The 57671-nt window shown below is 45.3% G+C and carries 42 protein-coding genes (1 of these 42 cut by a window edge); 31 read left to right on the top strand and 11 right to left on the bottom strand.

The annotated features are described in order from the left end of the window. Positions 1–48: 48 nt before the first annotated feature. Positions 49–1692 carry an adenine deaminase gene (gene ade / locus GVN20_RS20125; protein WP_166560067.1) on the bottom strand — a complete coding sequence of 548 codons (1644 nt, stop codon included), beginning with the start codon at positions 1690–1692 and terminating at the stop codon, positions 49–51. A gap of 178 nt (positions 1693–1870) precedes the next feature. Here ade and GVN20_RS20120 point away from each other — a divergent pair, with 178 nt between their 5' ends. Then, entirely contained in the window at positions 1871–2206 is a 336-nt protein-coding gene (locus GVN20_RS20120; RefSeq protein WP_166560066.1) for a hypothetical protein, read from the top strand. 90 nt (positions 2207–2296) lie between these two features. Then, positions 2297–4531, top strand: a complete 2235-nt coding sequence (locus GVN20_RS20115) for a DUF5916 domain-containing protein (RefSeq protein ID WP_166560065.1) — start codon at positions 2297–2299, stop codon at positions 4529–4531. On the opposite strand, the gene GVN20_RS20110 is transcribed toward GVN20_RS20115, so the two are convergent. Next, positions 4430–4735, bottom strand: a complete 306-nt coding sequence (locus tag GVN20_RS20110; protein ID WP_310586837.1) for a DUF1059 domain-containing protein — start codon at positions 4733–4735, stop codon at positions 4430–4432. The two genes, GVN20_RS20115 and GVN20_RS20110, sit on opposite strands and share 102 nt — an antisense overlap. Before the next feature lie 259 nt (positions 4736–4994). On the opposite strand from GVN20_RS20110, the gene GVN20_RS20105 reads away from it, so the two are divergent. From GVN20_RS20105 to GVN20_RS20075, 7 genes are all read left to right on the top strand, one after another. Beyond that, complete coding sequence (locus GVN20_RS20105) at positions 4995–5384, top strand: hypothetical protein (RefSeq protein ID WP_166560064.1); 390 nt, start codon at positions 4995–4997, stop codon at positions 5382–5384. 475 nt (positions 5385–5859) lie between these two features. Then, on the top strand, positions 5860–7647 hold the full coding sequence (gene lepA / locus GVN20_RS20100; RefSeq protein ID WP_166560063.1) for a translation elongation factor 4: 1788 nt from the start codon (positions 5860–5862) through the stop codon (positions 7645–7647). 9 nt (positions 7648–7656) lie between these two features. Next, on the top strand, positions 7657–8172 hold the full coding sequence (locus tag GVN20_RS20095; protein WP_229599132.1) for a Uma2 family endonuclease: 516 nt from the start codon (positions 7657–7659) through the stop codon (positions 8170–8172). A 164-nt stretch (positions 8173–8336) separates the two neighbouring features. Then, positions 8337–9959, top strand: coding sequence for a pyruvate dehydrogenase complex dihydrolipoamide acetyltransferase (locus GVN20_RS20090; RefSeq protein WP_166560062.1), 1623 nt, complete (start codon positions 8337–8339; stop codon positions 9957–9959). 109 nt (positions 9960–10068) lie between these two features. After that, positions 10069–10611 (top strand): ATP-dependent protease subunit HslV, encoded by a 543-nt coding sequence (gene hslV, locus GVN20_RS20085; protein ID WP_166560061.1) that lies wholly within the window; start codon positions 10069–10071, stop codon positions 10609–10611. Positions 10612–10654: 43 nt separating this feature from the next. Beyond that, entirely contained in the window at positions 10655–11215 is a 561-nt protein-coding gene (gene pth, locus GVN20_RS20080; protein WP_166560060.1) for an aminoacyl-tRNA hydrolase, read from the top strand. A gap of 240 nt (positions 11216–11455) precedes the next feature. Then, positions 11456–11920 carry a hypothetical protein gene (locus GVN20_RS20075; protein ID WP_166560059.1) on the top strand — a complete coding sequence of 155 codons (465 nt, stop codon included), beginning with the start codon at positions 11456–11458 and terminating at the stop codon, positions 11918–11920. A 129-nt stretch (positions 11921–12049) separates the two neighbouring features. Here GVN20_RS20075 and GVN20_RS20070 read toward each other — a convergent pair whose 3' ends face one another. Further along, the gene (locus GVN20_RS20070) at positions 12050–13453 is read right to left on the bottom strand and encodes a Gfo/Idh/MocA family protein (RefSeq protein WP_166560103.1); all 1404 of its coding nucleotides are present in this window, start codon (positions 13451–13453) and stop codon (positions 12050–12052) included. Between the two features lie 326 nt (positions 13454–13779). On the opposite strand from GVN20_RS20070, the gene GVN20_RS20065 reads away from it, so the two are divergent. Both GVN20_RS20065 and GVN20_RS20060 read left to right on the top strand, forming a co-directional pair. After that, positions 13780–15012, top strand: a complete 1233-nt coding sequence (locus GVN20_RS20065; protein ID WP_166560058.1) for a lycopene cyclase family protein — start codon at positions 13780–13782, stop codon at positions 15010–15012. Next, on the top strand, positions 15009–15869 hold the full coding sequence (locus tag GVN20_RS20060; RefSeq protein ID WP_166560057.1) for a Brp/Blh family beta-carotene 15,15'-dioxygenase: 861 nt from the start codon (positions 15009–15011) through the stop codon (positions 15867–15869). The genes GVN20_RS20065 and GVN20_RS20060 overlap by 4 nt, the downstream gene beginning before the upstream one ends. Before the next feature lie 74 nt (positions 15870–15943). On the opposite strand, the gene metG is transcribed toward GVN20_RS20060, so the two are convergent. Further along, on the bottom strand, positions 15944–18007 hold the full coding sequence (gene metG, locus GVN20_RS20055) for a methionine--tRNA ligase (RefSeq protein WP_166560056.1): 2064 nt from the start codon (positions 18005–18007) through the stop codon (positions 15944–15946). Positions 18008–18290: 283 nt separating this feature from the next. Here metG and GVN20_RS20050 point away from each other — a divergent pair, with 283 nt between their 5' ends. Then, positions 18291–18482, top strand: a complete 192-nt coding sequence (locus GVN20_RS20050) for a hypothetical protein (protein WP_166560055.1) — start codon at positions 18291–18293, stop codon at positions 18480–18482. Between the two features lie 383 nt (positions 18483–18865). After that, the gene (locus GVN20_RS20045) at positions 18866–19630 is read left to right on the top strand and encodes a bacteriorhodopsin-like (protein WP_166560054.1); all 765 of its coding nucleotides are present in this window, start codon (positions 18866–18868) and stop codon (positions 19628–19630) included. 274 nt (positions 19631–19904) lie between these two features. Here GVN20_RS20045 and smpB read toward each other — a convergent pair whose 3' ends face one another. Beyond that, entirely contained in the window at positions 19905–20342 is a 438-nt protein-coding gene (gene smpB, locus GVN20_RS20040; RefSeq protein ID WP_166560102.1) for an SsrA-binding protein SmpB, read from the bottom strand. 227 nt (positions 20343–20569) lie between these two features. Here smpB and GVN20_RS20035 point away from each other — a divergent pair, with 227 nt between their 5' ends. Continuing rightward, positions 20570–23551, top strand: coding sequence for a prolyl oligopeptidase family serine peptidase (locus GVN20_RS20035; RefSeq protein ID WP_166560053.1), 2982 nt, complete (start codon positions 20570–20572; stop codon positions 23549–23551). A 55-nt stretch (positions 23552–23606) separates the two neighbouring features. Here GVN20_RS20035 and GVN20_RS20030 read toward each other — a convergent pair whose 3' ends face one another. Further along, on the bottom strand, positions 23607–24155 hold the full coding sequence (locus GVN20_RS20030; RefSeq protein ID WP_310586835.1) for a GNAT family N-acetyltransferase: 549 nt from the start codon (positions 24153–24155) through the stop codon (positions 23607–23609). A gap of 153 nt (positions 24156–24308) precedes the next feature. Here GVN20_RS20030 and GVN20_RS20025 point away from each other — a divergent pair, with 153 nt between their 5' ends. The 3 genes from GVN20_RS20025 (at position 24309) to GVN20_RS20015 (ending at position 29299) form a co-directional block, all read left to right on the top strand. After that, entirely contained in the window at positions 24309–25190 is an 882-nt protein-coding gene (locus GVN20_RS20025) for an ABC transporter ATP-binding protein (RefSeq protein ID WP_166560052.1), read from the top strand. Between the two features lie 76 nt (positions 25191–25266). Further along, complete coding sequence (locus GVN20_RS20020) at positions 25267–25626, top strand: four helix bundle protein (RefSeq protein ID WP_166560051.1); 360 nt, start codon at positions 25267–25269, stop codon at positions 25624–25626. A gap of 43 nt (positions 25627–25669) precedes the next feature. Beyond that, complete coding sequence (locus tag GVN20_RS20015; protein WP_166560050.1) at positions 25670–29299, top strand: M1 family aminopeptidase; 3630 nt, start codon at positions 25670–25672, stop codon at positions 29297–29299. A 114-nt stretch (positions 29300–29413) separates the two neighbouring features. Here GVN20_RS20015 and GVN20_RS20010 read toward each other — a convergent pair whose 3' ends face one another. Further along, the gene (locus GVN20_RS20010; protein WP_166560049.1) at positions 29414–30634 is read right to left on the bottom strand and encodes a DUF418 domain-containing protein; all 1221 of its coding nucleotides are present in this window, start codon (positions 30632–30634) and stop codon (positions 29414–29416) included. Positions 30635–30796: 162 nt separating this feature from the next. On the opposite strand from GVN20_RS20010, the gene GVN20_RS20005 reads away from it, so the two are divergent. After that, complete coding sequence (locus tag GVN20_RS20005; RefSeq protein ID WP_166560048.1) at positions 30797–31723, top strand: sugar phosphate isomerase/epimerase; 927 nt, start codon at positions 30797–30799, stop codon at positions 31721–31723. 78 nt (positions 31724–31801) lie between these two features. Continuing rightward, on the top strand, positions 31802–32824 hold the full coding sequence (locus GVN20_RS20000; protein ID WP_166560047.1) for a radical SAM/SPASM domain-containing protein: 1023 nt from the start codon (positions 31802–31804) through the stop codon (positions 32822–32824). Between the two features lie 89 nt (positions 32825–32913). On the opposite strand, the gene GVN20_RS19995 is transcribed toward GVN20_RS20000, so the two are convergent. Beyond that, positions 32914–33753 (bottom strand): hypothetical protein, encoded by an 840-nt coding sequence (locus GVN20_RS19995; RefSeq protein ID WP_166560046.1) that lies wholly within the window; start codon positions 33751–33753, stop codon positions 32914–32916. A 578-nt stretch (positions 33754–34331) separates the two neighbouring features. On the opposite strand from GVN20_RS19995, the gene GVN20_RS19990 reads away from it, so the two are divergent. Both GVN20_RS19990 and fucP read left to right on the top strand, forming a co-directional pair. Continuing rightward, positions 34332–35123, top strand: a complete 792-nt coding sequence (locus GVN20_RS19990) for an SDR family oxidoreductase (RefSeq protein WP_166560045.1) — start codon at positions 34332–34334, stop codon at positions 35121–35123. 75 nt (positions 35124–35198) lie between these two features. Beyond that, on the top strand, positions 35199–36416 hold the full coding sequence (gene fucP / locus GVN20_RS19985) for an L-fucose:H+ symporter permease (RefSeq protein ID WP_166560044.1): 1218 nt from the start codon (positions 35199–35201) through the stop codon (positions 36414–36416). A 26-nt stretch (positions 36417–36442) separates the two neighbouring features. Here fucP and GVN20_RS19980 read toward each other — a convergent pair whose 3' ends face one another. Beyond that, a complete protein-coding gene (locus GVN20_RS19980; protein WP_206023327.1) occupies positions 36443–37534 on the bottom strand; it encodes a DUF6544 family protein in 1092 nt (363 codons plus the stop codon). Positions 37535–37676: 142 nt separating this feature from the next. Then, positions 37677–38831 (bottom strand): iron-containing alcohol dehydrogenase, encoded by a 1155-nt coding sequence (locus tag GVN20_RS19975; protein WP_166560043.1) that lies wholly within the window; start codon positions 38829–38831, stop codon positions 37677–37679. Between the two features lie 118 nt (positions 38832–38949). Here GVN20_RS19975 and GVN20_RS19970 point away from each other — a divergent pair, with 118 nt between their 5' ends. From GVN20_RS19970 to GVN20_RS19945, 6 genes are all read left to right on the top strand, one after another. Further along, a complete protein-coding gene (locus GVN20_RS19970; protein ID WP_166560042.1) occupies positions 38950–39324 on the top strand; it encodes a response regulator in 375 nt (124 codons plus the stop codon). Continuing rightward, positions 39321–40370, top strand: a complete 1050-nt coding sequence (locus GVN20_RS19965) for an adenylate/guanylate cyclase domain-containing protein (RefSeq protein ID WP_166560041.1) — start codon at positions 39321–39323, stop codon at positions 40368–40370. Before GVN20_RS19970 ends, GVN20_RS19965 begins: the two co-directional genes overlap by 4 nt. A 144-nt stretch (positions 40371–40514) precedes the next feature. Further along, positions 40515–41147 (top strand): TMEM175 family protein, encoded by a 633-nt coding sequence (locus GVN20_RS19960; protein ID WP_166560040.1) that lies wholly within the window; start codon positions 40515–40517, stop codon positions 41145–41147. Further along, a complete protein-coding gene (locus tag GVN20_RS19955; protein ID WP_166560039.1) occupies positions 41147–42151 on the top strand; it encodes a bestrophin family protein in 1005 nt (334 codons plus the stop codon). The genes GVN20_RS19960 and GVN20_RS19955 overlap by 1 nt, the downstream gene beginning before the upstream one ends. A 45-nt stretch (positions 42152–42196) precedes the next feature. Further along, on the top strand, positions 42197–45559 hold the full coding sequence (locus tag GVN20_RS19950; protein WP_166560038.1) for an SNF2-related protein: 3363 nt from the start codon (positions 42197–42199) through the stop codon (positions 45557–45559). Between the two features lie 173 nt (positions 45560–45732). Beyond that, on the top strand, positions 45733–46668 hold the full coding sequence (locus GVN20_RS19945; RefSeq protein WP_166560037.1) for a bestrophin family protein: 936 nt from the start codon (positions 45733–45735) through the stop codon (positions 46666–46668). A 61-nt stretch (positions 46669–46729) separates the two neighbouring features. Here the strand turns inward: GVN20_RS19945 and GVN20_RS19940 are convergent, their stop codons facing one another. Beyond that, positions 46730–49846: a cyclic nucleotide-binding domain-containing protein gene (locus GVN20_RS19940; protein ID WP_166560036.1), complete on the bottom strand. Its 3117-nt coding sequence runs from the start codon at positions 49844–49846 to the stop codon at positions 46730–46732. 100 nt (positions 49847–49946) lie between these two features. On the opposite strand from GVN20_RS19940, the gene GVN20_RS19935 reads away from it, so the two are divergent. The 4 genes from GVN20_RS19935 to GVN20_RS29745 all read left to right on the top strand — a co-directional run. Continuing rightward, positions 49947–51326, top strand: a complete 1380-nt coding sequence (locus tag GVN20_RS19935) for an ATP-binding protein (protein ID WP_166560035.1) — start codon at positions 49947–49949, stop codon at positions 51324–51326. 14 nt (positions 51327–51340) lie between these two features. Then, entirely contained in the window at positions 51341–53410 is a 2070-nt protein-coding gene (locus tag GVN20_RS19930) for an ATP-binding protein (protein ID WP_166560034.1), read from the top strand. Between the two features lie 161 nt (positions 53411–53571). Further along, positions 53572–55779, top strand: a complete 2208-nt coding sequence (locus GVN20_RS29750) for an ATP-binding protein (protein WP_229599131.1) — start codon at positions 53572–53574, stop codon at positions 55777–55779. A 20-nt stretch (positions 55780–55799) separates the two neighbouring features. Next, positions 55800–57671: the 5' portion of an ATP-binding protein gene (locus tag GVN20_RS29745; protein WP_166560033.1), read on the top strand. Its footprint extends 354 nt past the window's final position; 1872 of the gene's 2226 nt are visible here — the first part of the coding sequence; the start codon lies at positions 55800–55802; its stop codon lies beyond the right edge, outside the window.

Genomic DNA, 57671 nt, shown 5'->3' with positions numbered 1-57671 from the left:
CTTTATAATAAGTTGCAAAATAAAAAGTGTTTTTTTAACAATTAATTTTTAAAAATATAATTTGGTAAAACTGAAGCTTTGCCCATCAAATAAACCTAAATCACTCATTTTCAACGAAGGAATTACTAAAAGCCCCATGAAAGATAGCGTCATAAATGGCGAATTTAGCTTAGAACCAAGTTGAGATTTAACAAAAAAATCAATTTGCGTATACTGTTCCGCCACTTTGTATCCATCAACGTCCGACATCAAACCCGCAATTGGGAGCGGTAGAAGATGCGCGGCACCCGCTTTTGGGCTGACCGCACTCACGCCACCTTGGGCTTCAATCACCAAATTGATGGCCTGTACCAAACTCTCATCGTCACAGCCCACGGCAATGATATTGTGTGAATCGTGCGCCACCGACGATGCAATCGCCCCATCCTGCAATCCAATGTTTTTAATAAATCCTACCGCAATAGGCGCTGGATGATAGCGATTTACAACAACGATTTTCAAAATATCCCGCGCCGTATCCGACACAATAAGGCCATCTTGTATCAGCGCTGGCACTTCCAGTAGATTGGTGATGAGTTGTCCATCCAACGCCTCAATGACGTTCAATGTCAAAGACGAAGAAGTCGCTTCAATTCTCAAATCAGTCGCCTGTAATAATTTACAGTCAAATTGATTGACCAGCGGGCTTCGCAGGTCAGGGATATTTGAACTCCCGTTTTGGGATACCTTCTCTCCTTCAATGTAGGTCTCCAAAATGTCAAAATCCTGAAGATTGTTGACCAAAATAAAATCGGCGGGGTCTCCCTCCCGCAACAAACCGACGTTGAGACGATAATGCAATACGGGATTCAGGCAGGCCGCCCGCAACACGCTGAAAAGCGGGTAGCCTTTGGCCAGCGCCCGCTTCACTAACTGATTGATATGGCCTTCCACCAAATTATCGGGATGCTTGTCGTCCGAACAAAACATCAATCGGTTGGGGAAGTCGGCGATGAGCGGGATAAGCGCCTCAAAATTTTTGGCGGCGCTTCCTTCCCTTATCAAAATATAATCTAACCCAAGTTGAAGTTTGTCAAGTGCTTCGTCGTACGTGAAGCACTCGTGGTCGGTCGTGATGCCCGCTTCAATGTATTTTTGGGCATCAGCACCGCGCAGCCCCGGCGCATGTCCGTCTACGGGCTTATTGAATGCCTGCGCCAAACGGATTTTCATCATCACATCGGGGTCTTCGTGCAAAACACCCGGAAAATTCATCATCTCGGCCAAATAGCCAATTTCTTTCATGGCCAACAACCGACGAACATCTTTGACCGAAATCACGGCCCCGGCGGTTTCAAAGGTAGTAGCGGGTACGCACGAAGGCGCACCAAAGCAAAACTTAAACGGTACGCGTTTGCTATCTTCAATCATATATTCTACACCCGCCACACCCAATACATTCCCGATTTCGTGCGGGTCGGAGACCGTGGCGACGGTTCCGTGGACAACCGCTAGCCGGGCAAATTGCGCTGGGGTCAACATCGAACTTTCAATGTGGACGTGGGCATCCACAAAACCGGGCATGATGTACGGCAGTTCTGGCTCCTCGGCTCCAATTATTTTGATACTTATGATTCTTTTTTCGGCTACTTCAATTTCGGCCTTTCCAATGGTGTGGTCAAAAAGATTAAGTAAATTGGCTGTAAATAACATAAGTCCCGAAAGGGTTAGGGGTTTAAAATGAAAGAGTTAAACGCAAATAAATACTTATAATCAATAAGAAAAGAAGCAATAATCCCCTTGCTACTTTTAGATTTAGCCCTCAACCCGTTGAGAAAGTTGCCTAAAATTAGTTCTTTCGTAAAAAGTTGTCAAACCTTTTACGAAAACCATGCCAAAACAATTTCGTCTGCCCATGATTTTAGTACACACTCCTTTTTTGTGGGTGGAAGGGCTGACGTTTTTTCCGTGGGTGTTTTGCCGTGACGCCAACCCGCCGAAATGGCTGCTGAATCACGAGCGCATTCATCTTCGTCAACAACTTGAGCTGGGAATATTTCTTTTTTACGCTTGGTATTTGGTAGAGTTCCTCGTGCGGCTGATTCAGTACCGTCGTCGCTATTTAGCATATAGAAATATTAGTTTTGAGCGCGAAGCCTACACAAATGACAAGGATTTAATATACCTAAAGACCCGAAAAACTTGGGCTTTTTGGAAATATTTGTGAGTTATTGAGCTATGAGATGGTTGTTGGTACACAAAACCCTTAAATTTGTTCTTTCCTAATCTATCTCTCGTAAACAACCCACCGCATTTGATGAGAATTCTACTTTTACTCCTATTTTCAATCCCAGTCTTATCCCAAAACACAACCCCTTATAAAGTCAATTTTACGACGGAGAAAATCAAAATTGACGGTATTTTGGACGAACCCATCTGGGAAAAAAGTACCACATTAGGGGATTTTTGGCAATACTTCCCCACGGACACCCTAAAAGCCGTGTACAAAACGGATGTAAAAATCGCGTATGACGATAAGTTCGTTTACATCAGCGCCAAATGCTATACCAAAAGCAACAAGTTTGTCATTCTTTCCTACCGGCGGGATTATCGGGCGGGCGGCAACGACAACGTCACGTTTGTCATTGATACGTTCAACGATAAGACCAACGCGTTTTTGTTTGGGATGAACCCCTTGGGCGTAATGCGGGAGGCATTACTCTACAACGGTGCGACCGACAACTCGTTTTTTAGCGAATTTTGGGACAATAAATGGACGGGCGAATCAAAGATTTATGATAACTATTGGACCACCGAAATCGCGATTCCCTTTACGACCTTGCGTTTTAAAGAAAACACGCCTCAATGGTTGTTTAAAAGTTATCGTTTTGATACGCAAATAAACGAGCAAAGCACGCTTGTGCAAATTCCCCAAAATCAAATTATTATGAATTTGGGCTATGCCGTTCCGATTGAATTCGAAAAACCTTTAAAAAAGTCAGGTGCCAACATCTCACTGATTCCGTACATTGCGGCGGGCAACGCGCAGGACTTCGTAAATCCTAAAAACCCCAATAATGGAAGCCGGCTCAACTTCGGCGGAGATGCCAAAATCGCCGTTACGTCGGGGCTTAATTTGGATTTGACCATCAATCCTGATTTTTCTAATGTAGAAGCCGACCGACAAATCATCAACCTCTCCCGATTTGACATCAACTTTCCCGAACAGCGGCAATTTTTCTTAGAAAATTCCGATTTGTTTTCGGGTTTCGGTAGTTACGTCATCAACCCTTTTTTGCCCCCGCAAAGCAACCTCGGGGGGGCAGGCAATCAAATCATCAGTCCTTTTTTCTCGCGTCAAATCGGGATCGCCAAAGATTCTACGACGGGCTTAGGCGTTCCTAATCGTATTCTGTACGGCGCCCGTTTGAGCGGTAAGTTGGACGATAACTGGCGTCTTGGCCTACTCAACGCTCAAACGGCCGATGATGAATTTAAGGGAATCTCGGGGGCAAATTATGGAGTACTGGCCGTGCAACGGAAGATATTTAACCGGTCAAACATCGCGGCTATTTTTGTCAACAAACAGACCTTACACCCCGACATGAGCCCCAAACTGACGAATTTCAACCGAGTGGGTGGTCTTGAATACAATTTCACCTCAAAAGATAGCCGCTGGACGGGCAAAGCCTATTACCATCAATCTTTCAGTGAAACCAAGCAAAAAGATGCTTTTGCCAATGGATTCTCCATCATGTACAGTGTATTGAAATATACTTTCCGCTGGGCGCACGATTGGGTCGGCAAGGGCTACGACGCCGAAGTGGGTTTTGTACCGCGCAAAGATTACCTGCGCATCAACCCTACGCTCGGGTTTTCGTTTTATCCGCGCAACAAGCTCGTCAACCGGTACAGTGTTGGGGTGGCCTTGGAGCAATACACCATGCCCAACATCGGTACCACCGACCGCATAGCGGGGCCGTTTTTGTCAATGTTTTTCAATAGCTCGGCACGGATGCTGTTTTCAATCAATCAAAACTATACCTATCTTTTTTCTGACTTTGACGCGTTGCGAAGCAACAACAAACTGGCTCCTTTAAAAAGAGGTTCGGAGTATACTTACTACAACGCTTCGCTCAATTATTTCTCAGACCAACGCAAAAAATGGTGGCTTTTTGCCCAGCCCCTCATCGGGCAGTATTACGACGGAAACATCGTGAGTCTGGCGGGCTCGATCAACTATCGTTATCAGCCCTACATTGCGTTGGCGATGAACTTCACCTACAACCACATTGATTTGCCCATCGGCAAAAACAACGTTTTTTTGATTGGCCCGCGCTTAGACTGGACGTTCTCTAAAAAGGTTTTTTTGACAACCTATATGCAATACAACAGTCAATTTGAGAACATGAATATCAATACGCGTTTTCAGTGGCGTTTTGCGCCCGTGTCAGATTTCTTTTTGGTCTACATCGACAACTACAACACCGCCAACGGCCAATCTCGCAACCGCTCTATCCAAGCCAAGCTGACGTATTGGTTTAATTTGTAGTATTCTATTCACCGCAGATGACCTTTTGAATGTTATCTGCGGTGAATACTGAGTGTTCTTCGGTGCGCGGACACCCCTTAAATTCTCCTCTTTAATGAAAACTTTTACCTGTTCTGCCATTTCGGGCGTAATAGCCAATCCGTGCACGTTTAGGGCATGAGCCGCGGCTATGTTTAGTACTTCTTCTTCGGTAGGTAGTTTTATTGAAATTCATCAAACAGGTAGATTCTAAGTTGTATATTGGGTACCAAGGATGGGAGAGTTGATGTGTGAAAGATGTAATTCTTCAAGGTAAAAGTGTAATGATTTTCGGCCTAAAAAAACGGATTTTTGCGGTGCAAAAAATGTTCAAAAACCAAAAACAGAAGCAATGTTTTTGTAGATCAATAAAAGAAGGAGGAGACTAATATCACTTCTTTACACAAATTGATATTAATTACACAATCCAAAACTAACACACACCATGACAACATCAAAGAAAATCGGCATTTGGATGGATTCCGAAAGCGCTCACTTTATGGAATTTACGGATGAACCCAAACAAGATGCCGAAATTGAGTCAACATTTACGCACGAAGCGAAGGAAATCAGTTTAGGAAAGAATGAAAATATAATGCACAATAAAGAGCAACATCAACAGGCCGATTATTACAAACGGTTGGGTGAGGTTATCAAAAACTATGATGAAGTACTCCTTTTTGGTCCTACCAACGCCAAGGCCGAACTTGTTAATCTATTAAAAACCGACCACCATTTTGATAATATAAAGATTGAAGTTATGTCGACTGAAAAAATGACCGAGAACCAACTTCATGGCTTCGTTAAAGACCATTTTTCTAAAACCAGCCACTAGGTCAGAATTTAAAATTCCAATTAATATCCGACATTGTCCTGAAGAATAGATGAAGTAGGACGTGAAAGCATCACTCCAATAAATAATCTCTAATGTAATGTAACCATAATGGATACCTTACTGAAACATAAGGTAGTATAACGTGAGGAAAAGCGATACTGGCTCCTGAAAAACAGGAGCCAGTATCGTAAATAAATGGTACGCAACCTTAGGTCACCTTTAAGTAACATATTGGTTACCCACAATCTGAAACTTAGCGGTTAAACTATGTTTCATAATTGCACTTACCCCTACGGTGGCATATAACCTTAAAATGCAACTTCAACCGATTGTTGGGCAAACAATCCTACCAAAGCCGCTGTTATTCGGCTAATCTGACGTAATTTTGCAAACCACATTGAGTATTAAGTATTGAGTACAGTTTTTGTACCAAGCTCTTACTACTCAATACGCTGCACTCAATACTAAATTTTTAATGAAACACATTCGTAATTTCTGCATTATTGCCCACATTGACCACGGCAAAAGCACGCTGGCCGACCGCTTATTGGAGTTTACCAAGACGGTTACTAACCGTCAAATGCAAGCCCAGCTACTTGATGACATGGATTTGGAGCGTGAGCGCGGTATCACTATTAAGAGCCACGCCATCCAAATGGACTATTTATATAAAGGCGAAAAGTACACCCTTAATTTGATTGATACGCCCGGCCACGTGGATTTTAGCTACGAGGTATCACGCTCGATTGCTGCCTGCGAAGGCGCGCTGTTGCTCGTAGATGCTTCGCAGGGCGTAGAGGCACAAACGATTTCCAACCTGTATTTGGCGATGAATCAGGGGTTGGTCATCATCCCCGTTTTGAACAAAATTGACCTTCCAGGTGCCATGCCCGAAGAAGTCAAAGACGAAATGGAAGACCTCCTCGGCTGCGACCGCGACGATATTATTCCTGCCTCAGGCAAAGCAGGTATTGGAATTGAAGAAATTTTATCGGCAATTATTGAGCGTGTTCCTGCCCCAAAAGGCAATCCTGATATTGAACTCCAAGCCCTGATTTTTGACTCCGTTTTTAATTCTTATCGCGGTATTGAAGTAATTTTCCGCGTTCAGAACGGTAGCATTCGCAAAGGCGACAAGGTAAAATTTGTGGCCACGGGCAAAGAATACAACGCCGATGAAATCGGGACACTACGTCTGGAAAAAGAGCCCAAAGATGTGATTGAATGCGGCGATGTAGGGTACTTGATTTCGGGTATCAAAGTAGCTCGTGAAGTAAAAGTTGGGGATACAATCACGCACGTAGATAAACCTTCCAAGGAGCCTATCAAAGGTTTTGAAGAAGTAAAACCAATGGTTTTTGCAGGACTTTACCCCGTCGAAACCAGCGAGTTTGAAGAAATGCGAGAAGCCATGGAAAAGCTTCAACTCAACGATGCTGCCCTCGTGTGGGAACCCGAAACGTCGGCGGCGTTGGGCTTCGGTTTTCGTTGCGGCTTCTTAGGAATGTTGCACATGGAAATCGTGCAGGAACGCCTAGAGCGGGAGTTTGACATGACCGTGATTACGACCGTTCCTTCGGTAAAATTCAACGTGGTGACCACCAAAGGAAACATGCTCGAAGTAAGTGCACCTTCTGAAATGCCCGAACCCAACTATATTGAGTGGATTGAGGAGCCTTTTATCAAAGCACAAATCATCACGAAGTCTGAATACATCGGGCCCATTTTGAAGCTTTGTATGGACAAGCGCGGCCTGCTCAAAAACCAAAATTACCTCACCGCCGAGCGTGTGGAGTTGGTGTTTGAAATGCCGTTGGCCGAAGTAGTATTTGACTTTTTCGATAAGTTAAAAACCATCTCACGCGGATATGCTTCGCTCGACTATGAGCTGTTGGATTACCGCGAATCAGACATGATTAAACTCGACGTGATGCTCAACGGCGACGGCATAGATGCCCTTTCGGCCATCGTACACCGTACCAAAGCCTACGAATGGGGAAAAAAACTCTGCGAAAAATTACGCGAACTCATTCCTCGTCAGATGTTTGAGATTGCCATTCAGGCCGCTATCGGGCAAAAAATCATTGCCCGCGAAACCGTCAAAGCTATGCGTAAAGACGTGTTGGCCAAGTGTTACGGAGGGGATATTTCCCGTAAACGTAAGCTATTGGAAAAACAGAAAAAAGGAAAGAAACGGATGCGTCAGGTCGGTAGCGTAGAAATCCCGCAAGAGGCATTTATGGCGGTATTGAAGATTAATTAATGCATAAATATGGGTTTGCCAGCACACAATCATCAATTTTACACCATTGCTGAATACCTCGAACTCGAACGCCAAACTGGCATTAAATACGAGTATGAAGGCGGTGAAGTATTTGCGATGGCTGGAGAAACGGTTAAACACAGTCTTATTGGAAACAATATAGGTGGAGAACTCCGTCGTGTTCTCAAAAATCGTCCGTGCAATGCCTACAACAGCGACCTAAAAATCGCCATCAACGAGGAAAAATATCGCTACGCTGATGCATCGGTGATTTGTGGCCCAGTCGAATACTTTGCTGAGAATCCCGAAGCCGCCAAAAATCCCGTGCTGATTGTAGAAGTGCTTTCCGAAAGTTCAGAATCGTACGACCGAGGTGAGAAATTTAAAAAATACCGTCAAATTCCAACTTTCAGGGAATATGTATTAATTGAGCAACGCTTTCCGTTGGTAGAAGTATTTTTTAAAATAGACGAAAAGACTTGGCAATACTGGTGTATGAGCAATTGGACCAAATGGTGCAGTTAGATTCTATCGAAGCTGAAATTCCGCTTGCCGAATTATACAGCGGAGTGATTTTTAATGAACAAACATCGAACTAATTTCTGAAAGAAATAAACGACTTTTGAGTGTTTCTACTAATTTTGACACTCGAAACTTAAAGGAACTATTCCCTATTCATTCTCACTCATATGGCAGAAGTAATCCGAATGCCCAAGATGTCCGATACCATGACCGAAGGCGTCATAGCAGCTTGGAACAAGAAAGTAGGAGATGTAATTAAATCAGGCGATATCATTGCCGAAGTAGAAACCGATAAAGCGACCATGGACTTGGAGTCGTACCAAGAAGGTACACTTTTGTACATTGGCGTAGAAAAAGGCGCAGCCGTACCCGTAGATGGCATCATGGCAATCGTGGGTGCGCCCGGCGAAGATTACAAGGCGCTTCTTGATGGCGGCGCTGCTCCAGCTCAACCAGCACCTGCCGCAGCTCCCGCTGAGCAACCAGCGGCGGCACCTGCTCCCGCAGTATCAGCCCCTGCGCCCGCCGCAAATGTCAACGCGACGATTGTAAGAATGCCAAAAATGAGCGATACCATGACCGAAGGGGTACTGGTAGCGTGGCTAAAAAAAGTAGGAGACAAAGTAAAATCAGGCGATATTCTGGCCGAAGTCGAAACCGACAAAGCCACCATGGAACTTGAAAACTACGAAGACGGCACCTTGCTCTACGTTGGAGCCAAAGAAGGAGAAGCCGTCGCCGTAGATGGTGTCATTGCTATCATTGGCGAAGACGGCGCTGATTACCAAGCTTTATTGAACAGCGATGGTCAACCAGCCCCCGCAGCAGTCGCTGCACCTGCTCCCGCCGCAACGCCTGCTGCAGCTCAGGCCCCGCAAGTCTCCGACAACGGTGCCGACGCTCGCATTAAGGCGTCGCCATTGGCAAAAGCGTTGGCAAAAGACAAAAACGTTGATTTAACCAAAATCACGGGTTCGGGCGAAGGCGGACGCATTGTTAAGAAAGACATTGATGCCGCGCAATCAGCACCTGCAAAGCCCGTAGCCACTCCAGCTCCAGTACCACAAGCCGCTGCTCCTGCACCCGCCGCCGCTCCAGCGCCCGTGGGCGAATACGAGGACGTGCCGGTATCGCAAATGCGCAAAACCATTGCCCGTCGTTTGAGCGAAAGTTTGTTTACAGCTCCGCATTTTTACCTGACCATGGAAATTACTATGGACAAAGCCATGGAATTGCGCGGCAAAATCAACGAAGTTAGCCCAGTCAAAATATCATTTAACGACATGGTCATCAAAGCCGCAGCTTTGGCATTGAAACAACATCCTGCCGTTAACTCTGCGTGGTTAGGTGATAAGATTCGCAAATACCACTATGTAAATATTGGGGTAGCGGTAGCCGTTGACGAAGGTCTGTTGGTTCCCGTAGTGCGTGACGCCGACAAGAAAGTACTTTCCATTATTGCCGGAGAAGTGAAAGAAATGGCCGCCAAAGCCAAGGACAAAAAACTTCAACCTAAAGATTGGGAAGGCAATACATTCTCAATTTCAAACCTTGGAATGTTTGGAATCGACGAATTTACGGCCATTATCAATCCGCCAGATTCGTGTATCATGGCCGTGGGTGGCATCAAGAAAGTAGCCGCGTTCAAAGAAGACGGCACGATTTATCCCACAAATATCATGAAAGTAACGCTCTCTTGCGACCACCGCGTGGTAGATGGCGCTACTGGCTCGGCCTTCCTCCAAACGTTTAAAAAACTGTTGGAGAACCCGCTCGGAATGTTGGTATAATCAACCTCACGGCAGCGGCCGACCTCAGTCCCTCTCCTACTTTCATTTTTTAGGAGAGGGATTTTTTATTGTTTTTCAATTGTTTTCAATCATCAGACTCATTTATATCATGCAACCAATTCATGCCACAACCGTAGTAGGTATCATTCATAACGGAGAAGTAGTAGTAGGCGCCGACGGGCAGGCCACCATGGGAAATACCGTGGCCAAAAGCAACGTTCGTAAAGTAAGAAGCTTAGCTGGCGGAAAAGTAATTGCGGGATTTGCGGGCTCCACCGCCGACGCGTTTACGCTCATCGAGCGTTTTGAAGAAAAACTCAATGCCTACGGCGGCAACCTCAAACGCGCCGCCATCGAACTCGCCAAAGACTGGCGCACCGACCGATACCTTCGAAAATTGGAAGCCATGATGATTGTGGCGGGAAAAGAAGAGCTGCTCGTTATCTCAGGCACCGGCGATGTACTCGAACCCGACAATCAGGTAGCCGCTATCGGCTCAGGAGCGATGTTTGCCCAAAGTGCAGCCTTGGCGCTCAAAAAACACGCACAGCACCTTTCTGCCGAAGATATGGTCCGCGAAAGTCTCCACATTGCCGCTGATATTTGTATCTATACCAACCACAATCTGGTAGTGGAGAAAGTCAAAGAATAAAGACTGGATTCACTTTTTTGTTTTATAATCAATTACACTTTCTATGAAATACCTCGTCGTAGGTCTCGGCAACATTGGACCTGAATACGCATTTACACGCCACAATGTAGGCTTTATGGTACTTGACCGACTGGCCGCCCAACATGACTTTAAGTTTTCGATGCAAAAACTAGCCTATACCGCCGAGTTTAAATACAAAGGGCGGCAAATTTACTTTATCAAACCGACTACCTATATGAACCTCAGCGGCAAAGCCGTGCGCTACTACATGGACGCGTGGAAAATCCCCGTTGAGAATGTGTTGGTCGTTACGGATGAGATTCAACTTCCACAGGGCAAGATTCGAATCAAACCCAAAGGCTCCAGCGGTGGTCATAACGGCTTACGAAATATTGAAGAATTGCTGGGCACTCAGGAATACACCCGGTTACGGTTTGGGGTTGGCGATGATTTTCCCCGTGGACAACAAGTAAAATATGTTTTAAGTAATTTTCCCGAAAATAGTTTCGAAGAATTACTCATTGATTTGGACCGTGCAGGAGAAGCAATACTTAGTTTTTGTACTTTAGGACTCCAGAATGCTATGAATAATTTCAATCAATGATTGTACTTTTTAAAGAATTTTGCTTTTTTGTAAATAAAAATTTTATTAAAGTTGTACTATTTTAATCAGAATAATATTCCGAAATATTCAAACAAACATTTTGTTTTTTATTAAAAATCAGCGTTTTATGAAAGAATAAACAGAATATTATTCCGAATAACGAAAAACAAAAATTTGGACTTATAAAATCTTGCCGTACCTTTGTATCGTTCAATCAGTAGAAGAGAATTGAACTATATTATGAAATACCCAGTTAAGTTAATTATATTTGTAATAGGATTCTGTTTGGGTTTAATTTCAATCGAATCAAACGCAAAAGATGATAAAATTACCGTAAATACCGCGGGTTTATCAAAAGGAAGAGAAAAGGCATTTGAACAGTACATTACCGATCATTTTACGCCTTTTATTGAGCAGGACGAGTGGAAAGTTTTTACAGAAGTTGTGACTTTATACAACCAAAGCCCGTCCAAGTTAGTGAATGTAAACGCCGAAAAGCAGCAAGAGTTTAAAAGTGCAGTGAAGTTGTTGAATCATGCCATGAAGAGCAGCAATGACGAAAATGCAAAAATTTGGCTCGAGAATGTTCGCAAAACGGCACACAATATAAATTTTCTCTGGACTGTAGATTGGGAAACATTGACTCCCGCCCACGACACAGAAAGAATCATTGGGGAACCAATCAGCATGCTCAACGGTTTTTAATAACTCTTGAAAAGCTGCAAAGAATTTAAAGTTAGTTTTTTCATGTAGAAAAGGTTAAGGGTTTAGGAATAGTCAGTATAAAGCCCCGCTCTCGATAGCGGGGCTTTATCTTTTTATGCCCATCAAGTTCTACACATTCACCAGCATTCCTAGCTTCCGCGCTTCTTTCCAACGTCCCCGGGTAAAATCAGGGAATTTAACTGGCGCATTGCCCCCCTGAATCGAAAGCGCCGAAAGTGGCGTAACCGACGACCATGAAGCCGCATCGTACACATCCATATCTAGCGACGTACCCCGATTGAAGCAATCAATCAAACGGTAAATCAGCACAAAATCCATCCCGCCATGCCCGCCGTTTTTCTCGATTTCGTCTTTCATTTTGGCCCAAATCGGGTGTTTGTATTGCTCTCTGAGCGCCTTGTATTCTTCTTCTTTCAAAAATCCGTGGCCCTGTCCTTTTTTCGAGAAATGACTTGGATAGCCCATGTGAAACGCTTTTGTGCCCGCCAACATGTTGATACGACTGTAAGGACGCGCCGTAACAATATCATGCTGTACCAAAATCGAGCGACCTAAATGTGTCTTAATCAAGGTGTTGTTCATATCACCTTTCTTAAATCCTTTGCGACCGTGAAATTCATTCGTAGGGTCGGTCATTACGGTCGAATCTTCACTTAGGCTTGCTTCCAAACTGCTCATCGAAACCAAATGATTGAAGCGGTCGCCACGGTCGATATTCATATATTGAGCAACTGGCCCCAAACCATGCATCGGATACAGGTTTCCGTCGCGGGCATAGTTGTGACGAATACGCCACATATTGTAGTAATCTGTTTTGGAGAAAAGCATTTCGCGTAGGTCGTGGATATACCCGCATTCCGCGTAGGTAAGGGTGCCAAAAAGACCTTCATTAGCCATGTTGAGCAGCCATAATTCTTCGTCACCGTAGCAGACATTTTCTAACATCATACAGTTACGCTGGGTTTGCTCGGCGGTATTGACCAACTTCCAGCAATCTTCCAAAGTATACGCTGCGGGCACTTCGGTAGCTGCGTGTTTGCCCTGTTGCATGGCATAAACGCACATGGGTACGTGGTCTTCCCAAGGCGTAGCGATGATGACAAGGTCAATATCATCGCGGCGACACATTTCTTTCCAAGCATCCACTTTGGTGTGGTAGTAAGCAACATCATTTACGCCCTGTTTTTCCAACCATTGCTTTGTACGATTGGTGTAACGCTCTTGAATATCACAAACCGCCACAATTTTAGCCTTTGCTCCGCAAGCGTGAACGAGCTTCACGTGACCCGAACCACGGTTTCCTACCCCAATAAAGGCGACACGGACTTGGGCAATGGGTGGCATCTTGAGACCAATGACTGACTTACCCACGGGCTTGGGTGCAAAATTGGCCCGTTCGATTTGCGCCTCAACAGAATTGTTATTGGCTTTGGAAATAAAAGGTAATCCTAAAGCGGAACCTATCGCCGCCGATGCTTTCAAAAACGAACGGCGTTCCAAGAAATTTTTCATGAAATGGGAGGGGTTTGAAGGTTAATTAAATAGTGTCGATTAGGGAGTTTTATTGTCTATTTCTGCGATGCAATACATATCGTTAATTTAATAATAAAATCAGAAATAGTTATAATACAATTGGGAAGCAAATTAATAAAATAATTTAAAAAACGAAATACGAGTGGATAGGATTTAAGGGGATAAGAAGGTATTCCGTGGCTTTGACGTGCGGCAAAACAATCTTAAATAACAAAATGTTGTAAGCTCAAAAGCAAAAACTTTCTAAAAATGCTTCTACCAGCATGTCTATTGTTGGCCTCACACCCACCTACCGAGATTAAATAATGACATCCCCCTCCCTCATTTCAACAGACACTTTAGCTTTTTTTGATTATACAATCGTGGGTGCGGGGGCGTCTGGTCTTTGGCTGGCTCTATCACTTTTTGAGCAGGGACTACTGAATACCAAGCATTTATGCATTGTAGAAAGTGATTCAACAAAGCATAACGACCGTACATGGTGTTATTGGTCAACCTCACCATTAACTCCCAACCAAATGATTAGCCAATCGTGGTCTTCTATTTTCAATCCCCACGACCTCTCCCAACGCAATGATTTATCCCCTTATTCCTATCATCACGTACGCAGTGCCGATTTTTACGCATCTATCAGACAACAACTTGCGGGTTGCGCCAACATTGTCTGGCGCACAATGACCGTTGTAGAAATTGACGACACTGGAGCAAAAGTTAGGATAAAAACCACCGATGATACTTGGTGGAGCAGTCAAGTATTTATGTCGGCCATACCCGGTCAGCCAAATGGCGAACTTGGTTCTTCCAATCCACTCTCTGTATTTTTGGGCAATCAAGAAAGAAATAAAAACAGACTCTTTTTGTGGCAAACCTTTGTCGGCTGGCGCGTCCGAACCGCTGAACCTGTATTTGATGAGACCTGCGCCACCCTCATGCGATTTGATATAGCCCAAAACGGCAGTACTCAATTCATGTACGAGTTGCCTTTTTCGAGTACCGAGGCTCTGGTCGAAATAACCCGATTTGGGGAGTTTAGGCTCACGAGAGATGAAGCCGATGCGGCATTGAGTGATTATATGCTCAAAAAAAACATTAATTATCAAATTTTGGAGGAAGAAGAAGGCGCAATTCCAATGACACCCCAATTTGATATGCAACGAAAGTACCTGAGTGCCCAAACCCGCCTCATCTACCTCGGTACTTTGGGCGGAGCCATCAAGCCCACCACAGGTTATGGATTTCGGCGGATGCAAGCCTACGCCAAAGCCCTTGCTACAGCCCTCAAACAACAGAAACCACTACCCACGATGCGGCGGTCGCGGCGATTTCGATTTTATGACCACCTACTTTTACAAATTTTATACCGCTACCCTAACCGAGGTAAAGCCGTGTTTCAACGCCTTTTTGAAACCCAGCCCGTACCCCGTATTCTGCGATTTTTGGATGAAGAGACCAACCTTTGGGAAGAAATGCTGATTTTTATTCGCCTGCCTATCCGGTTATTTCTTCGCAGTTTAACCTCTTATTATTTCAACTCATGAAATACGTACATTCCCCTTTGTTCATGTTCCAATGCCTATTGCAGGGCTTGCTTATCGGTTTGTTTGCATGGTTGGATTGGAACACTACCGAGCAGGGAGTCCTCTGCGGGGTGTTGCTGTGCAGCGTGGGGATTCCTCACGGGGCCAACGACCATTTGTACCGTCAAAGTACCACGTTGATGGGTTTATTGGCGTTTATCGGCATTTATTTAGGCTCAATGGGCGCTTATTTGGCAGTTTGGTGGGTAGCTCCTGCGGCAGCCCTTGTCATTTTCTTTGCAATCTCACTCCATCATTTCGGACAATCAAACTTTGAAAACCCTTCAGTGTGGTATTTACCCTCTTTACTTTGGGGTATATGGCTGTTGACCTTTCCCGTATTATTGCACTGGGAAGAAGCGCTTGGTATTTTTGGGACGATGGTTGGCAACACAAGTATCAATCTCCCCATTACCCAAACAGCGCGGTGGGGGATTGGTGCCGCATTTTCTCTCATTTATTTCGGCGTTTTGCTTCGTTACGAAAGCCAAAATTGGCCACGATACACTTTGCAATGGGCCGTAGTGACGGCGTGGTATTGGCTCACGCCCTTACTGTTTGGCTTTATTGTGGTATTCTGTCTTTGGCATTCGCTCCAATCGCTCCAACACCAATTGATTTATTATAAAGCAACGAAAAAAGGCACATTCAGACAATTCGCTTTCGCATTGCTTCCCTTTGGTCTCTTGGCTTTGGTCGGTTTTGGGGTGTACGTTTACTTTCGAGGTTTTGCCGTTGGGGAAGCCTTCATTCTTTTATCGCTCATCACGTTGCCTCATATCGTGGTCATGCACCGCCTCTACGGTGCATTTCACTAAAAAAGGGCAAATAAGTTTTGAACCTATTTACCCTTTTTGGTGAAATGATTTTACAATGACACTTCAAGCCCTCGTTATGAAATCGACGCACCCGCCCACACTTCTTTGTGTGGTTGAATTAGCGAAAGACTACCGTCCCGGTCTTCGGCCATGAGAATCATGCCGTTGGATTCTTGCCCCATGATTTTGCGTGGCGCGAGGTTGGCAATGAAGGTCACTTGACGACCCACCATTTCTTCGGGTGTAAAATGCTTTGCAATCCCGCTTAAAATGGTACGTTTTTCAAAACCGTCGTCGACCAAAAACTTCAACAATTTATCGCTTTTCGGCACCCGCTCAGCTTCCAGAATGGTACCGATGCGGAGGTCTAATTTGGCAAAGTCATCAAATTGTACCGTTGGTTTCAACTCAGGCACTGATTTGGTTTCTAATTCATTCATTCTCTTTGCGTCGTGTAATTTTTGAATTTGTTTTTCAATGACGGCGTCTTCAATTTTTTCAAATAACAAAAATGCGTCGCCAATCACCTGTCCCTCAGCCAATAAATCTGCACTTCCCGCTTCTTCCCATTTCCACTGCCCTTCTCCTAACTGTTGGCGAAGTTTGTTTCCCGTAAAAGGCAAAAAGGGCTCACTTACAATGGCCAAGTTGGCCGCAATTTGCAAGGCGATGTTCATGATGGTATTCACCCGATCGGCATCAGTCTTGATGACCTGCCAAGGCTGCGTTTCTGCCAGGTATTTATTCCCCAAACGCGCCAAATCCATCAAAAACGATAAGCCTTCGCGGAAACGGTAGGTTTCGATGGCCTCGGCGATTCGGGGCGGGAAAGCCGCCAGCGTTGCCAAGGTTTCTTTATCAAAATCGGTCAATTCACCGCGTATTGGCACTTTACCATCGCAATATTTGTGCGTTAACACCACCGCACGATTCACGAAATTGCCGTAAATAGCCACCAATTCGCTGTTATTGCGGGTCTGAAAGTCTTTCCAAGTAAACTCACTGTCTTTGGTTTCGGGGGCATTGGCCGTCAACACGTACCGCAGCACATCCTGTTTGTCGGGCATTTCTTCCAAAAACTCATGCAACCACACGGCCCAATTGCGGGATGTCGAAATCTTATCCCCTTCCAGATTCATGAATTCATTGGCGGGCACATTGTCGGGCAAAATATAATCATCGCCCATTGCCATCAAAGTAGCTGGGAAGATGATGCAATGAAACACGATGTTGTCTTTGCCGATAAAGTGAATCAATTTGGTATCTTGGTCTTCTGGTGACGACCGCCGCCACCAAGTTTCCCAACCTGCATCGGTGCCATTTTTCTGAATCAACCAATCTTTGGTGGCCGAAATATACCCGATTGGCGCTTCAAACCAAACATAAAGCACTTTGCCGTCGGTATCGGGCAGCGGCACTTTGATACCCCAATCCAAGTCGCGGGTCATGGCGCGCGGACGCAGCCCTTCTTTCAGCCAAGACTGGCACTGACCGGCCACGTTGGTCTTCCATTCGGTATGGCTGCTGACGTATTTTTCAATGTCAGGCTGCATTTTATCTAGCGGCAAAAACCAGTTTTTAGTGGCTCGCAATACTGGTTTTGAACCTGACAACGTAGAATGCGGATTCTTTAACTCCAACGGACTCAACGCCGTTCCGCAACGCTCGCACTGGTCGCCGTAGGCGTTAGGATTGGCACATACAGGACAAGTACCCACGATGTAGCGGTCGGCCAAAAACTGCTCTGCTACTTCGTCGTAATATTGCTCGCTGGTTTCTTCAATGAAGCCGTCTTTGTCGTAAATGGTTTTAAAAAACTCCTGCGACGTTTCGTGGTGAATGGGCAGGCTTGTCCGTGAATACACATCGAACGAAATCCCAAAATCCGCAAACGACTGCTTGATTTGGGTATAATATTTGTCGACGACGGCCTGGGGTGTTAGGCCTTCTTTTTTGGCGCGGATTGTAATGGGCACGCCGTGCTCATCGGTGCCACTCACAAACGCTACTTCGGCCCCTGTGGCCCGCAAATAGCGCACATAAATATCGGCGGGTACATAACAGCCCGCCAAATGCCCGATATGGATGGGGCCATTGGCATATATGAGGGCGGCCGTAACGGTGTATCTTTTACTCATAATGATAAAATGTCAAATTTGAGAGGGCAAAATTAGTAAAATTAGTTTGATGGTTCGCGTTTTTGCGGCAAACCACCGAATCCTTGGTGTAATACTTATGCCCCTTTTCCCCCACAAAACATATATATAAAGTACCCTGACTGTATACGTTCAAGATCGAATGCTAAATTGGTAAACGCCAATCGTTAAAAATTGATTATTTTGTTTAATTATTTCATTTATTTATTAAACAAATATCAAAAACACTCAGTTTATCTTGTGCATTATAAAAAAAAGAAAAAATATGAAATTTCTAAAAATAGCGTCGCCATACCTATACGTTTCAATGGTAGTATTTGTGGTTTTCCATAACACTGGCTATCAGATTGAGCGCATGATTCAAGTCCCCTATGTCTTGTACATTGTTTTAGCATTAGTAAGCTTTTTTGTCATTCGTTCGGTCATCCAACATTCGACCGACACCGACCATTCATAATCACCTCCAACAAGACAACTTAATATAAATCAGGAACTAACTACCTATTCTACCCAAAAAAACCTTACGTCTCAAAACGAAAAGAACAAATGATACACTATAAATATTGAAGAAAAATTGGCCTATTTATTTTCTTCATATAGAGTATTTATATGCCAAAACGTTTAACAGAACAAAAATGAGACGGCAAATTTTCAGTTTCTAACAAACTATTTTTTTGACATGACCCATGGAGGCTCATGAAGAGAATATACGTTAGAAAGTTTTCAACTTTTTGTTTAATTTTTTTTAAAAAATAATAAACAAAATAACTCAACATTTTCTTTAATGCTACGAGAAACAATCATTCTCAAACAGTATCATCTCTAAACCTTTTTATTAAAATGCAAATGTTAAACATTCTCTTAGACGGTGCACTCGCCGCAGGTGACTACATCGGTTTTACTTTTTTTACGGGCTACATGTCAATGTTGGCCGCATCTATTTTCTTTATCGTTGAGCGCGGCACTGTGGCCGATAAGTGGAAAACCTCGCTGCTGGTATCTGCTTTGATTACGTTCATTGCCGCAGTACATTATTTTTACATGAGGGGCGTATGGCTCGAAACCCACACCTCGCCTACTCAATTTAGATACATCGACTGGACTTTGACGGTGCCGTTGATGTGTATTGAGTATTACCTGATTTTGCGCCCTGCTGGTGCCAAAAGCGGTATGCTCGTCAGACTTTTGTTAGGTTCAATTCTCATGCTGGTTGCGGGCTACATTGGTGAGGCCGTCAGCCCTGAGTCAAATGTGCTGTGGGGCGTCATTTCTACCCTTGGATGGGCCGCTATCATCTATGAAATCTACATGGGTGAGGCTTCCAAAGTAGCCGCCGCATCCGACAGTCAAGCGGTAAAAGATGGTTATAATGTACTGCGTTGGTTTACCTTCGTAGGTTGGGCCATCTATCCAATCGGTTACATGTTGCTTCCGGGCAATCTCCTTAGCGGCCTTGTAGCTGGAGTAGATTTGACCCAAAGCTCCCCCGTCGATTTAGCGTACAACATTGCCGACGCCGTCAATAAAATCGGCTTTGGTTTGGTTGTATACAGCATCGCTAAAAATGCGACCGAATCTGCTAAAGTGAAGGGGGCTGTAGCTTAGTTGTTGTTTTTGAAGTTAGAGTTAGGGTTTAAGGTAAAAAAGTGTAGCCTTTTTTTTAGGGCTGCACTTTTTTGTTTTTAAGGGCGTGGGCCTTATTTGTAGATTTCCACCCAACACAAGCGTAAAATAGTACGGGAAAGGAGAATTGTTTAACTTTGAGCCTGTCGTTATTTCTTATTTACGTATGGATAATTTCATCAAAAACCTCGAAATCAAGAATTTCAAGTCCATCAAGCATCTCACCTTGACTTTTGGGCAGAAGCAAGGTCTACCCCTACTCGTCATTACCGCGTTTGAGGTCGCGATCTTTGATGGTTTCGCGTTTGTCGTAGAGTTTCTTCCCTTTGGCGAGGGCAACGTCTACTTTGGCTAAGCCTTTTTCATTGATAAAAATACGCGTCGGTACCACCGTCAATCCTTGGTCTTTTAGCTTCAACTGCAATTTTTTCAGCTCCCGTTTTTTCAACAACAGCTTGCGGTCGCGCGTGGGATTGTGGTTGGCGTAAGTGCCTTTTTCGTAGGGCGAAATGTGTAAATGATGCACGAGCAATTCGCCATCCTGAAAAATACAGTAGGCGTCGGTCAGGTTGACTTTCCCTTCTCGGATAGATTTTATTTCGGTGCCAGTCAGCACCACTCCAGCCGTATACGTCTCCAAAAAGAAGTACTCAAACGAAGCACGGCGGTTGTTTATATTGATAGTTCTGCTCATTTCTACGATAAAGAGCCAGAAGAAAGCAGGAAAGAAGTCCATAATTTTCGCTTCTCGAGCCTCACTTCTTGCTTCTATTTTAATTTTTTAAGGGTGCGAAGATAACAATTTCCTTTCTTTTATCTTCATCCGCAAAAGTTGCGAAATAATTGCTTTACCAAGTAACGCTGCTCTTGCTTACATTTGTTCAAAATTCTTAATTCATCCCTTCTAAACTCCAAATTTTTATGAAAAAACTCTTTGTGCTACTTGGTTTCTTCCTCAGCACATTCGCCATTGCCCAACCTAAACCCAAGCCAGCGATGACGTGGAAAGACGTACTGACGTGGAAAGCAATACCGGGTTTTGGCGGCACCCAGCTATCCCCCGACGGTCAGTGGTATGCATACGTGCTGAGTACGTATGAAAGCGACGCCGAACTCATCATCCAAAAAACAACCGACTCCACCAAATACGTATACCCCATCGGTGCGCCGACATTTGCACAGATGAGTTTTTCGGAAAATAGCAAGTGGATTGCGTTCAAGGTGTTTGCAAAAGACAAAGACAAGAAAGCCGCCACTAAGCCCGGCGGCAAGCCGATTCCAGACAAAGTATTTTTGGTAGAACTGGCATCCAACAAAAAAACTGAATTTGACCGCGTAAAATCCTTTGCCTTCAACGGCGAAAAAGCGACGCATTTGGCGTTGTCACTTACGGCAGCAGGCGGAGGTGCACCCGCTGGATCTCCAAGCGGCGATGCCGCCAAAGGCTCCGATTTATTATTGTTTGACCTTGCCACGAGCAAAATCCAAAACATTGGCAACGTATCAGAAATGGCGTTTGACAAATCTGGAAACTGGCTGGCGCTGACCATTGATGCCAACGAAAAAGCAGGAAATGGCGTGCAACTCCGCAACATGACCACTGGCGTAACCCTTACGATGGACAATGACAAAGCCCGTTATCAGTCGCTCAACTGGACCGAAAAGGGCGATGCACTGGCCTTGCTAAAAAGTACGAAGGATGAAAAATACAAAAATGAACGCGTTGGCGTATTGGGCATCAAAAACTTCGGAACCATGCCAGAGTTGACCGCGTATGAACCCAAAACCGACAGCATTAATTTTCCGAAAGGAATGACCGTTAGCCCCAACCGTTCGCCTTATTGGTCAGAAGATTTGACGCGTTTGTTCTTCGGAATTCATAAACTAGAACTGGCAAAGAAAGATGATAAAAAAACCGCCGAAGCCAAGAAGGACAGCACTAAAAAACTTTCTGACGTCGAAAAATTAGCCAAAATCAAAGCCGATACTACCCTCAAAACCCTTGACGATTTACAAAAAGCATTGGCAAAACTTAAAACGGATTCCACCAAAACCACCGTTGCCGCCAAAACCGACGATGCCGAAAAACCCGAAGTGACCGTTTGGCATTGGCAGGACAAACGCCTCCAATCGCGGCAGCAAGTGCAGGAAACACAAGATAAAAACCAGAATTACCTGTCGATGTACGACGTGGCCGCCAAGAAGTTTATTCAATTGGCCGACAGCACCGTTAAAAACGTATCGGCAGCGCCCAAACAGCTCTTTGGCTTGGGAACCGACAATTCAAACTACGAACTGGAAAGCAGCCTTGACGGGCAAAATTATGTCGATGTTTATTTGGTTGACCTCAAAACTGGCAAACGTGACAAAATCCGTGAGAAGCATTATTTGCCTAGTTTCTGGGCCAGCCCGCAACCCTCACCCGACGGAACCAAATTTCTCTACTGGGAAGGCACGCATTATTTCTTGTACGATATGATCAACAAAACGTCGCGCAATCTTACCCAAGACATCAAGACATCTTTTGTTGACGTAGAAGACGACCACAACCAAAAAACGCCACCGTACGGCATCATCGGCTGGAGCAACGACAGCAAAGCGGTATTGTTGAGCGATGGCTGGGATATTTGGCAAGTGCCCACCGACTTGAAGGACCCCAAAGGGAAAGCACTTATAGCCTTCAACTTAACCCAAAATGGCAAACGCGATAAAATCCGCTATGAGCAACGCTACCAACTTGACCCCGAAGAAAAAGGAATTGATTTGAAAAAACCGATTTATGTACGCATCTACGGTGAATGGACCAAAAAGAGCGGTCTGGCGCGCATTGAAAACGGGAAAACGTTGGTTGTCAAACCTTTGATTTGGGAAGATGCGGCCATCGGAAGCCTCACCAAAGCCAAAAAAGCCGATGTATTCGTGTTTGCGAAAGAAACATTCACCAAACCGCGTCAGTATTTTGTGAGCAACAGTGTGGAGTTAACTTCTGAAAAGCAACTCACCAAGAATGCGCCGTTGTTTGACAAATACGCTTGGTCGGCAGGAACGCGTTTGGTTGATTATGTAAGTGATAAAGGCGATTCGTTGCAGGGAGCACTGTTTTTGCCCGCTGGCTATGAGCAGGGCAAAAAATACCCAACCATCATTTATTACTACGAAAAACTTTCGCAATCACTGCACAACTTCTCTAACCCAAGCTACTCAGGAACAGGCTGGAACCCAGCCATCTACACCTCCAACGGCTACGCCGTATTTATTCCCGACATAGTGTACAAACTCAACGACCCGGGTATGTCGGCTGTGTGGTGTGTGTTGCCAGGCGTAAAAGCGGCACTCAAAACGGGCGTAATTGACGAAACTCGCATGGGTATTCACGGACACTCGTGGGGCGGCTACCAGACCAGTTTCTTGATTACCCAAACCAATATGTTTAAAGCCGCCGCCGCTGGTGCACCGCTGACCGATATGATTTCGATGTATAATCTCATTTACAAAAACAGCGGTACAAGCAACGGCCAGATTTTTGAAGGCTCACAAGGACGCTTGGTGGCTCCTTGGGAAAACTGGGATGCCTACCACCGCAATTCACCGATTTATCACGTCACTAAAGTACAAACGCCGCTGTTGCTGTTGCACAACGACGCCGACGGTGCCGTAGACTTTACGCAGGGTGTGGAATTTTATACGGCCTTGCGCCGCCTAAAAAAGCCCGTAGTGATGATGCAGTACAAAGGCGAAAACCACGGCTTGGCCAAACAACCCAATCGCAAAGATTATTCGGTAAGAATGATGGAATTTTTTGACGCGCAACTGAAAGGCAAACCCGCACCCGAATGGTGGTCAAAAGGAATTCCGCGTCTGGATTTAGAAAAGCACTTGGAAAACCGCATTTTTGAAGATTAAAAGTATTAGTCATCGGCACCGGCCGCGCGGCTAAAAGGGTCGAGCAATAGATGCTTTACAATAGCCCTGACGAGATTCCAGTCTTGTCAGGGTTCTTTGTTTCTTCCCTAAACTTTACATAAACATGTTCGTCCCATATTTTATCTTCTTTGCAGACGGATTGCCGCAACACCGCTTCAAACTGATAACCAGCCTTTTCTAGCACGCGCATAGAAGCGCGGTTGTATTCAAAAACACCAGCATACAGCCGATGTACCTCGTAGTGTCTAAAAGTATATTCCGTCATTTCTTTTACCGCTTCAGCCATGATTCCCCGGCCCCAAAAGGGTTCGGCCAGCCAATAGCCAATCTCAGCATTTTTACGAAAAACATCTTTTTGCAGGATGATTCCCACCCCACCTACGGCTTCTCCCTCCACGTCGATGGCAAATACGGTAGGGCGTTTTTCCATTTCACAAAGTTCAATCCAATGGTGAGCATCGTCGAGCGTATAAGGATGCGGAAAGGAATCACGTACGTTACGCCAGATTCGGTAATTGTTGGCATATTTGGCTAGCGCTGGTTCGTCGCCTATTTGCCAACGGCGTAGATGATAAGGCATCATTTTATGACTTTGTTTTTAACAAAAATACAAAAACATCTTATTCCCGCACTACCGCTTGACGTTCATCTGCTTATGTTGCCTTTAATCCAAAATTTATCCTGATTCTATATGTCTTTTTACTATTTTCGTAAAAACAACCCTTACAGATATTTTATGAAACTAACCATCCAAAATCTCTCCAAAACGTATTCAAATGGAGTACAAGCGCTCAAAGGCGTATCGTTGACCATCAATCAAGGCATGTTTGGGCTACTGGGGCCCAATGGCGCTGGGAAATCATCGCTCATGCGAACCATCGCTACGCTCCAAGAAGCCGACAGTGGTAGCGTAATGCTGGGCGATTTAGACGTGCTTCGTCAGAAAGAAGGAGTTCGCAAAGTACTGGGATATTTACCCCAAGAATTCGGGGTATATCCACGAGTAACAGCCGAAACCATGCTCGACCACATTGCGAGTTTGAAGGGCATCCAAAATGCCAAACAGCGCAAAGAAATTGTGGAAGGGCTGTTGCAAAAAGTAAATCTGTTTCAAGTCAGAAAGAAAAATTTAGGGACATTTTCGGGGGGGATGAAACAACGTTTTGGCATAGCGCAGGCATTGTTGGGCAATCCAAAACTCATCATTGTGGATGAACCGACCGCGGGTCTCGACCCTGCCGAAAGAAATCGTTTTCATAACCTTCTTTCAGAAATCGGCGAAAATACGATTGTGATTCTCTCGACCCATATTGTGGAAGATGTCACAAATTTATGTTCCGACATGGCCATTATATGCCTCGGCGAAGTGGTTGCACAAGGCAATCCAAACGACTTAGTGAAAGAAATCAGCGGTAAGGTGTGGAAAAAAATGATTGATAAGTCGGAATTAGAGCATTATCAGACCAATTATGAGGTCATTTCTACGTCGTTGAAAATGGGTAAAACCCAAATAAGGGTCATTTCAGAGGAGCCACTTAGCAGTTTTGAACTCGCCACTGCCGATTTGGAAGACGTTTATTTCTCCGAAATTACAAAACGAGTGGGATTGGCAGTGTAGATTTTTAGAAGCCAGAAGAGAGAAGTGAGTAGCGAGAATAAAATAGAGTTTTAACTCGACAACATTGAATGATACAATGGAAAAATCAAAAGGATTTAAAGAGTTAATTGTATGGCAAAAAGCCCATCAACTTGTTTTGGCAGTTTATCAACTCACTCGTACTTTTCCCAAAGAAGAATTGTTTGGTTTAGTCTCACAAATGCGTCGTAGTTCAATTTCAGTAGCTGCCAATATTACGGAAGGCTACCGTAAACGGACAAAACCAGATAAAATAAAATTTATGAATATTGCACAAGGTTCTTTGGACGAAACGCACTACTATCTAATCTTATCTCAAGATTTGGCTTATGCCGATACAATGGTTTTACAAAATCAACCGGAGGAAGTAGCAAAACTTTTGAACGCGTACACCCACGCAATCGAAGCATCAAAGTAAAAAACTACTCGCTACTCACTCCTCATACCTCACTCCTAAAATTATGTTCAAAGAAATATTCCTTTTCGAGTTAAAATATCGCTTCAAGCGCCCTGCCACTTATCTGTATTTTGGCCTGCTGTTTTTGTTCATGTTCCTGAATATTATTTACGGCAGCGGTCCCGCTTCCGAAAAAGCCAATCTCAATTCGCCCTACGCCATCTCACAGATGCTGATTATCATCTCCATTTTTGCCAGCTTAATCAGCTCCGCCATCATGGGTGTACCCATCTATCGCGATGTAGAATTTGGCACCAAAGATTACTTTTTTAGCTTTCCCATTACCGAAAAAGGCTACTTAATGGGGCGTTTTTTGGGGTCATTTGTTACACTTTTGTTTGTATGTTTTGGTATGGTATTAGGCATCCTGCTGGGAGGTATTTTAGGGCCCCTGCTCGGACTGGCCGAAAACGCAAGCCGCTTTGCTCCCGTCAATCTATGGCATCACATACAGCCTTATTTGCTATTTGTTGTACCCAACATGCTGTTTACGGGCTGTTTGTTTTTTAGTTTGGTAGCACTCACACGCAAGGTGTTTATTATCTACTCGGGAGGTATTTTACTGCTGATTGCTTATCTACTTTCAACCGTTTTGACCCGTGATTTGGAAAACAAAAACCTCGTGGATTTGATTGACCCCTTCGGGCTAACCACTTTCAACAACGCTACTAAATACTGGACTCCTTTTGAACAAAACACCCTCACCGCCCCACTCGTAGGAAATCTCCTCTACAACCGCCTGATATGGACAGGCTTAGGATTAGTGGTATTTTTGGGCGTATTGTATCGGTTTAGTTTTCAGCGGTTTCTGTCGGTAAAGCTTGGCAAGAAACAAAAAGACGAAGAGCGTCCAACCACCCGTTTGTCGCTGGCAGATTTGCCCGTGGCCGATAAAATCTATTCAAGTAGCATCTTTCTTCGCCAAATGTTCAGCCAAGCGTGGTTGGAGTTCGGGCAGATTATCCGTGACCCGTACTTTATTGCCATCATGGTTGGGGCGTTGTTTTTTCTGTTTACGGATGGATGGTTTGGTTTCCCACAGTTCGGAACCCCCTCATTGCCTTTGACCTACTACATGATTGAGGTCAAAGACTTCAACTATGGCTTGTTCGTGTATATTATCTTGATTTTTTATACGGGAGAAGTAGTCCATCGAGACAAGTCGGTGAAGTACAACCTCATCTCTGACTCGTTGCCCGTACCCAACTGGATGGTGTACGGCTCTAAGTTTTTGGCCATTGTGTTGGTTGGATTTGTGCTAGCTAACTTGGTGATTGTGAGCGGAGTCGCCAATCAAATCATAAAAGGGTATTTCAACTTTGAGTTTGATAAGTACTTCACCGACTTGTATTTGATTGAGTTTCCCGAATACGTCGAATTGGCGATGTTGGCATTTTTTATGCATATTTTGGTCAACCAAAAATTTCTCGGACACATTCTTACCATCGGGCTTTGGTTTTTGTTGGGTAGCATTCAGAGTTTTGCCGAAATCAACTACAACCTGTTCTTTTTCAGCTATTTCCCCAACTACCGCATTTCGGACATGAATGGCTTTGGTCATTTTGCCAAGCCCCTTTTTTGGTTTCATTTTAACTGGTTGGCGTTGGGTGCTTTGCTTCTGGTGGTGGGCAATTTGTTTTGGAACCGAGGGTCTGAAGATGCTTTCAAAGCCCGTTGGCAATTGATGAAGCAGCGTCTCAGCGGCAAATCATACGCATGGCTCACACTTTTTACGGTGCTGTGGCTGGGGGCAAGTGCGTACATTTACTACAACGTGAGCATCCTAAACAAATACGTCGGAATTGAAGAAGGACGACAACAAGGCGCAAATTATGAGAAGAAATACAAAAAGTACGAGCGTACGCCCCAACCTAAAGTGATAGACGTGAAGGTGAATATTGACCTTTTTCCGAATGAGCGGGCGTGTGATGCCCAAGGTGTATTTACGCTCGTCAACAAAACCCAAGTGCCAATTGATTCTCTGCACCTGAACATGGGTAGCCCTATCGCTCATACCGACATCAAAAAGTTGACCATCAACGGAATAGCTCCAAAAATCATTTTGGATGACAAAGAGTTAGAGTATCAGATTTATCGTCTTCCCCAGACGCTGCAACCGGGTGATACCGTAAAAATGGAAGTGGTTGTACGCGCCGAAAACCGGGGTTTTGAAAATAGCGGTTTGAGCCGTGAAATTGTTGAAAATGGGACATTTTTTGACCTCCAAATCTTTCCTTCAATGGGTTATGGTGGCGACAAAATTGACTCGGATAAGTACCGCAAAAAATACGGTTTGCCCGAAAAGAAATATACGTTACCTACGCAATCCGATGCTTTTGGGTTGAGTACGTTGCTCTTCAACGACGATGCCGATTTGGTGACCTTTGAAGGCACGGTCAGTACCGAACCCGACCAGATTGCCATTATGCCCGGCTACCTCCAAAAAGAGTGGACCGACAAGGGACGGCGGTATTTTTACTACAAACAAGAAGGGCTGATGGACTTGTTTTTTAACGTTTGTTCGGCTCGCTACACGGTCAAGAAAGACGTTTGGAAAGCCCCCGACGGCAAGGAAATCAAAATTGCGATTTATCACCACCCCGGCCACGAGAAGAATTTAGGCCATTTCATCAAAGGCGTAAAGGATGCATTGGCGTACAATCACGTCAATTATCGACCGTATCAGTACAGCGAAATGCGGATTATTGAGTTTCCGCGCTACGCAGGTTTTGCGCAATCGTTTCCTAATACCGTGCCTTACACCGAAAGTTTTGGCTGGGTAGCCGATTTCTCTGACCCCAACGACACCGACTACGCCTACTACGTGACGGCCCACGAAGTAGCGCACCAATGGTGGGGGCACCAGATTTGTCCGAGTTATACGCGCGGGGCCAATCAGATTTCAGAATCTATGGCCGAATACTCTTCGCTCATGGTGTTGAAGAAAGAATACGGCGAAGATGCCATGCAAAACCGCCTCAAGTATTGCTTAGATGCCTACCTGCGCGGGCGTTCTAACGAAAGCAAGTTTGAAGAAACGCTCCTCGAAAACGACAGCCGTTCTTACGTGTGGTACGACAAAGGCTCGTTGGTACTCTACGCTTTGCAAGACCTGATTGGAGAAAAGAACATGAACAAAGCCCTCAGTGATTTTGCCAATGAAAATGCGTTTCTGGAAAAACCTCCGTATCCAACCTCGGGCAAGTGGTTTGCGGCACTACGGAAAGTCGTGCCTGATTCGTTGCAGTATTTTGCCCAAGATAGTTTTGAGAAAATAGCCTTGTACGAAAACCGAATTACCAAAGCCGAAGCCACCAAAGGAAAAGGCAACGAGTACAAGGTAAAACTCACCGTACAGGCCAAAAAACTCTACTACGACAAGCAAGGAAAGGAAATAAGTACGGGCAAAGGGCGCGATTATATTGACATTGGTATCTTTGCCGAAGAAGGTAAAAATGCCAAAGGCATGAAGAAAAAAGTGCCGCTGTACCTCAAAAAACATTGGCTTACCCCTGGCGAGCACACGCTCGAATTTACCGTCAAAGGCGAACCCAAAAAAGCAGGTATTGACCCGTACAACAAACTCATTGACCGAATTTCGGACGATAATGTGACGACGGTGGAGGGGTTGTAGAGATGGGGCATCCCGTGCGGGAAGCTCTATAAATTTTCACTCGTTTATAAATACCCATGCTTTAAATTTTTGCAAACGTGCCGGCGGGTTTGAAAACCCGCCGGCACGTTTAGTTTAAAACTCAGCGACCAAATCACGGCGTTTTAATGGCTGCCAACGCAAGTACGTAAGCGAACGCCAGAGCCACTCGACTGGCCCGTAGGTGTAGTTTGAAAGCCACCAACGGCTAAAAATAATCTGCACGACAAAGACTGGAATCGTCATGAGCAAGCAAATCCAAGGGTTTACCTCGCCCATCAGGTTGAAACCTACCCCGTAAAAAAGAATTATCCCAATCAGGGTCTGACTTAGATACGAAGTAAGGGCCATTTTGCCGATAACCGAAAAATTTTGCAACGCTCCCTGCCAACTTTTCTTTTGCAATAAAAGCGTCATGCCCACGATGTAGAAAATCGTCAGCAACATACAATGGACATCATATAACGCGCTCATCAGGAGGTTAAACCACGGTTTTGGTTCGCCACTGCCAAAGAAAATTCCCAACGGAACCGCCACCGCAATGATACCCAAAGTGGCAAATCCGCTGATTTTAAGCCATTTTTTAAAAAACAATCGGTGCTCCTCCCATTTGGCAAACCATTTGCGTCGCCCTGCCAACAAACCCAACAAAAAATAACCGAGCGTAATGTAAATACGACCGCTGTCAAACTGAAAGTCAAATTTATCGACAATGGCGGGCACATTGGCCATGAGGAGTTCACGGTAATTCCCCTTTTTTACGGTATCCCAATACGACTTGTTTTTTTGCTCATTTTGTTTTTGTTGCTGAGCCGTTGGCGGCGGGGTTGGATAGAAAACCCGGTATCCATCACGGATGCGAATCGGAAGGTTAAGAATCAGCAATAACGATGCGATAATCAACACCTTGTCGGAAGCATTGCGAAACAAAATCATGACCAAACCTACGACAAAATAAATGCTTAGGATGTCGCCTCGCCAATGCAGGCTGTGCGCCAAACCAATCAATCCCAAAATAAACAAACGCCACACAAACCGCCCGATGGTAAAACTTTTGCTCTCCATTTGCAGCGCAAAACTTAAACCAAACAGAAAGGAAAAAAAGGTGTAAAATTTCCCCGAAACAAAAATCCCTTCGAAGGCCCCCGCGATTTGAAAACCGATGTCGTTGGTATATTTCTGAAAAATATCGTTGGGGGTAGGCCCTGCGTTGAACCAATACGTAATATGGGCAATGAGAATTCCTAAAAGGGCAAAACCCCGCAGACCGTCAATGAGTAGAATGCGCTCCTTGGGAGCAATGGCTGTTGTTTTCATAAAATTTGTGTTAATGGCTTGTATAGTAGGCAAAAGACATTTTAACCGCACTTCTCCCCTACGGACTTATGGAATAATTACGACACCTTTTTTGAAGCACAATTCCTTTGCATCAATGGCTTTTTAGTAAGTTGCAGGCAAATTCACCAAACATTCCTAAACATGTTAAAACTTGGATTTGTAAGCGCCATTTTGGCCGATTTTGGCTATGAACACGTTATTGATTTTGCCGCAAATCACGGATTCTCTTGCGTTGAAATGATGTGCTGGCCCACCAACAACGCCGACGCTCGACGCTATGCGGGTGTCACACACATTGATGCTGACCGCGTACTCACCGATAACATCTACGCCCACAATCTCATTCATTTTGCCAAAGAAAAACAGGTAACCATTTCAGCATTAGGCTATTACCCCAACCCTTTGGACCCCGATACCGAAAAAGCCGTTTTTTACCGCGAACACATCAAGCAATTAATCAAAGCCGCCGCGAAGCTGGGCTTACACAACGTCAATACGTTTATCGGCCGCGATCCGTCCAAAAGCATCACCGAAAACCTGAAAACGTTTGGTAAAGTATGGCCCGAAATTATTCAGGTAGCCGAAGCCCACAATGTCAAAATCGGCATCGAAAACTGTCCCATGTTTTTTACGGACGACGAGTGGCCTGGCGGCAAAAACTTAGCCACCACACCCGCCGTGTGGGACCGCATGTTTGAAATCATACCAAGCCCTATTTTGGGTTTGAATTACGACCCGTCGCACATGATTTGGCAGATGATGGACGAAGCAAAACCCATTTATGATTACAAAGACCGCCTGCATCATATCCACCTCAAAGACGCCAAGCTCTACAAAGAAAAGCTCGACCGTGTGGGTATTATGGCCAATCCGCTTGAGTATCACAGCCCAAAACTCCCCGGCTTGGGCGATGTAAACTGGCGTAAATTCTTCGCGGCCCTGACCGACGTGCGCTACCGAGGCCCCGTATGTATTGAAGTCGAAGACAAAGCCTATGAAGGTAGTATTGACGACGTAAAAGAGGCGATTTTGACCAGTAGAAACTATTTGCGTCAGTTTTTAGGGTAACAGAAATCACCCATGCCAAGCAACTTTCCGAAAGATGTACTACCTTTCGGAAAGTTTTTTTATTTCCACTCCTCGCAAATGAACCAGAACCTAAATGATGGGCTCAATTTCTTGTCTAAACTCTCCCGTAAGCGGGTTTGGAATGCCCTGAAGGTGATTTATAGTTTTTACGAATCCAAATGGACGGGTAAAGCCACCCAACGCGGCTTGCCGATGAGCATTTCTTTTGAGCCCACCACGAGCTGCAATCTTCGCTGCCCAGAGTGCCCCAGTGGTCTGCGGTCTTTTACCCGGCCTACAGGAATGTTGGAAGATGGGTTATTCAAAAAGACCATCGACGAGCTTTCGGATACGCTTTTGTACCTCATTTTTTATTTTCAGGGAGAACCTTATCTGCACCCCAAATTTTTGGAATTGGTCAAATATGCTTCCAAAAAAGGCATCTACACCGCCACCTCCACCAACGCCCATTATCTCAACGACGCCACCGCCCGTCGCACGGTGGAAAGTGGCCTCGACCGCCTTATTGTGTCAATAGATGGTACTACGCAGGATGTGTACGAACAATACCGCGTAGGCGGGAAACTAGAAAAGGTACTGGACGGAACCCGCAACATCCTGAAATGGAAACGCGAACTGAAGTCAAAAACACCGCACGTCGTCTTTCAGTTTTTGGTGGTACAACCCAACGAACACCAAATCGAAGACGTAAAACGACTGGCCGACGAGCTGGGCGTAGATGAACTAGGCCTCAAAACCGCCCAAATTTACGATTACGAACAAGGTGACCCGCTGATTCCGACCATTGATAAATACTCCCGTTATTCGCAAAAGCCCGATGGCACGTATCAAATCAAAAACGGTTTGGACGGACATTGCTGGAAAATGTGGCACTCGTGCGTCATCACGTGGGACGGCAAGGTGGTTCCGTGCTGTTTTGACAAAGATGCACACTACAGATTAGGTGACGTATCGGAAACGACATTCAAAAATCTTTGGCAAAGCGATGCTTACCATCAGTTTCGCCAAACGCTGATTCGGTCACGCTCGGAGATTGAAATGTGCAAAAACTGCACCGAAGGCACGCAGGTGTGGGCGTGATTTACAGAAGTGAGAAGTCAGAATAGCAAGGAGGCTGCTTTACTTCGGTAAAGCAGCCTCCTTGCATTAATAAAATATCATTGCTGAAACTATGGCGCTTGCAAGGTGCAATATTGCAAATCCAAGTGAATCACATAAACCGACTTAGGCGCAATCGAACCCGTCAAACTTGTGCCTTTGTAGCTCGAAGGCCCCGAAAACAGCCCCGCTGCTGGTCGGCTGGCTGGAACAGTATCGTATCCCTGAATTTTTACGGATTCGGTTTCACCAGTTTTCAATGACCAGCCTGGAGCCAAAGTGATGGTGTAGTTGCCCGCGGCATCAATAACCACCGTACCCGCTACTTTGGTTTGACCTGCGTAAATAGTTTTCACGCCCGAGCCTGCGGGGTAGTAATACCACCAGGCTTTGCCTCCTCCTTTGATTTCACCGCCAAAACCTGTATCGTAGGTATAAACACAAACTGGTGGAGGCGGACAAAGCGTAACGATTTTGTAGATATTCGATACCTCAACTGGCGTTCCACCTGCACCAACAATTCTTAAGGCCGTTGTTACTTCATCACAAGCCTCCAATGTACCCACGGGTTTTGTGAATTCATAGACATTGTCTTCTCCGCCCCCTTGCACTACATCATCCACAAATAGATTCCCAATTTGATCTGGATTGGGTGCCCCCTCTTCATTACGATACACTTTGTAATAAACGGTAGTGGCGTCGTTCCAGACTTCTACGATGACCCCACTATCATAGTTGTAAGTAACCTTAGAATCGGCGTAATCTTCTACGCAATCACAATCGGCGGCTTCTCTCAACGCGCTACGAGAGGGAGTTGTGGAGGGGGCAGAGGCATCTAATACCTCTTTTTGACATGCGACAAACATGCTGCCGACCAAGGCCAGCAGGCATACAAAACGGATTGTTTTCATTTTAGGTAAAGTTGGTTTTAAGGATTAAGAACAATTACTGAATAACTGCCTTTGGGTGGGGAGTATCTTTTCTAATTACCCACATTTTACAGTATTATAAATTTATACAATACCCTATATTAGACAAAAAAATATACCAATAATTTAAATAAAATTTATCTAACGGCCATTTTTTATATTTAAAAGAAAATAAAACCACAACAGGCTATTTTTATTCCGAAAAATAAATTTCACTACAAAGTATAAAAAATTCCCGCTCCATTCAGACCCAGAAGTCAATACTCATTCATCATGGGCAGCCCTGAACGGCCTTGTATAAACGAAGGGATTTATCAATAAAAAAAAGGTTATTACGACAACAGGTACAAAAAGTCGTTTCCGAAGTAGTTTTTAGTAGTATTATTGTGCAGGATTTTGGTACAATTCTACTTTAATGCAAGAAAAACGATTACCCCGCCCATGAAGCAGTGTTGTCGACAGGCAGTCGTTCGTTTTGACCCTGAATCAAAGAGTAGAATTGTATTATAAAGCCGCTTATGACCGTTATTATTCTCTTCAAATAAATCTTTTTTAATCAAGTGAATCTGAACCTTAGAGAAAAAGTAATCATTGTGACGGGCGGAGCCAAAGGAATCGGCGAAGCCATTGCCCGCACCTTAGCCGTTGAAGAAGCCATTCCCGTCATTATCGGACGCAGCGCGGCCGACAATCAGGCTGTAATCGAAAAAATCGAAGCCCTCGGCGGCATCGCATACGGCATCGAAGCCGAACTCACCAACCCCGCTGAGTGCGAAAAAGCCATCCGCCTCACGGTAGAGCGCTTTGGGCGCATTGACGGATTGGTCAACAACGCGGGCGTCAACGACGGCGTTGGGCTTGAAAAAGGCAGCTATGAAGCCTTTATGGCATCGTTGCACAAAAATGTGGTGCATTATTATCTCCTCGCCCAACACGCCCTGCCGTACCTCATCAAAACCAAAGGCCCGATTGTGAATATCAGTTCCAAAGTAGCCGAGACCGGACAGGGAAATACCTCGGCCTATGCCGCCTCCAACGGAGCCCGCAACGCCCTGACGCGTGAATGGGCCGTTGAATTACTCAAATACGGCATCCGGGTCAACGCCGTGATTGTGGCCGAGTCGTGGACGCCATTGTACGAAAAATGGATTCAAACCCTGCCCAATCCTGAAGAAACCCTCAACGACATCAACAGCCGGATACCGCTCGGCAACCGCATGACCACTACCGACGAGATTGCGCACACTGTAGTATTTTTGCTTTCCAATAAATCAAGCCATACCACTGGGCAGTTGATTCACGTAGACGGTGGCTATGTGCATCTCGACCGGTCAGTAAGCAGTTTGCAGTAAGCAGTTTTGATCCAAGCTGAGTAACAAAATCAATCCCTCAATTAATATTCCTGAACCCTTTACTAACTTGTATTAATGAAAAAAGCCCCTTTACTAACCTCCAAGTACGTCCCAACCTACGTTTTCGTGACGAGCCTCTTCTTACTGTGGGGGATTGCCATCACGATGGGAGATTTGTTAAACCGTCGTTTTCAAACCGTTTTGAATGTATCGTTGGCCGATTCAGGTTTGGTCCAGTTTTCCATCTTCGGAGCTTATTTCGTAATGGGTATTCCTGCGGGGATGTTCATGAAAAAATACGGCTACAAAAACGGCGTTATTTTAGGCTTGGCGCTGTACGCCATCGGTGCTTTTATGTTTTATCCCGCTGCCGAAGCCCAATCTTTTGATTTCTTTCGATTGGCTTTATTCATTCTGGCCTGTGGTTTAGCCACGCTCGAAACCGTCGCTCACCCTTTTTCGGCCGCTCTTGGCCATGAAGATACTTCGGAGCAACGCATCAACCTTTCACAAACCTTCAACGGGGTAGGCGCCATCATTGGGCCAGTATTGGGGTCATATATTATCTTACGCAATGTTCCTACGGGCGACGTCGTAGTCGATTTAGCGCCCGTTAAATACCTCTACATCGCCATTGGTTTGGTTGTAACCGCAGTGGCGGTTTCTTTTTCATTCATCAAAGTACCGCCCCTTACATCTGAGAGTTCAGAAGACGAAGGCGGTAGCGCTGGGCCCAAAAAAGGTCTATTCCAACATCGTCACTTTATTTGGGCAGCCATTGCGCAGTTTTTCAACGTGGCCGCCCAAGGCGCTACGTGGGCTTTCTTCATCAACTATGCCGTCAAATATATCCCTGATATGACCGACGAAAAGGCGGGGTATTATTTCTCTTTCAGCATGGTACTTTTGTTGGCAGGCCGCGCGGTGGGTACGTTTTTGATGCGGTTTATTAAGCCCAACATTCTGTTGGCCATCTTTGCGGGAGCCAATATTGTGATGTGTTTAATCATCTCTCAAACCTGGGGATGGGCCTCCTTTATTGCATTGATGATGCTCAATTTCTTTATGAGTATCATGTTTCCAACCATCTTTGGGCTGGGGCTGCGCAATTTGGGCGAGCACAAGCAGCGCGCCTCTTCGTTTATCGTGATGGGCGTAGTGGGTGGTGCGGTTTTTCCTCCTATTATGGGAATGGTCGCCGACGTTGACGTGGCGCAATCTTACCTCACTCCGATTATCTGTTACGCGGTGATTTTGTTGTTTGGTTTGGTTTTCTCTAAGCCAAAAAATTGATCTTCCATATTGCTGAAAACGGGCGATTATTTACGCGGGTTGTTGTATCGGATGTCTGTCACTTCCAGCTTCAACCACGTATAATCGCCCGTTTTTAATTTCCACGTTACCTCACTTTTATACCCGATGCGCACCCCATGAAATTCTTTATAGCCGGTTATGGTCACGAGCCAGTCTTCCAAGGTCGCGCCTTCTTTGCGGTCATAGAAGCGTTTTGCTTCAAAACTGACCAAATCGCCCTCGTGATTAAAACGAAAAACCCCAGACGCGGTCACCTGACCGTAGGTCATGGTTGCTTTGGCCGAAAGAGAATCTAGCTGCTCCCATTGGATATAATCCTGCAACGCCGCTGAAGGAAACCAGCAAATCTCGCCCAAATTTCGCAGCAACGTGCCTTGGTCAGTGGATGGGCCTTTGGAATCGGCTATGGCAAACAAGCCCAGCGCTTTGATGAGCATATTTCCTCGACCATTTTCGTATTTATCGCGGCCCAAAATCGTTACCAAGGGCATCATTTGAATGCGAGTTTGCCAAATAAACCCCGGCTGAATGATCGTGTTGTATTGCTCGGCCTCAAACGGAATCCAATTGCCGTCGGGCTTGGTTTTCATCTCGCCTTTTTGTTTCAAATTTACCACCTGCACTTCTTCTTTACCTACTACTTTAGAACGATGCAGCCATTTTTGTACCACAGGCGGCAGCATTTTGACTCTTTCAGGCAGTACAGGTTGTGGAGTAGGCAGAGTTGTAGACCGAAACTTCTTTAACTCTCTCTTTACCATTGTATTGAAACTCCAATCCGCATAGCCCACAACGAGACCAGCAAGGATAATCACGTTGGCAATTGTCCCAAACTTTGCCTCTTGCCAATTCGTAAAAATGAGTGCTTGCGATAGAATAACTGCTAGAGCGGCCGCCATCCACCATATTTCTTTTTGAAGAATCAACAATGTCGTAGTAAGAGCCAACAACACCGCAGTCAGTAGCCAAAACACCCCACTAGGCTTCGAAACAACTTGCGTTAACTGACTGATTTCGGCCAACTTAAACGCTTTTACAAAGCCCATTAAATGAATTAGGCCATGAACAAGGAGTATAAAGGCAAAGAAGTAGCGCATAGCTTCTGTTTTGAAAAGTTAAGATTATAAATTTCAGTTTACTTCCTTTTCAAACAAAAAACACTGAGCAAAATCAGGGTCTAAATTAACATTTGACCCTGATTTTGCTCTCCCCTACCTCCGCGGTCAAAATACCGTTTTTCTAGCTCAGGCTAAGTTCCAGAATCTCACCGACCACTTCGGGTGTAATATCGGCGCGCTCGCCAAAATTCATCCCCCGCTCCACAAATCGTTTTACGATTTCTTGTACTGTCTCTTCAGTAACTGGATACGCACTTGCTTTGGTCGGGATGCCCAAGGATTCATAAAATTCGGCCGTTTTTTGGATGGCTCCTGCTACTACTTCATCGTCGGTACCAGTCAGTTGCCATACCCGTTTGCCGTACTGGACGAGTTTGTCCCTTTTGGTATCTTTTTTAATTTCCAATAAATGCGGCAACACCACCGCCAACGTGCGTGCATGGTCGATGCCGTGCAGGGCCGTCAGCTCATGTCCAATCTGGTGCGTGGCCCAGTCGGTTGGCACCCCGGCCGCAAGCAGACCATTGAGGGCCATTGTCGCGGCCCACATTACGTTGGCGGCGGCGTCATAATTGGTCGGGTTAGCCATCATTTTCGGGCCTTCATCAATCAGCGTCAGCAGCACGGCTTCGGCCATCCGATCCTGCATTTCGGCCCGTACGGAGTAGGTCATGTATTGCTCCATCACGTGCGTAAAGGCATCGGCAATGCCGTTGGCAATTTGACGCGGCGGCAACGAAAACGTTGTTTCGGGGTCCAGAATAGAGAATTTCGGATACACGAGTGGATTCCCTAATCCCTTTTTCTCGTGCGTTTCTTTACGGCTAATAACCGCGTAATAGTTCATTTCTGAGCCCGTAGCGGGGAGCGTCAAAACGGCCCCGAGCGGGAGCGCAGTAGTGATTTTAGCGCGATTTCCCACAATTTGCCACGGGTCGTTGCCCGTAAAAGGAATGGCCGCTGCGATGAATTTTGTACCGTCGAGCACCGAGCCACCGCCCACGGCCAACAAAAAATCAATCTTTTCGGCCCTCCCCAATTCCACCGCTTTCATCAGGGTTTCGTAGGTAGGATTGGCTTCAATGCCCCCAAACTCAACGGTTTTGTGCCCAGCAAGCGCCGATTTTACTTGCTCGTATACTCCGTTTTTGAAAATACTCCCACCACCATAGGTCATCATGATGGTGGCATCGGTGGGGATTTGCTTTGATAATTGCGCAATTTGGCCTTTTCCGAAAATGATTCGAACTGGATTGTGATACTGAAAGTTTATCATAAAAAATGAAATTTTTTAACTCGCTATTTAGTTTGACTAACTAATCCATCACTACTTTAGTTTCCAACATTTTTCGTATTATTACATTCGCAAAACATCCCTTTTAGCTTTTCTTCTCATGAAAATTTTGGTAGTTGACGACGAACAGGACATAAAAACGCTCTTTGAACAACGCTTTCGACGTGAAATCAGAAGCGGTGAATTAAATTTTGATTTTGCCCACTCTGGAGAAGAGGCCCTGAGCTATTTGAATGACCATTTTTCAGAAATTGTGTTGATTCTTTCCGATATCAATATGCCCGGCATGAGCGGAATAGAACTGTTGAAACGGATTCGGACGGAGCGCCCCAGTGCCCCTCCAATGGTGATGATGATAACGGCCTACAATGACGACGAGAATTTTAACCAAGCCAAAAAATACGGAGCCGATGATTTTCTAACCAAACCGATTGACTTCGCCAACCTCAAACAGAAACTTACCCTCACATTATGAATAAAGCCAAAATGCTCGTCGTAGATGACGAAAGCGATTTGGAATTGCTGATCAAACAAAAATTTAGACGACAAATCCGCGAAGGTCTCTACCAGTTTGTCTTTGCACCCAACGGCGTGGAAGCCTTCAAACTTCTACAAGAAACTCCTGACATAGATTTAGTGCTGAGCGACATCAACATGCCTCTCATGGATGGGTTGACGCTACTGAGCAAAGTGAGCGAGTTGAGCCCACTTATTAAAGTAATTATGGTTTCTGCTTATGGCGATATGGACAATATCCGCACCGCCATGAACCGAGGAGCGTTTGATTTTGTGTGTAAACCCGTCAATTTTGAAGATTTAGAACTGACCGTTCAGAAAACTCTCGTACACGTTCAGCAACTGCGCGATACCCTCCAGGCCATCAAAGAAAACAACATTCTGCGGATGTATGTGGATGAGAATGTGTTGAGTTTTATGAGCCGAAAAGAATTCGAATCGGCCATCATGGTCAACGAAACGGTAGAGGCAACGGTCGTTTTTATGGATATTTGCGGCTTCACCGCCATTACCGAAAACGCCGACCCTGATACCGTCGTGCGCTTAATCAACAAATACTTTGACGTGATGGTCAAAGAAATCATTGCGCAGGGGGGCCACGTAGATAAGTTTATGGGCGATGCCGTCATGGCCGTCTTTCGGGGCGAATACCACCTCGACCACGCCATCGAAGCCGCTTTGGCCGTGCGTAGCCACATTGCGGCCATTCAAGAAAACCTACTCGACCATACCACCTACATGCCCCGCGTAGCCATCGGAATCAACTCTGGCGAAATGATTTCGGGAAATATCGGTTCGGTTTCGCTGCGGCGGCTCGACTATACGGTCATTGGCGATACTGTCAACGTAGCACAGCGCTTTCAGTCGGTAGCCAAGCCAGGCCAAATTGTGATTGGACAAGCGGCTTACAATAAAGTAAAAGAATCTTTCAACTGTCAGCCTGTGGGAGAAGTAATCCTGAAAAATAAGGCAAACCCGCTGATGATTTATGAAGTATTGGAATAACAACAAGTACTGATATAGCCATTCCCAACAAATATCCTGACCCGAAAAGACGAAATAACCGATTATTTTTTTCAACTCTTGGACGAGCCTGTCAACAATATGTAATACAAATTCAGTAGTTATAAGTTAATATTTGTTACCTACATGCCCCGTTTCAATTCGATTGCCGGCCAACGAGTACAACGTATTGAAGCCCTGAGCGACGGCGTTTTTTCAATCGCCATGACCCTTCTGGTTTTCAACATGAAAGACCCCGTCAGCGGGATGGTGATTTCTGACGGCAAACTCCTTGCTGCGCTCTACGATACCCTGCCCACGTTACTCACCTATTTTTTGAGTTTCATGACACTCGGTATTTTTTGGACTGGCCAATCTACGCAGTTTCATTACATTCATAAATACGACCGAAACCTCAGCTGGATTTCCCTGTTTTTTTTAATGTTTGTTTCAATATTACCTTTTACGACGGGGATTTTAAGCAATCACATCACAAACCGACTTTCAATCGGTATTTACTGGCTGAATATTTTGGCGCTGGGCACGCTGCTGTATTCGCATTGGCACTATGCCTACAAACACCAGTGCGTCAATTTTCCAGAAAACAACGGCCCTGTTGTCAACAGCGCCCTGCAAAATCGAGTCCTGACGGCCCAAAGTTTATACACCATAGCCGCCGCTCTTTGTTTTATCGATACCTACATAAGTATCATTGCTATCATTCTGATTCAGTTAAACTACGCCCTCGGCCTCTTCAATCCTAAAATATCCAAACTGTAATGCACGCAGGAAGCCATTATAAACTCAAAGAATTTTTACTCTGGACACGCCGTGAGATTTATGTGTTATTGGTTTTAGGCATCGTACCGACCGCTTTGTACCAATACCTCAACTGGCATTGGCTGGCGGTTCCCTGGGTGCCAATTACGCTAGTAGGCACGGCGGCGGCTTTTATTGTTGGTTTTAAAAATACTCAAACTTATAATCGTCTCTGGGAAGCCCGGCAAATTTGGGGAGCTATCGTCAATACCAGCCGGGCTTGGGGAATTATGGTGAAGGATTGTATCATCGCCCCCGATGCTCACAACGACGCCAAGGCGCTGCACCAACAGTTGATATACCGTCATGTGGCTTGGCTGACGGCGCTACGTTTTCAGTTGCGAGAAGCCCGGCTGTGGGAAAATTCCAACAAGAGTTATAACAAAGAATACCGCCGTTTTTTTTCGGTTCTCGAACACGAACAAAAACTCGACGAGGAACTCAAAAAGTACCTCTCCGACCAAGACTTGACATACGTACTCAGCAAGAAGAACCGCGCCACGCACATCATCAGCCTGCAATCAAAGCAATTACGCGAATTGAAGCAACAAGGCTACATCGACCCGCTAAATTACGTAGAAATGGAAAACCTGTTGGTGAACCTTTATGAACAGCAAGGCAAATGTGAGCGCATCAAAAACTTCCCCTATCCGCGCCAATTCGCCTCTATCAATTTCTTCTTTGTGCGCCTTTTCGTTTTCATGGTTCCTTTTGGAATGTTGAAAGAATTTGAAAAGTTGGGCGAACACATGGTTTGGATGACCGTTCCTTTCAGTGTACTGGTGTCGTGGGTGTTTTCGAGCATGGAAAAAGTAGGAGAAAGCACCGAAAACCCCTTTGAAGGGGGCTCCAATGACGTGCCTATTACGTCTATGAGCCGTACGATTGAAATAGACCTGCGAGAAATGCTCGACGAAACCGATTTGCCCCCCGCGATTCAGGCAGTAAACAATATTTTAATGTAAGACAGGGCATACCATCGTCGTTTTTCACAACGTCACCATTACCCCATGCGACAACATCCCCACGAATATATTCTTGAAAACAGCACCATTGCCACGCTCACTTATTCAGATTTACTAAAACACAGCGCCGACTTCTTTGACGTGGGCGCCAGGGGCTTTTTTGACATTCATCCCCAAAGCATCGACCTCAACGTCGGGGTGTTTACGCATCCGTCCACAGGGCTAGCTTTCCCTGTTGTATCAGTCTCACAATTAAACGATTCCGTCGTTATTTCCTGCGGCTGCCAAGCTCCAAAAAAGAAATTATGCGAGCACCAAACGCAGGTATTGTACAACATTATTGACCGCCTCTACCTACGTATTTTCTTTGATACCAACTTGCGAAAAACCAAAATGCAGCAAGTAGCCAAAGAATATGGATTGGAAGAAGAAGCCAAATTAGATGATTTTTTTTACGTTGAATACGTCAATAAATCGTTTGAAATCAAGCCAAGAATCAAAGAGTTATTGCCACTCAACAAAGCCACAAACGATTATTTTCGAGAACATTTATTGCCGCAAAAAAACCTTGTCCTGCCCGGCATCGTAGATGAGAAATCCAACACCAAAATGGCCATTGTGTTTCGGAAACACAAATACTACGAACGGTTTGTGGTCGAGCTTTTTGAAGGGCAAGTAAGCCGCGACGGCAAACTCAAAAACCCCTTTAGCCCCGTAGACCCGCTAAATCTGATCTGGAAAACTGAAAAACTGGAAGATGCGAAATTCTACACTGCTATTTCAAAATTTCAGCAACATTTTACGACCGACAAATCGGCATCGGTACTTGAAGCCTTAAAAGTAATCGTTAAAAATCCGCTCAATCTGGACGTTTATTCCCACGAAATTGGCCAATCTGACAACGTTACGGCCAGCTCGATTGTGAAAGTTCAGCTCCGAAAAACGGCGCTTGACGTAAAATTATCGGTCGACCAGCGCAAACAGTTTTACGAAATCACCAGCGAACTGGTCGTGAATGACAAGGCGTATCCGTTAAAAAACCTGACCTTGAAATACGATTATTTTGTCCACATCGGCGAAACCTTGTATTTGGTCAGCAACCCCGATATGCTCCGCGTAATTCAGTTTTTCAAAAAAAGCAACCCCATTTTACTCATTCATGCTTCCAAATACGATGAGTTTAAGGAGACTATTCTTGCCGAACTCGAACATCAAATCAGCATCCGATACGCCTACCTACGCCCCGCCACTCAAAAGCAACTCACTGAACGTGAGGCCGAAACCACCATTGAAAAAATCATTTATCTATCAGACCGCAATAATTACGTATTGTTAACGCCCGTGGTCAAGTACGGCAGCATCGAGATTCCCGTTTCGTCACGCAAACAAATTTATGATACGGACCAAAACGGCAACGTATTTCAGATTGAGCGAGATGAGGAGCTAGAAATTCAGTTTACGGCGGTAGTAGCCCAACAGCATCCTGATTTTCAGGAGCAGCTTCAAGAGATGGATTATTTCTATCTGCACAAAAATCGGTTCTTGGACGAGGATTGGTTTTTGGAGGCCTTTCAGGTGTGGAAAAATGAGAATATTACCATTTTAGGATTCAATGAATTAACCAATAACCGACTCAATCAGCACAAAGCGCGGGTTTCCATCAGTGTTGTGAGTGGCACAGATTGGTTTGATACATCGCTAGAAATCAAGTACGGCAAGCAAAAAGCGTCGTTAAAACAACTGCATAAATCCATTCGTAATAAAAGTAAATTTGTACAACTCGACGACGGAACAATGGGCATTTTGCCCGACGAATGGATGAAGAAAATTGCCGCCTTTTTTCAAGCGGGCGAAGTGGAAGAGGAGCTCCTAAAAATCCCAAAAAACAATTTTACACAGATTGACCAACTCTTTGAAGATGAATTCTTAAGCCAAGAAGTAAAAGACGAACTGGCTTTTTTTTCGACAAAATTCTCCTCTCTAAAAAACCTCAAAGAAGTACCTGTACCACCTGAGCTTAACGCCACCCTACGCGACTATCAGCGGCAGGGACTCAACTGGTTAAATTTTCTGGACGAGCATAATTTTGGCGCGTGCCTGGCCGACGACATGGGCCTGGGGAAAACCATCCAAATCATCGCCTTTATTCTTTCACAACGTACCAAGCGACCCAGCACCAACAACCTAATTGTGGTACCTACATCGCTTCTTTTCAACTGGCAAGACGAAATTGCCAAATTTGCACCGTCCATGCGGTTGTTTACGCATTATGGTCCCAATCGACTGAAATCTGTCGGTGAGTTTGACCGCTACGAAGTGATTTTGACGACCTACGGCATGGTGCTTTCCGATATTCATTTTCTGAAATCATACCGGTTCAATTACATTTTTTTGGACGAATCGCAGGCGATCAAAAACCCCGAATCGCAGCGTTATAAAGCCGTTCGGATGCTCCAATCCCGCAATAAGGTGGTGCTCACGGGGACACCAATTGAAAACAACACCTTTGATATTTTTGGGCAACTTTCTTTTGCCTGCCCAGGATTGCTGGGCAGCAAACAATATTTTAAGGCCATTTATTCGATGCCCATCGACAAGTTTGAAGACCGCAAAAGGTCCAACGAACTACAAAAACGAATTGAGCCTTTTATTCTGCGAAGAACCAAAAAACAGGTAGCCACCGAACTCCCCGACAAAACGGAAATGGTGATTTACTGCGAAATGGGCGAAGAGCAACGCAAGGTCTATGATGCTTGCGAGAAAGAATTGCGGGAGTATATTTTGGGCAAAACCCAAGACGACCTCACCCGCAGCAGTATGCACGTGCTAACGGGCCTGACCAAATTACGTCAGATTTGCAATTCGCCCGCGCTGCTAAAAGACGAAGAGTTTAAGGGCAATCATTCGGCGAAAATCGAGGTGCTGGTAGAGCAGATTGAGAATAAATCATCTCAGCACAAAATCTTGGTATTTTCACAATTCGTATCCATGCTTGAGTTGATAAAAAAAGAGCTGGAAGACAAAGAAATTGCCTTCGAATACCTCACAGGACAAACTAAAAACCGCGCCACCAAAGTAAATGAATTTCAGAACAACGACACCGTGCGCGTGTTTCTCATCAGTTTGAAAGCGGGCGGCACGGGGCTCAATTTGACCGAAGCTGATTACGTATACCTCATCGACCCGTGGTGGAACCCTTCGGTCGAAAACCAAGCGATTGACCGCAGTTACCGCATCGGGCAAACCAAAAATGTCATTGCTGTACGGCTGATTTGCCCCAATACGATTGAAGAAAAAGTCGTGAAATTGCAGGAATCAAAAACCAAATTGGCGGGAAACTTACTGAAATCCGATGAGTCTATCCTAAAATCGTTTTCAAGAGACGATTTGCTGGGTTTATTGAGGTAGCCTGACGCCCATTTGCGATTCCCAAAAATATCCCCAAAAAGTCATTTTTTGCGTAGAATTGACCATTTAGAAAGGATTATCAACCAACCTTTAATACCTTTACACTCATAAAAATGACGTACTTGAAAAAGTAAAACCGACAACCCTTCACCAAAACGATCTCGCTAAACCCCATGATTCTCAGGAAAAACTTTGACCTCCGTATTGTCTTCTGGAACATTCGTTACGAAACAAGCATTACCCTTTTTGTCTCAATTATTATTTGGCTGCTGCACAAATACGGCGCCATCGAAGTTGTTCTCCCATTTAGTGTAGCGGCTATTCTAGGCTCGGCACTGGCCATTTTTATCGCGTTTCGAAACCAAAGTGCGTACGCGCGCTGGTGGGAAGGCCGAACAATATGGGGCGGAATCATCAATAACAGTCGGATTTTTGCCCGGCAGGTAATCGCCAATGCCGACAACGCCGCCGCCCTCGGTAAAATAAGCCAAGAAGCCGCCCAAGCCTACAAAAAAGAAATGGTGCATCGCCAGATTGCCTTTGCGCACGCTTTGCGCCTTCATTTGAGACGACAAACTCAATGGAGTGAGTTACAGCATTTACTCAATCCAGCAGAATTTGAGTCCTTTTTAAAGGCCCAAAACAAGCCCAACATCCTCCTCAACACGCAGGGAATTCGACTGAGAGAGGGTATGAGAACAGGCGAGCTGGATATTGTTGACAATTTCACGATGGAGCCCAATTTAGCCACCTTCAACAACTGGCAAGGCGCTTGCGAACGCATCAAAAACACGCCTTTACCGCGCAATTATCACTATTTCACGCGGCTCTTTTTGTACACCTTCATTTTTGTTCTTCCCATTTGTTTGGTGAGTGATTTAAAAAAAATGGAGGTTGATTACATGGTTGCTCCCGTAAGTTTTATCCTTTGTTTTGTGTTTTCGGTGATGAATCGTGTGGGAGAAATCAATGAAGCACCCTTCGAGAATGGAATCCAGGACATTCCGATGACTGCCCTATGCAATACCATTGAGCGCGATTTGAAGGAACAATTGGGTGAGACCGATTTGCCTGTAAAACTCGAACCCGTTAAAGGTTTCCTTTTTTAATCTGTGAAGCACTACTTCCTATTTTTCACCATATGATGTCTTATATGGTGAAAAATAGCACTTACTTTGCCGCCATCATTCTCAGCTTGGTATTTTGGTTGCGAATACGCTGACACAGAATCCGGATGATGTTACGCAATACTTCTCCTCGCTCATCCATAAGATCGTAAAAATCAGCTTGGTCTACCCGAAAAAGTTGAACATCAGATAGGGAAACCACCGCCGCCGAGCGTGGTTCGGCATCTAGCAATGCCAGCTCCCCAAACACATCTCCCCGGCCAAAAGTAGCTAGTTGTACCTGCCCGTCGTAGATGCCCACTTCGCCCTCATAAATCACAAACATACTCGTACCTAAATCGCCTTTTTCAAAAATGGTCTGCCCTTCAAGGTAGTTCACTTCCTTCATGATTGGCGCAATACTGCTCAATACGTTTTCTGGAGTTTCAGCAAAAAGATCGGTATTTTTTAAGACCATGACACGCTCCGTAATTGAAACTTTGGCGGTGGCAGATGAATGACTCATGAGTTGTAAATCAGGATAATTGAATAATTGAGCAGGCGATACACCACGCAAGGTAAGACGAATGGTCCAGTCCGTAAAGTGCCGCGCCCCTTGTTGAAGAATATAACCTTTAATGGAGTCTTTTGCTGAAAACATCCCCATTTGAACATCAATTCGGTTGATTTTCTCGGCATCCGACACATCATCGAGCAACGCGTGCAAACTCCCGTACACCTGACGGGGCACGCTGTTTTCGAGTAATTCAAGCGAATTGGCGCGCCGCTCACGCGAGCTGTGCAGCACGCTGTTTTGGGTACTGGCAATCAAATCGGGGTCATAGCGCTGCATCAAAAGGCCAAAAATACGCTGAATCGTCACCTCTTGTTCGTACATAAGGCTATTTTTGAGATCGGTCTCAATGGGTTCTGCCTGTCCGTGCAGTAGGCGCTGAGCCAGCAAAAGTTCTTCGTGAAGTAGTTTTTCAAACAATGATGCCTCTTTGGAAGTATCAAAATTTCGCAGTGCGTGCAAAGCCGCTGTCCTTACCGAAACATGCGGCCGTTGAAGCAATTGTAACAACAACCGATACGCTTCTTTGGACTGCATTTGGGCACACACCGCCACAATGCGCCGTTCCAAATCAGGTGATGTAGTTTTTGTGAGTCGTTCGGTCAAGAGCGGCAACGCTTCTTTCTCTACACTAGCCAAGCTCTTAGCCGCCAAACGCCAATAGTTCTTTTCCGATAGAAAATCTACCAGTTGAGCGCTCAATACCTCACTTGGCAATACCCCAGAGGTCTCGATGGCAGCCCGAACAACCTCGGCGTCAGGATGTTCAAACGACGCTTTAACAAAGTCAATGTAGCGCGTCAGTTTCAGAGAACGTACAATTGTCAGACTAGCTAGTTGGCTGTTAGCGTTGGAATTCTGACGCATGGCTTCTAGGGCGGTCAGGGCAAAAGAATGGTTGGGCTCATTATTCAAAAGCCCCAAAATAGCCCCTTTCCTAACCGCCATGTCGGGCGTATATAACAACTCATTACCAATTGACGGGGTATTTTTACTCACAATCCGCGCGGCAACTTCCCGGATAAGAGGGGAATAATCTTCCAGAGCCAACTTCTTTAATTGCGCTGGCTTTAGCTCTAGCCCCAATTTATCGACGGCTTCGAGGGCCACCAATCGTACTCGGTCGTCGCGGTGAGTAAATAGTTCGGTGATATAATCGTGCAATTTGGTATGCGGCACTCCGTGCGCTGGCGTGCTACTCAGCCATTCTACCGCATTGATGACTTCTTTGGGTTTATCACTGCGAAGATTCTTCAACACCGCTTTTATGGCCTCGTCGGGAATTGCCAAATCTTCGGCGGCCACAAATCGCTTGCTGAGTGCTTCCTGCAACGTGGCCACGTACTGAAGGTAGGTACGGCGCAAAAACCAAAGTGCAAAAACCGCCCCCACCACAATTTCTTCCACTAAAAACCACTGTCCTCCTTGCCACCAATGATGACTTAAATAAAGCATCAACCCCCCTAAACCAAGTCCCAAGGGTTCATAAAATCCCTTGGCAAGGGTATGTCCGCGCAAGCGTTGGTGGGGAGAAAGCGGCTGAAACAACACCAAGAAAACGGGGTCAAAAAGTGCTCTTCGTACAACTTCAAAACCCAGATACACAAAGCAATAAGCCACCAATTGAACCGATTCATCATATCCCATCAAGAAAATAACGCCCAAGCTGACCGCCACCCCCAAACCACCCACGGGCAGCAACGCCAGTACTTTGTTGATACCAAAGTAGTCGATGGTCTGCCGCGACACGACCAGCTTCACAAACGTTGCCAAAAGGTAAGTCAGGGTCAGCACGCCGCCGAGGTAGGTCATCACTTCGGCCTGGCTGTGGAGTTTATATTTAACATTGATAAAAAAAGCATATTCAACGCCCGTTGCCATCATTGCAACAGCGGTGAGGCTGAGGCACATGGCAAAAATCAACTCACTTCCGCCAAACAACTGGGTAATCAGGCGAGGCATAGGCCGCCGTCGAATGGGAGCCGCACTGCCGTGCGCGGTGGTTACGTGGTGCGAACGAAAAGTCAAAACTGCCGTATACATGGCCGCCCAAAAGAAACCAAATGCCAAAAACAGCATGAATATCAGTTCGGTATGACCATGAATCAAGACCGCCAGCATTCCACCGAGTGCTTTGGCCGGCATATCCCCAGCGCTGATTACACCAAACAAGCGTTTGCTTTGGCGCACGTCAAAAACCACCGCTGAGACCCCCCAAAATTCAAGATTGGTGAGCAAATAAATAGAGCGAAAGCCCACCATAATGGCCACCGCCGCCGTGACCGAATGGCCAAATATGACCAACAGCAAAATAACGGCCGTAAGCACAATCACCGCCCACAAAACCCTGATAACTAACTGATTGAGCCGAAGATGATGCTCAAAATAGGTATACACTTTTCCGATAACCATCATCCCTACTGCCGATGCCATATAGGCCAGTGGCAGACTGCTCTCAGGGTGGTTTTCGAGCAAGATTACGTTGGCCGATACGTAGATCAGCATCGTGCCGAAACCCAGAAAAAAATGATGTAAAAAGAACAAACCAACGGTACGAATTTCATCGGCTCGCACTCCTAACGAACGGTACAGGGAAGCTGAAGACATAAAAAGTAATCAATATTCGACAAAAATACAGATATTGGAGAAAAAACAACGGCAAGAGTCATTTTATGACGCTTAATCATTTCAAAACCTTTTTTCAGCTATGAATTTTATCACTCCCTTCATGGTTGCTTTGTTCTTACTGCCATTTATTCAAAAATTTTTACAGACCAAAGAGCGCCTCCCCGTGTGGGACCAACGCCTCAAATACGGACGCTTTGCGGCGTTTGGTTTATTGGCAATTGAAATGGTAGCAGGTACTGATTTTATCTCGCCCCCTGTTTTTTTTCTTCTCTTAATCATTGCATCTATTCCAGCCTATTTATTAAGAAATCAAAGCTCCGCGTCGCGTTTGCTGCTCTGGATGATTGTGCCATTGGGATTGGCTTTTTTGATGGATAATTTGAGTGAATATTGGTTGCCAAAATTCCATAAAAAGCATCATAATTTTTTTGAGTCACTTAAAGGCATTGCCCTTACGGCCAGTTTTATTTTGGCGTTGGTAGCCCGAAATCAACAAAAATCTTTTGATAAAGCCATCAAAGAAGAGCGACTCAAACGCGAACAGGAAGAAGAAACCAATCGGATTCTGGAAGCAAAAAAACTGGATCTAGAATCGCAGGTGGCGGCCCGGACCGCCGAAATTATGCAGCAAAAAGAAGAGCTACAACACGCCCTCGACGACCTGAAAGCCACGCAAGAACAACTTATTCAGTCTGAAAAACTGGCTTCTTTGGGAGAACTTACGGCGGGGATTGCGCACGAAATTCAAAATCCACTCAACTTTGTGAATAATTTTTCGGAAGTATCCGCCGAATTGGTAGAAGAATTGAAAAGTGAAAGAGACAAAGACGAAGCCCAACGAGACACTGGATTGGAGGAAGAAATCCTTAATGACCTTGTGCAGAATCTTCAAAAAATCAACTATCACGGCAAGCGCGCCGCCAGCATTGTCACGGGTATGTTGCAACATTCGCGCGCGGGCTCGGGCAAAAAAGAATTAACAGACCTCAACGCCCTCGCCGATGAGTACCTCCGCCTAAGCTACCACGGTTTACGCGCCAAAGACAAATCGTTTAATGCCCATTTGATAACCGATTTGGACCCTCAGGCCCCCAATATCGAAGTCGTTCCGCAAGATTTAGGGCGGGTATTTTTAAATTTGATTAATAACGCGTTTTATGCCGTTCATAAAAAAAACACCTTAGGCTTAGCCAACTACGAACCGACCGTTTGGGTAACCACAAAAAAGATAGAAGACGAAATACATGTTTCAGTGAGAGACAACGGCACGGGGATTCCCGAAGAGGTTCAGTCCAAAATTTTCCAGCCTTTTTTCACCACCAAACCTACTGGTCAGGGTACGGGTTTAGGACTTTCATTGGCATATGACATCGTAACCAAAGGCCACGGAGGTGAAATGGAAATGGAAAGCATCGAGGGGGAAGGAACTACGTTTATGGTGAGGTTACCTATTAACTAAAGGTCAGAACAAACATGAAAAAGTGGCTTGGTCTATTTTTGTTGTCGCTCATCACGCACGCGGCTTTTTCTCAACCCAACATTAGCCCACTCCTTGCCGACAGTCTGAAACGAACCTTGACCGAAGCCAAAGAAGACACCAACAAGGTCTTGCTTCTGGTCGAACTGACCCGCTGTTATACCTCTATTGATTCCGATGTGGCCTTGCAATATGCCCGGCAGGCAAAAGCCCTGGCCAATCGCCTTGATTTTGTGAAAGGAAAGATTGCCGTCGGTATTGCAGAAGGGTTTATTTTGGCGCATACCAACGAGTACGCAAGTGGCCTTGCCATCTTGATTGATACCCGACGCCTTGCTGAAAGATTCGGAACGCCCCAAGAAACCGCCGTTATTTTGGCCAACATTGCGTTCATTTATACCATGAGCAAAGACAATACAAAGGCGGCCGAATACCTTGAACAAGCAAAAATTATCCAAAAAACCCACCCCATTGCCGACATTCACTTAACACTCGGCGTGATTTACCAAGAAATGGGCCGCCTTGATACCGCACTGGTTTATCTACATCAGGCCTATCAAACTGGACTAAAATACCAGTTACCGACTTACGTTACTTCTTCGGCTTATTTTTTAGGAACTGCTTATGCCGCCTCTGGTCAAACCGACAGTGCGATGGTCTATTACCGCCGAACGTTGGCCTGGAATCAAAAATTCAACATTGCAGGGGTCAATGCACGGGCGTATCAGGGATTAGCAAAAGTGTACAAGGACAAAAATCAGTTGGACTCAACCCTTTTTTACGGAAAAAGAGCCATCGAAGAAAACGGGAACCACGCGTACCATCTGCCCACGCTTATTGAGGCATCCACCCTGTTGTCGCAAGTATATGAACAAAAAAACAACCAGCGCGAAGCTTTTCATTACTTTAAAATAGCAATGGCTGCCAAAGACAGTCTCACCATACAAGAAAAAAACAGCCAGATCAAAAAGCTGGCCTACGAAGAAGAAGAACGGGAAATACGTACCAAACGGCGGATTGAAGCCAATCAAGCCGCTTTTCAGCGTCAACTCCAAGTTTATGCATTGTCGGGCATATTGGGCGTGGTGGCATTATTGGCGTTTATTCTATTCCGCAACAATCGCCAAAAACAAAAAGCCAATAATCTTTTACACCGTCAAAAAGAAGAAATAAATCGCCAGCATGAGAAAGCCGAAAAAGCCCTCATTGCGCTGCAAGCCACCCAAAATCAATTAATCCAATCCGAAAAGCTAGCCTCTTTGGGAGAACTTACGGCGGGTATCGCCCACGAAATTCAGAACCCGTTGAATTTCGTCAATAATTTCTCCGAACTGAGCATTGAATTAGCCAAGGAGCTAAAAGTTGAAAGGTTGAAGAGCAAAGAAGAAAGGGACGAAGAATTAGAAAATGAATTAGTGGATGACCTTATCCAAAACCAAGAAAAAATCAACCTTCATGGCAAACGGGCGTCGAGCATTGTGAAAGGGATGCTGGAACATTCGCGTACATCAAAAGGCGAGCGCGAACTGACTGATATAAACCAACTGGCCGATGAGTACCTCCGCATTGCTTATCACGGCATGAAAGCAAAAAACCAGAACTTTGAGTCTGATTATGAGTTAATTCCGAGCAAAAATCTCCCAAAAATTCAAGTCATCCCGCAAGAAATAGGACGAGTATTATTGAATCTAATCAACAATGCTTTTTATGCAGTCAACGTCGGCAGCGACTGCGCCGCCCCGGCGGGCCTGTCTGCGGTTCAAAACGCCGCCGACGTTAATAAACCGTCTGACGGGTATAAGTATATGCCCAAAGTGACCGTCACCACCACCGCCGCCAATAGCCATATTGAAATCCGCATCACCGACAACGGCAACGGCATGTCAGAGGCCACAAAAGCAAAAATTTTTCAACCCTTTTTCACCACCAAACCTACTGGCGAAGGCACTGGACTAGGACTGAGCTTGGCGTATGATATCATAACCAAAGGACATGGAGGGGCAATGAAAGTAGAAAGTGTAGAAAATGAGGGAACAACATTCATAGTACAATTGCTGATTCACTAAAAAATCACTTTGTATATGTGCGCTAACGTTATCTCTTCATTTTTCAGAAATTCTAACCTTATCCGCGTCCTAAAACCATCGGGCCATAAAACAATCCTCCTCGTATTTCATTACATTTGTCTAAAAACAACCCATTTCCAACTCAAAACGGCGTTTTTTGAATGAGGTATGCCTTTCTTTCTTTCGTGCTTTTATGTTGCAGTCAGATTTTTGGACAGCAAGTGCCCGCGCTACGTCCCGTTTCTGAGAATGGCAGCACATTGAGTAAATATTGGAAATGGCACGCTGGCGACAACCCTCAATGGGCGCTACCGACATTCGATGACCAAAAATGGTCAGACATTCAGCTCGACCAAAGCATTCACCATTTACCCCAAATACGCCAAGCGCAGCTCGGATGGCTGCGGCGCCCCATCCGCGTCAATGCTTTGTTGGTCAATAAACCCCTATGTTTTTATATTCGGCAGGCAGGCGCCGCCGAAATCTATTTGGACGGAAAGCTCCTAGATACCTTGGGGGTTGTGAGCAGCTCTCCTTCCCAAGAAGTGACATACTCCATTACCAAAGTCATACCATTCAGTTTGCCAGATACCAACCAACACACAATCGCGGTTCGGTTTTCATTTTCCAAAGGCAATTTTTACTACCCTGGCTCTAATCAAGAAACGTTTACGCTTAAAGTTTTTGAAACACAAAACCTCGGTTCTTGGATTCGCAAAACCTCCAGCCGAACCTCAGGTTTTCTTTTTTTTAGCATCGGTCTTTTTTTGGTTTTCAGCATTTTACATTTTTTGTTTTATCGTTCAAACCGCTCAAAAACGGTAAGTCTCACCCTTGGGTTCACAATGCTTACGTTTGCGCTTGCATTTATTGCTGAAAGTTTAGAAACCCAACTACAAAGTTCAAGCCATCAGCAAATCGGCGAGTTGACCACCTTCATCACGTTTTATCTGGGCGTGATCCTCATCAACGTATCGCTTTATCACTACCTACATCAACCTTTCAGGTATTTTTTCTTTATACAGGCAATATTGATAGCGGTAAGTTTGGTGTGCATGGCCATGGAAGTAGATGTACCGTATGGACTGGCGGTATGGCCCCCTTTTCTGCTGATTTTCACGGATTTTATTCGCGTAAGCATCTTGGCCGAACGACGCAAAGACTCCAACGCCAAAGTACCGATTTATTCGCTGGTTGTGGCAGCGGGCTGTCTGGTCTTAGCCATTGTATTTTTTGTCATTGCGGGGGCTTTTGTAGGTTTTAACAACACCCAAAACGGCTACGTAGAATTTGTCGTGGTTATCGCTATGCTGCTCATCTTTGTGATGCTTTTCAGCATCCCCGTGGGCTTATCATTTTCTTTGGTGCGCGAATACTCCCGTACCCATCAGTCGTTGCGTAAAAAAATTCAGGAACTTGAAAGCCTTTCGGCCAAAAGCCTGGCGCAAGAACAAGAAAAACAACACATTTTGGCGGTCCAAAATGAAACCCTCGAAAAGCAGGTAGCCGAGCGAACCACTGAGCTCAAAGCATCCATCGAACACCTCAAAACCACCCAAGACCAACTCATTCAGTCCGAGAAACTCGCCTCATTGGGTGAGCTAACGGCGGGGATTGCCCATGAAATTCAGAATCCATTAAATTTTGTCAATAACTTTTCAGAAGTCAGCATTGAGCTTTTGAAAGAATTGCATGAGATAAAAGAAGAAAAAATGGCAAAAGGCGAAGGACCAAAAGAAGATGAACTGGAAATAGAGCTTTTGGGAGATATTGAGCAAAATCTACAAAAAATCAACCACCACGGCAAGCGTGCGTCCTCCATCGTGAAGGGAATGCTCGAACACTCCCGCACAGGTTCAGGCAAGAAAGAGCCCATCGACATCAACACCTTGGCGGACGAATACCTGCGGTTGGCCTATCATGGGCTTCGCGCAAAAGACAAGTGTTTTAATGCTGATTTTAACCTTGAAGCTGCCGAAAATCTGCCGAAAATCAACGTTGTTGCACAAGATATAAGCCGCGTTTTACTCAATCTTATCAACAACGCATTTTATGCCGTTCAGCAAAAAAAAGCAGCAAACTTATCCCACAACTATCAACCTGCGGTGTGGGTCAGTACACAGTATATCACCGACAAAAATGCGGCAGATTGGGTCGAAATACACGTCAAAGACAACGGAACGGGCATTCCTGAAGAAGTTCAGGACAAAATTTTTCAACCTTTTTTTACCACCAAACCCACCGGACAAGGTACTGGACTGGGATTAAGTCTGGCCTATGACATCGTCACCAAAGGCCACGGCGGTACACTAGACGTAGAAAGCCGCCAAGGCGAGGGAACGGAATTTATTGTTAAATTACCCGTTTGAGAATAATTAACAGCCAACCCATGAAAAATTCCTTATTTGTTATCTTATTTCTGTTCATTCCCCTTTTCCACGTTGCCGCCCAAAGCATTATCACCATCGATACCCTGCCCCAAAAAGGCTTTGTACTCGACAAAAATTGGAAATGGCACGCGGGAGATAATCCCGCATGGGCCGACCCCGAGTTTGACGACAGCGGATGGTCGGATGTAAACCCCACCGACGATGTGGGCAACATTCCCCAACTGACGCAAAAGAATATCGGCTGGTTTCGAACTACGCTGGAGCTTTCGCCTCTGGTAGCCCAGAAGCTGACCACCCTGCTGATTAGCCAAAGCGTGGCTTCTGAAATTTACATCAACGGACTACCCGCCCGCAAAATCGGCATCGTCAGCACCGACTCCAAAGCCACCCGAGCCGTCAATATTTTCAAAACCAACGTTATTGGCCTCCCCTATTCAGTGAGTTTTCCGTTTGTTCAGATTTCTATTCGGGTTGCATACGAACCCAGTTCTTTCTACAACCGCGTGGGTTTCAGCAAAAACCACTGCCTCAGGGCCACCGTTATCGAAACATCCTACGCCAGCGATGTCAATAAATATCAACGCCACCAAACCTACTACGGCTGGTTTCAGGTAGGCGTGTTTTTTATACTTACGTTTCTGCATTTATCATTTTACTTACTCTACCCTACCCGCCGCGCCAACCTATATTTTTCATTTACGACCTTTTTTTTGGGCCTCGCTTTTCTCTGCATCCCGTTGACGTTCGATTATTTTGAGAACCTTTCTGACTACTTTGTGGCCGAATTTGTGCAGACCATTGCATTTCCCATCGCTTACTTGTTTTTGATTCGGGCCATTTATGAGATTTACCATCAGCCCACGGGCATTCTCTTTTGGTTGATTGTCGTGTTTGGGGTCTTAGTGGTTATTTCATTATTTACTCCTTATTCGTTGGGCTCAGTTTGGGCCGAGTTAGGCACCGAGTTGTTGATGACCGCCGAAGTCATTCGAGTCACGGCCTTGGCACTGCGCCGCCACCAACCAGGAGCACGGCTCATCATGATTGGAATGGGGATTTCGCTGGTGATGTTTCTATTGTTTTACATTGATTTATTACTCAAAAACAATGGTTCTTACCCACTTTTTGAGCAATGGTTGGGCGGTATCGTCACGTATCAAATTGCGGTTTTATGCGTTCCCTTGTGCATTTCGCTGTATCTGGCCATCAGTTTTTCCAGAACCAACAAAGAGTTGATTGAGAAACTTCGCGAAAACAATGACCTCAGTAAGAAGACCTTAGCCCAAGAACAAGAAAAACAGCATTTGCTGGCCGTCCAAAACGAAACCCTCGAACGGCAGGTAAAAGAACGCACGGCGCAGTTGGAAGAATCGTTGGAAGAACTGAAAGCCACCCAAAATCAGCTCATTCAGAAAGAAAAAATGGCTAGCTTGGGCGAGCTAACGGCGGGGATTGCGCACGAGATTCAAAATCCACTGAATTTTGTCAATAATTTTTCGGAAATAAGCATCGAATTGTTGGATGAACTGAAAGAAATCAAAGAAGACAAAAAGACCAAAGGCGAAGAAGCACAAGCCGATGAATTGGAGGCGGAACTTTTGGGAGATATTGAACAAAACTTACAGAAAATCAACCACCACGGCAAACGCGCCTCTTCCATCGTGAAGGGAATGCTCGAACACTCGCGTATGGGCTCAGGCGAACGACAACTCACGGACCTCAACGCCCTCGCCGATGAATACCTGCGCTTGAGCTACCACGGCCTCCGCGCCAAAGACAAAGGCAACGCGGCAAATCGATTTAACGCGGATTTCAAAACAGATTTTGACGAAAACCTGCCCCCCATCAAGGTCGTGCCGCAAGACATAGGG

Source organism: Runella sp. CRIBMP (assembly GCF_009905605.1).
Classification (GTDB): Bacteria; Bacteroidota; Bacteroidia; order Cytophagales; family Spirosomataceae; genus Runella.
The sequence above is the reverse complement of the archived record's forward strand: the minus strand, read 5'-3'. Positions and strand labels throughout refer to the sequence as shown.

Coding starts and splice junctions, on each gene's coding strand:
- ade (WP_166560067.1), bottom strand. CDS start 1,692: ATGTTATTTACAGCCAATTTACTTAATCTTTTTGACCACACCATTGGA.
- GVN20_RS20120 (WP_166560066.1), top strand. CDS start 1,871: ATGCCAAAACAATTTCGTCTGCCCATGATTTTAGTACACACTCCTTTT.
- GVN20_RS20115 (WP_166560065.1), top strand. CDS start 2,297: ATGAGAATTCTACTTTTACTCCTATTTTCAATCCCAGTCTTATCCCAA.
- GVN20_RS20105 (WP_166560064.1), top strand. CDS start 4,995: ATGACAACATCAAAGAAAATCGGCATTTGGATGGATTCCGAAAGCGCT.
- lepA (WP_166560063.1), top strand. CDS start 5,860: ATGAAACACATTCGTAATTTCTGCATTATTGCCCACATTGACCACGGC.
- GVN20_RS20095 (WP_229599132.1), top strand. CDS start 7,657: ATGGGTTTGCCAGCACACAATCATCAATTTTACACCATTGCTGAATAC.
- GVN20_RS20090 (WP_166560062.1), top strand. CDS start 8,337: ATGGCAGAAGTAATCCGAATGCCCAAGATGTCCGATACCATGACCGAA.
- hslV (WP_166560061.1), top strand. CDS start 10,069: ATGCAACCAATTCATGCCACAACCGTAGTAGGTATCATTCATAACGGA.
- pth (WP_166560060.1), top strand. CDS start 10,655: ATGAAATACCTCGTCGTAGGTCTCGGCAACATTGGACCTGAATACGCA.
- GVN20_RS20075 (WP_166560059.1), top strand. CDS start 11,456: ATGAAATACCCAGTTAAGTTAATTATATTTGTAATAGGATTCTGTTTG.
- GVN20_RS20070 (WP_166560103.1), bottom strand. CDS start 13,453: ATGAAAAATTTCTTGGAACGCCGTTCGTTTTTGAAAGCATCGGCGGCG.
- GVN20_RS20065 (WP_166560058.1), top strand. CDS start 13,780: ATGACATCCCCCTCCCTCATTTCAACAGACACTTTAGCTTTTTTTGAT.
- GVN20_RS20060 (WP_166560057.1), top strand. CDS start 15,009: ATGAAATACGTACATTCCCCTTTGTTCATGTTCCAATGCCTATTGCAG.
- metG (WP_166560056.1), bottom strand. CDS start 18,007: ATGAGTAAAAGATACACCGTTACGGCCGCCCTCATATATGCCAATGGC.
- GVN20_RS20050 (WP_166560055.1), top strand. CDS start 18,291: ATGAAATTTCTAAAAATAGCGTCGCCATACCTATACGTTTCAATGGTA.
- GVN20_RS20045 (WP_166560054.1), top strand. CDS start 18,866: ATGCAAATGTTAAACATTCTCTTAGACGGTGCACTCGCCGCAGGTGAC.
- smpB (WP_166560102.1), bottom strand. CDS start 20,342: ATGAGCAGAACTATCAATATAAACAACCGCCGTGCTTCGTTTGAGTAC.
- GVN20_RS20035 (WP_166560053.1), top strand. CDS start 20,570: ATGAAAAAACTCTTTGTGCTACTTGGTTTCTTCCTCAGCACATTCGCC.
- GVN20_RS20030 (WP_310586835.1), bottom strand. CDS start 24,155: ATGATGCCTTATCATCTACGCCGTTGGCAAATAGGCGACGAACCAGCG.
- GVN20_RS20025 (WP_166560052.1), top strand. CDS start 24,309: ATGAAACTAACCATCCAAAATCTCTCCAAAACGTATTCAAATGGAGTA.
- GVN20_RS20020 (WP_166560051.1), top strand. CDS start 25,267: ATGGAAAAATCAAAAGGATTTAAAGAGTTAATTGTATGGCAAAAAGCC.
- GVN20_RS20015 (WP_166560050.1), top strand. CDS start 25,670: ATGTTCAAAGAAATATTCCTTTTCGAGTTAAAATATCGCTTCAAGCGC.
- GVN20_RS20010 (WP_166560049.1), bottom strand. CDS start 30,634: ATGAAAACAACAGCCATTGCTCCCAAGGAGCGCATTCTACTCATTGAC.
- GVN20_RS20005 (WP_166560048.1), top strand. CDS start 30,797: ATGTTAAAACTTGGATTTGTAAGCGCCATTTTGGCCGATTTTGGCTAT.
- GVN20_RS20000 (WP_166560047.1), top strand. CDS start 31,802: ATGAACCAGAACCTAAATGATGGGCTCAATTTCTTGTCTAAACTCTCC.
- GVN20_RS19995 (WP_166560046.1), bottom strand. CDS start 33,753: ATGAAAACAATCCGTTTTGTATGCCTGCTGGCCTTGGTCGGCAGCATG.
- fucP (WP_166560044.1), top strand. CDS start 35,199: ATGAAAAAAGCCCCTTTACTAACCTCCAAGTACGTCCCAACCTACGTT.
- GVN20_RS19980 (WP_206023327.1), bottom strand. CDS start 37,534: ATGCGCTACTTCTTTGCCTTTATACTCCTTGTTCATGGCCTAATTCAT.
- GVN20_RS19975 (WP_166560043.1), bottom strand. CDS start 38,831: ATGATAAACTTTCAGTATCACAATCCAGTTCGAATCATTTTCGGAAAA.
- GVN20_RS19970 (WP_166560042.1), top strand. CDS start 38,950: ATGAAAATTTTGGTAGTTGACGACGAACAGGACATAAAAACGCTCTTT.
- GVN20_RS19965 (WP_166560041.1), top strand. CDS start 39,321: ATGAATAAAGCCAAAATGCTCGTCGTAGATGACGAAAGCGATTTGGAA.
- GVN20_RS19960 (WP_166560040.1), top strand. CDS start 40,515: ATGCCCCGTTTCAATTCGATTGCCGGCCAACGAGTACAACGTATTGAA.
- GVN20_RS19955 (WP_166560039.1), top strand. CDS start 41,147: ATGCACGCAGGAAGCCATTATAAACTCAAAGAATTTTTACTCTGGACA.
- GVN20_RS19950 (WP_166560038.1), top strand. CDS start 42,197: ATGCGACAACATCCCCACGAATATATTCTTGAAAACAGCACCATTGCC.
- GVN20_RS19945 (WP_166560037.1), top strand. CDS start 45,733: ATGATTCTCAGGAAAAACTTTGACCTCCGTATTGTCTTCTGGAACATT.
- GVN20_RS19940 (WP_166560036.1), bottom strand. CDS start 49,846: ATGTCTTCAGCTTCCCTGTACCGTTCGTTAGGAGTGCGAGCCGATGAA.
- GVN20_RS19935 (WP_166560035.1), top strand. CDS start 49,947: ATGAATTTTATCACTCCCTTCATGGTTGCTTTGTTCTTACTGCCATTT.
- GVN20_RS19930 (WP_166560034.1), top strand. CDS start 51,341: ATGAAAAAGTGGCTTGGTCTATTTTTGTTGTCGCTCATCACGCACGCG.
- GVN20_RS29750 (WP_229599131.1), top strand. CDS start 53,572: ATGAGGTATGCCTTTCTTTCTTTCGTGCTTTTATGTTGCAGTCAGATT.